The organism is Granulicatella sp. (genome assembly GCF_057274575.1).
The window spans coordinates 52,336-110,006 of record NZ_DBHISP010000002.1; the positions used below are offsets into that span (position 1 = coordinate 52,336).

The window sequence follows — 57,671 nt, forward strand, 5'->3', positions numbered from 1 at the left end:
TTTATTTTTCAATTTTTTTTAAGTGTTCATAGAAGGTGGTCATTTTTCTTAATTTCAATTCTAAATGAGAACAGTTATCGATAATTTTCATTGAAAAGCCTCCCTAAAAAAACAATTCCATTTACTCCAATTCTTCAAATCGTTGTTTCATCGTCGGATTGTTCTTTACAAGCTTCTTTACAGTTAAGTCTTCTGCTTTATTATTGGCTAAACGTAAATTATTTTCAGAAGAAAGCAAGGCTGCCTTGGTCTTCTCCAGACTCTTAATGGTCTTGTCAATTTCATCAATGGCACTTTGGAATTTTTTACTCGCAAGTTCATAGTTACGAGCAAAACCTTTTTTAAACGTCTCAAGGTCTTCTTCAAAGTGGGTAATATCAATATGTTGATCACGCATCAAAGCTAACTCTTGTTTATATTGCAATGAATTTAGAGCGGCATTACGAAGCAAGGTAATAATTGGAATAAAGAACTGCGGACGAACGACATACATTTTCGGAAATTGGTACGACACATCCACAATGCCTGTGTTATACAATTCATTATCTGCTTCAAGTAGACTTACAAGAATGGCATATTCACATTGTTTTTCATGACGGTCTTTATCCAACTCTTTAAAGAAGTGTTCGTTTTTCTTCTTCGTTGCTGTCTCGTCATTTTCGTTCTTCATTTCGAACATAATGGATAGAATTTCAACTCCATTCTCATCATATTCTCGGTAGATGTAATCCCCCTTACTTCCCGTCTTGGCATCATTATCTTTTCCAAATTCCGCGCGAGGGAATGCCGTCATACGGAGGCGATTAAATTCGATTTCGCAATGTTGCTCTAAACTTTCTCCCACCATCTTCGTTGATTGTTTGGCCTTAAAGTCTTTATAGAACGCAATGGCTTCGTCTTTTGCCTTCAACTCTAATTCAAACTGATCTTTCTTCGAACGTAATTCCAATTCATATTTTTCTTTTAGAGCCGTTTGTTGTACTTCTTGTTCTTTTTGTTGCAACTCTTTTTCTTGTTTGAGTTCAAGAATCGTACGTTCTTTTGCGTGTAAATCTTCTTGGAATTTTTGAGACAATTCTACTTCTTTGAATTGAAGTTGTTGTTTTAATTGATCCAATTCTGCTTGGAGCGCATTAAATTCTTTTTCTTTTTGATGGAGTGCTTCTTGCACATTCTTTTCTTCTTTGACATCTGCATTCTTCAACGCTAATTCAAGCGAAAGAATCTTCTGTTCAAAGTTCGCACGTTCCTCATCATATAGACGCTTTTCTTGCTCTTTTGCGAGTGCCTTTTCCGTCTCAAATTGCTTCTTCGCAAATTCCAATTGCTTATGAACATCTTCTGCAAATTCCTTATTGCGCACTTGGCTCACAATATCTGCATACGAGTTCTCATCAATCGTAAAAACCGTCTGGCAATGTGGACATTTAATCTCGTTCATCGAACCCCTCCTTTTTATTTCTATTTCATTCTATCACAATATCGAATTTGAGCACAGACCTAAAAAATCATTACCATATATGGTAATGAACTATTTTTTCGCATGCAAAAACTCTCCGCAAATCACTTCCACGGAGAGTTTTGACTTTTATTTATTATCCAATAAAGGCTTTAATTTGTTCTACACTTTGTGATGAATCACAAACTACACGAACGTCTCCATCACGAGCAACGAGTAAACCAGGTACTGTTGGCATATTGTATTTTGAACGGAATGCTGCTAAAGCTTCATTTGTTCTGTCTTCTGAGTTAATAAAGTACATTTCTTTTCCTAAAGCTTCACGCGCTTCGTTCATCTTTGGAGCAAAACGACGGCAATATGGGCAAGTTGGGCGTCCCACAAAAAGAACGACTTCCTTTCCTTCACCGATTAACGCTTCTACTTTCTCAGCAGTTGTTTCCACAAATTGGCTTACATCTTTTGCAAATTGTTCCATTAAAAATCCCTCCATTCATTTTTCTCCATTATGACAATGAAAAAAGAGTAGTGCAACAAATGTGCCTACTCTTTCTTATCTTTTGGATTGATTTCTTTATATTTTTTACGAATGTATAATAGGCGACAAATAAACGCCCCTAACATCCCGATAGCAACTCCACCAATCATATTATCGATTAGAATTCCAATCCCAAATCCGATAACAATCCCAATCAACATGATGAGATTCAACACGGACATTTCTCTAATTCTATCTTTTGGATCTTGCTCTTTCATATGCTTCCTCCATTATTGAATTTCAATATGACACATCTTCATCGCTTCCAATGCATTCTCATGACTTTCTGGTGTAACTCCAGCACAAGCACTAGAAATAACGGTAACAGGTGTATTTTGAAAATGCGCTTTAGCAAGCATTGCATTACTGATTACACAAATATCTGTACAAATGCCGATAAGTGTAATGCTTTCTACATCAGGAACTTCCTTTTCAATAATTCCCATTAACTTTTCAGAACCAAATGTAGATTTTTCAATTCCTGTTGCGTCTTTTAATAATAATGCTTTTTCAATTTTGGGATGAATTTTCCACCCTTGGCTTCCTTTAATACAGTGAACGACCGGTAAATGACGGCCTTCTTCAGTATCTAGATAGTCTTCTCCATGAGTATCCTGTGTATAAAATACTTTCCCATCAAATGAGGTAATGGTTTCCACCGCAGTATCAATCATCGAAACGGCTTCTTTTGATCCCAATACTCCATCTACAAAATCATTTTGCATATCTACAACAATTAAAACCTTCATATAATTTCCTCCTAATGAAAGAATAGTTTACGGAATGAAAAATAATAAAAACCAAGAATCATATATCCCACACTAATTAACACAATCGTCGCATCCGAATAGAGTTGGAAAAATTGGAAAGAAATAGTTCCCCCAATTCCAAAAAATAACATACTTGTAAAATAGAAAAGTACTTTCCAACGGTCTTTCTTTTGCCCTCGAATTAGACGCCCAATTACCACTCCAATATCGGTTAAATATCCGGTAAAATGTGAGGTTCTAACAATCATTCCATGGTAATAAATAAACATTCCGTTTTGTGTTCCCACAACAAATGAAAAATAATAGAGCCAGCGTTCATCTCTGAGCCCTAACAAAAATAATACTAACATAATGATGCCGAATGTTAACAGTAAAAGGCCATACCGTTTAGTAGGTTCAAATTTTTTCTTAGAAAATAAAATACCTGATAGCACACCGCCTCCACCAAAACAGATGATCATTCCTAAAAGGCGAATCATTATATCCCATTTCCCCTGATTTAACGCTAAAACAAATTGCGTAATATTCCCGGTAAAATGAGTCGCAGGTGTTAAAAACAATAACAAGGTCAATACATTAACCATTCCTGACAACATACTTAATAAAGCAATCCAAATATCAAAATAAAATCTCTCTTGTTTATTCATGTACCCTACTTTCTATACATCCAAACTACCCCAATGACTAACCAGAAAAAAATGTTCACTAGAAAAGTAATTAAAAAATAGTTTTTCCTCTTTTTATGATTAAAAATGAATAACCCAAGTAGGCCCCCAAAACCTCCACCAAGAATTCCAAGCAACAATAAAGTTTTCTCAGAAATTCTCCATTTTTTTAAAATTGCACAACACTTATCAATTCCCATCAAAATGAATAATAAACTATTGATTCCAACAAAATAAATGGAAAGGACTGTCTGCAATGATTCTTTAGGAAACTCCACTGATTAAAGATACCTTGCTTCTAAGGAACTTACTTCAAAAATGAAAGAACCTTCCTCTGTAATTAAGCAAGGAATCCCCACCATCCCTTGCTCTTTCCTTGGAATAAACACTTCTTCACGGTCTCGTAATCTGATAAATTCTTTTAAGTTTTTCATACTAGAGGTGATATCCACTTCTCTAGCAGAAATCCCAAGCTTTGCCATCGCTTCTTTGAATGGAGCTGTATCTGGGCATAAGCTACTATAATACAAAGTTTTTTCGTTCATGAAAACTCTCCTTTATTGTTGTGTTAATCGTTGCTGTAAGGCTTGGCGCGCTAATTGATCTGCGCCACGATTATCACTTTCTGGTATCCATTTAACAAATAACTGAGAAAATTGCTTTAACTGACGTAGTATTTCCTGAAGGACAACTCTATTATCCTCTCTCTTTGTATATTTTTTCAAAATTGCATCTGCAGCTACTTTAGAGTCTGTATGTATGAAAATTAACTCTTCTTGGTACTGCTTGGCATCTAATAATTCCAATGCTTTAGAAATCGCAGTAAACTCGGCAAGGTGATTATCCATTTTCTTTTCTACGGGAAATTTATAAGGAAATTGTTCTCCATCTTTTACCAATAGAATTCCTAACCCAACTTCACCAGGATTTCCATTGACGGCTGCATCCGTATATACTTTAATCATAATCTACAAGAGTCTCCACATGAGTCGCTTGAACTCCATGTGTTCCTTTTGAAATTTCAAAAGTCACTTTTTGGCCTTCTTTCAACGATTTGAAACCTTCTGCCACAATTCCTGTGAAATGAACAAAGATATCTTCATCCGTTTTTGTATTGCGAATAAAGCCATATCCTTTTTCGTTATTGAACCATTTTACAATTCCGACTTCCATATGGATTCCTCCTTTAATAATGTATCTCTATTATACTGGATACGACGATTTTTAACAGTTATGAAGTGTTTGATGAGCTTTTATAAAAGCATCATCTCCTTCATACAAGCTTAGTAGCAAATCTTCCCTTTGTAATTGTGTCTCTACCCATTCCCCAGCATCTTTAAAATAGTTTTCAGCAAAAGGAGCTACACGTAAAAAATCCGAATGAAGTTTTTGAAGTAACAATTCCTTCATATCTTCGCTTAACTGGGCTTGTTTAGAAATCAAAGACTCAATTTCAATGAATACTCGATTCTCATAAACCGATGTAGTATTCTCCTTAGAAATTTCCACTCTATTGTTAGAAAAAGCATCATAAAAATTTATCCTTTTCGAAGGACCCTCTTTTAACCAATATTCCACTAAAAATCCTCTCCAAAATAATTGTGTTTTGGCACTTGAAAGAAAGGACTCCACTACAGACCATTTTAAAGGCGTCTTCATCTGGGTTAACGTTCTTACAATATAAGAATTCTGTTCCTCGGATAAAACCTTATCCTTCTTAAGCTTCTCACTTAACTGTTGCAGTTTTATCACTTCACTTTGGGTAAATTCACTTTTTTCTTTTTCACATAACAACGTTAATTCTAAAATACGTTCCATTCCTAATACCGATATAAGTTCTTCTTTTTGCATCCACTCTTCCACATGATGGAATTGATGGTTATGAACCGCAACTTTTATCTTCCATTCCCACTGATTCGCTTTGGTGTCAAACTCAAGTGCTGCTTCTTCTACATAGTAAGTTAAATCGTCCCAACGTTTTCCTTTTTCTAACAATTGTAAAAAAGGGACTAAGTCTACTTGATAGTCCTTTGCGCTAATCTTATATTCAAATTCTTCGATTGCACTTTCTAACTTTTCTTCAAAATCATCGGATTGAAGATTATTTGTGATTGTATATTTTTCAGTCATCAATTTCCTCCACAGTCATTTCATTTATATTATACTTTAAAGGACCTAATTTATAAAGTTCATCAAAGTAAAAAGGCCCAAAGGTAGCTCATCATACCTTGGACCTTCCTCTATTTTTCAATCGGTAAAAATTCCACAATATCCTTAAAATTAACAACCGTTCTAGCTTCACAAATATCCTTCATGCATTGGTTAGAGGAATTCCAATCAATGACAACAACGGCACTATTGGCTAGTAGTTTCCAAATAATCCCAATCATCTCTTGCTCTCTAAAAGTAAATCGAATCCGATTGCCAACTTCTGGTCTTATCGACTCCTTGATTTGTGTAATAATCTGAACCCCTTCATCGTATGGAACACCTAACAAATGGGCAATTCTCGATTTGCTTGTTCCTTTTCTGAGTTCGGTTTCTACTGTACTCTTGATTTCTTTCGTGACACGTTTTACCATTGCTCCCGCCTCTTTCCATGTCTCGCCAATTTCCAACACCTTCTTTATCCATTGTATCACAAAGTATCCTCTTTGTATGTAAAAACAGCTTAATTTCTGAATTATCATTCTTTCTAATCTTTTTTATTAATGAATCTTAAATCAAAAATGGTCATTATAGAGAAATTTTTGGGATATTTTGCTCAAAAATGAACATCTATTTGTAAAACGCATACATTTACACTATACTTAAAGTGTAATGAATGGAGGGATTTTATGTTAGAACAAGCGATAACTATTTTAAAGTATGAATATCATATTGCGCCTGGGAGTTATTTCCATGTAGAAACCCCATGGGTAAAAGATATCAGTGAAATAAAAACTGTAATTATAGATCAAGATAATGTCTTTACAAAGATGTTAAGTATTTATCCTAATAACTTCGTCATGTTTTTAGAGCAATTCCCTGATTATAGTATTTATAGAACGAATTTCCCATTAGAACTCATTCCTGAAAGTGATACTTACCGCGTCTGTTTTGACCAGGCGTAATTCCTATTGCAAAAAAGCAGAACTTGGACAATCTAATTTCTCTGCGTCCTTGTTCTGCTTTTTCTTTTATTCTTCTATTGGTGTAAGTAATCGTAGTCCATTTAAAAGTACTAAAATGGTACTTCCTTCATGTAAGACAACTCCCCAGCCGATGTTCGTTAATCCAAAGAAGTTAAGGATTAAGAGCATTACAACGACTGACATCGCAAAAATCATATTTTCTAAGATGACACGGTGTAATTTCTTACTAATCTTATGCGCTGAAACAAGCTTTTGTAAGTCGTTTTTCATAATGACAATATCACTAGTTTCAATCGCAATGTCTGTCCCATTTCCCATCGCAATACCGATGTCAGCTGTCGCAAGAGCTGGCGCATCATTCACACCGTCTCCTACCATAGCTGTTAATCCATAACGTTCTTTTTGAGATTGAATTTTCTCTAATTTTTCTTCTGGCAATACATTTGCAACAACTTCTTGTACTCCAAGCTTCATACCAATCATTTCAGCTGTTTCTCTTGAATCCCCTGTAATCATTGTTGTATGCACAAGTTCGCTCTTGAAGTAATCGAGCACCGCTTTTGAGGCTTCGTTTGGAAGGTCCATAAAGGCCATCAAACCAACAATTCTATTATCTTTTACAACCGTTACAACCGTCTTGCCTTCGCTTGCCCATTCTTGCAGACGATTAGAAACTTCCTGTGTACGATCTACAGTATCTAGTGGTTTAATAATATGGATTTGTTCACCGCTAACAACAGAACGTACCCCTTGTCCCACAAGCACTTCCACTTCGATTTCTTCGTCTAAAACTGTCCAGTCGCTAAATTTTTGAACGACTGCTTGTGCCAGCGGATGTGTGGATTGTTTTTCCATCGCAACCACTGCTGGAATCATTGTTTCATCTTCAAACCAGTAATCCGTTAAATCAGGAGTTCCTTTTGTTAACGTTCCTGTTTTATCAAAAGAAATCACGTGTAAGTCTTGCAATTGAGAGATGGCTGCTCCACCTTTAGCTAAAATCCCCATTTTTGATAAACGAGACATCGCTGCTAAAGTTGCAGGAACCGCACTCGCTGCTAAGGCACATGGAGACACTCCTATAAGATAAACCATTCCACGGTAGAGTGTTGTATTTAAATCCCATCCCATTAAGAAATATCCAAATAATAGGAAGATTGGCCAAATAATCAATACGATATTCACGTAAATTGGTTCAATCTTTTGAATAAAAGTTGCTTGCTTGTTCATTGAATGTTGTGCATTTTCAACAACCTTCATGATTTTCGCAAAAACCGTATCCGTACTTGCTGCAGTGACTTTCATTTCAATACGGCTTGATAAGTTCACTGTACTCGCGAATACTTCATCTCCTTCTCCTTTTGAACGAGGCATGCTTTCACCTGTAATGGTTGCTTCATCAATCGAAGTTAAACCTTTTGTAATGACGCCATCGATTGGTACTTGGTCCCCATGTAATACTTCTAATGTATCCCCAATTTTTATGTCTGCTACTTCAACGACAACGACTTCCCCATTTTCTTGAATCAGGCGAGCTTGCGTTGGATTCATTTGTAATAATGCCGTTAGCGACTTACGGCTTTTCTCTTCTACATACTCTTCAAGGAAGTGAGCTCCTGCAAAAATCAAAATCAGTAAAGCTCCTTCTTCCGCATTTCCAATGAGCACAGCTCCCAAAGCCGCAAGCGTCATTAAGATATGCACATTCGGTTGAAACTTCCCTTTCTTTTTGGTTTTTTCAATCGTATCTTCAATACCTTCCATCGTTACATGGTAGCCCGATAAGAATAACGTTAGAATGAATAAAATATTCGCAACCCCGTTCCCCATAAAATGAAGAACCATTCCAATAATATAAAGGACTAGTCCTGCAATATAAAAAATGACTGCTTTACTATCATCATGGTCGTGACCATGATGATGTCCGTGCCCATGACTGTGTTCATGCTCATTGTAGTGGTCTTCGTGATGCAAGTAATGATCTTGGCATGTCTCCCCTTCATGAGATTTTTCTTTATTAAATAGATGTTTAATTTTATGTAATTGTTCTTTTAAATCCATGATATCTCCCCTCACTATTTCTTCTTATAATTATAATACATGAAAGACCATTCATATGTCAAGCATTAACTTAGAATTATTCTAAATTATTTTACACAAAAAAAGAGACTGGCCAAAGCCAATCTCTTTTGAAGTTTCTATTAACGACGACGTTCTTGGATACGTGCTGCCTTCCCACGAAGGTTACGTAGGTAGTATAATTTAGCACGACGAACTTTACCGTAACGAACTACTTCGATTTGTGCTACACGTGGAGTGTGTAATGGGAATGTACGTTCCACACCAACACCGTTAGAAACTTTACGTACTGTATAAGTTTCGCTGATGCCAGCACCACGACGTTTGATAACAACGCCTTCGAAGATTTGGATACGTTCGCGAGTTCCTTCAACAACCTTAGCGTGAACACGTACAGTGTCACCAGGGCGGAATGCAGGAATATCAGAACGTAATTGTTCTTGAGTTAATTCTTCGATTAATTTGCTCATGTTTTTTTCTCCTTCCAACAAACACTCATGACTTGGCCGTATGTCCAATCAGCGGAATATCGTTATCTCTGAGTGAAGTCTCACTCACTCGAAATATATTAGCATACTTGCATTTCAATTGCAAGCAAATTACAGAGAATTTCTTAGTAAAAATAAAACCTATGAATGCTCTTCGCAGCAGTGTTCATCCGCTAAATTATAAAGTTGTAATACATGATGATCTTCTAAGGAGTACCAAACATGTTTTCCAACTTTTTCTGCCTTCACGATATGGTGGGCTCTTAGTTTTTTTAACTGATGAGAAATTGCAGATTGCTCCATCCCTGTACATTTCATCAAGTCTTCCACACATAAAGGTTCTTTTCGAGTTAAAAGTGTAATGATATTCAACCGAGTGTTATCTCCTAGAAGTTTAAAGAGTTGCACCATTTCTGATCTACCCGAATCGTTTTCGATCACCTTTTGAAAAACTTTTATTTCTTCTGGACTTAAATGTTCTCTCATTTAACATCCCTCTTCTCCCTTAATTTGCTCCAGTAACTTCTCTTCTTCTTTTGAAAGTTCATACTTATCCAGTAAATCCGGTCTTCTTAAATAAGTTTTACGAAGGGATTCTTTCATTTGCCACTCCGCAATTTTTGCATGATTTCCACTGAACAAAACTTCAGGTACTTCCATGTCTTTATAGACTCTTGGGCGCGTATATTGCGGATGTTCCAACAATCCTGTGGAATGAGAATCTCCCACTGCAGAAGCATCATTTCCTAATACATCTGGCAAAAGTCGAACTGTTGCATCAATCATCACCGTGGCAGCTAATTCCCCACCTGTTAGAACGAAATCTCCAATCGAGTATTCATCTGTTACAAGAGTACGAATGCGTTCATCATAGCCTTCATAGTGACCACAAATAAACACCAAATGCTCTTCTTTAGCTAATTCTTCCGCATCCTTTTGCGTAAAAGTCTTCCCAGCTGGATCCATTAAAATGACACGTGGCGTTGTTTTTGGTGAACGCTCACGAATCGACGCGAGTGCTAAATCGATTGGTTCCACCTTTAAAAGCATCCCCGCTCCACCACCAAAAGGATAATCGTCCACATGATTATGTTTATCATTTGAATACTGACGGAAGTCTGTTGTTTCAAACTCGATTTTTCCTGTTTCAATGGCCTTTCCGATAATCGATTGCGTCATCGGCCCTTGCACCATTTCAGGGAATAATGTTAATACATCAATCTTCATCTTAATCGATCAACCCTTCCAATAAATGGATATAAGCTTTCTTTTCTTCTTTGTCGACTTTATAAACGACCGGTTCAATAAATGGAATCAACAGTTCTTTCTTTCCTTTTTGTTTTACCACCCAGACATCATTTGAACCTGGAGAAAGAATTTCAGTTACTTTCCCAAGCACTTCGCCTTCATCGGTTACAATTTCGAGTCCAATAATTTCATGGTAATAAAATTCATCGTCTTCCAATTCCGTTAATTGCTCCTCGGCTACCTTTAGGAGACATTCTTTGTATTTTTCAACATCTTCGATACGGTTCATTCCTTCGAACGTTAACAAATCAAAGTTTTTGTGACGACGATGACTTGCCACTGTCACAAATGTTAGGAACTCCCCCTCTTTAAAAATGGCTAATTCTGTTCCTTTTTTATAACGTTCTTCAGCAAAATCGGTCGTCGAAATCACTCGTACTTCTCCACAAAGACCTTGAGTGTTAACGATTTTTCCTACTTTATAAAAAGTTGTCATCCTATTTCCTCCTTAAAAGAGTCGCTCAACAATTATTTTTAATGTGCTATCTGAGACTTCCACATCATAGTCATCGACACATTGTCCGAGCATGCAATAATTCTTATCACGATTATGCGTTCCCATTAACGAACTATACATCGAATCTAATTCTAAATGTTTCTCAACCGAAAGCCCAGCTTCTAGTAAATCTAAGTCTTCAGGTAATTTTGTATAAGGCGCAGTGCACGTAATCGTTGCTTTTTCATGCGGTACATAAGATACATGTGTAGTCACGTCATACAATTCATGATAAAGGAAATAATCCACCATTTCCTTTACGATACGTTTTACAAAATCCTTTTCTGTTGCCATTATCCCTCTGCCTTTCTTTCTTTCATCTCTTGACGAATGCCTTCAAAAATTTCAAAAATTGGTACGAGAAGCGCTGCAACGAATCCTCCTGCAAACCCATTATTATACAGATTTAGTCCACCATGCATTACAACCACATGGCTTACTAGTGTAATATGAACAAATCCTGCTATCATCCCCGCAAACGGCCCATAATAACCACTAACCGGAGCAAGTGTCGTTCCGAAAATCGCTGCAATAAGGGCGCTCGTACTTGTAGGTTCTACTCCCGTCAAGTAAGAACCAATCATAATCCCCACTAAAACTGGAACTGTATTTTTCACTTGGTTCCCAAACGCCCCAAAGCTCATAACACCAATAATACTTCCGACAATCGGACCATTTAACTGTCCCCCATTCATAAGAACATATCCTAATAATATAAATCCTATAATACTCATGTTCAGTGTCACTGTTGCCAGATTCGTCATTTCAACAAAATCACTTGGCAAACGTCCTGAAAGCTTTAAGAGTAACTTAAAATGATATTTTTCTTTCTTTTTGAAATGTAAATAGAAACTTGTCACTATCAGAATCACACAAAATCCGATTAGCAGTTGATACAAAATCAATGGACTCTGTGTACTTGTTAGTGTTCTAGTCTCTACTTCAATTCCAAATGCATTCATAAATCCTAGAACAACCATTCCAATAATTCCAGCTGTAAACCCGACATTATACAAGCTAAACCCTTGATGGAACCCAAGAAATTGTGTGGATAGTTGAGGTAAGATGAAACCAATAAAAATTCCTAAAGCATACGCGATTAGAACGCTCCATCCTTGTGGTAGAACTCCGCTAAATGCTAGGAAAGAGATCAATGGGCCTAAAGCAGATCCAAATAATCCAACAATGACATAATTTCGATAATTTTGTTTCGTTACCTTCGTATAAATCCATACCCCTATCATAAATGGGATACTATTGAAGAGATTTTTCCCGAAAAATGAGAATCCAGCAAGCATGCCCAAACTTCCAATCACTGTTCCGTTTAAAGGAATTTCCAGTTTTTTATAACTATAAATACTGATACCGAGCATAATCGCGACATTTAACAAGGTACTTCCAACAGACGCAATTTCCATATAATCCGTAAACAACTGACTTGGCGATACTAGTATCGTCATCATCCCACTCACTAAGAACTTTGGTGATTCGATGACAAATGCTAGTATCATTAACATTACAGACAGGCCGAATAAATAATAATATTGTCGATTCATCTGTTTTTTTAATATCGGCTTTTTCTTCATACGGTCTTCCCTTCAACTATAATATTACTTATTTATCATAACAAACTCACGGAAAACAATCAAAAAACCAAGTGCCAACAACAACAAAAGAACACTCGTTATAATGTATACATTATAATGAGTGATACCTTATAAGATATCACTCGTATTCTTCTTTTCCTATAACTCAATGCATAAATTCAACCAGTGTAGCACTAACCATTTTAAGCACCTCGTTAAAAGCACATACCCTCTTCTGTCACTTCCCCGGTGAAGTCTTGTAGAAATCCAAACTTTTCTATAATTACAAAATGATGACGGAGAATCCTACGGATTTTATACTCACTGTAATGAGGAATCGCATTAAATGCGAATTAGAAGGAGTTAGGAAGAATTCCTTACTCCTTCTTTGAGGCTTTAAAAGCGAGAGACGCCAGACTCGAGCCGTTGCCCTTTTACAGTGAGTATAAAGAAATCCGTAAGCATTCTCCGTCATCATCATATTTATTCTCTTATAGAACAAAAAAGCCCTGGATTTCTCCAAGGCTTCATCGTTTTATTTAGGCTTCAATACTTAAACGAACACGTTTTGGTCCACGAGTACGAACACTATAAGTGATCGTACGAATCGCGCGAGCCACTCGTCCTTGTTTACCGATCACACGACCGATATCTTCAGGATTTACGTGTAAAGTATATTCCATGAATTCATCTGATTCAGAGATATCAATACGAACATCGTCAGGGAATTCTACTAATGGTTTAACCATTGACAATACTAATTCACTAATATCAGGCATTCTTTTCACCTCTCCATCGAATTGTCGACTTTATAGAAATTACTTAGAAAACTTTGATTCGTGGAATTTCTTCATGATACCTTGTTGTGACAACAAATTACGAACTGTATCAGAAGGTTGAGCACCGTTAGCTAACCATTTTAATGCTAATTCTTCATTGATTGAAATTTCTGCTGGGTTTGCTACTGGGTTGTATGTTCCAACTGTTTCGATGAAACGACCATCACGTGGTGAACGTGAATCAGCTACAACTACACGGTAGAAAGGATTTTTCTTAGAACCCATACGTTTTAAACGAATTTTAACTGCCATTATTTACACCTCCATGTATTAATCTCACAGTTACATAGTTTAGCAGAAAGAAGAATACTTGTAAAGTATTTTATCTTTACAGCATAAAAAGTTGTTTTAAAAATTCTATAAATCCTATCAAAACCAGTAATAAATAGAATTTCACACATATTTTTGGTATACTTAAAAAAATATGTATAAATGAAAAGAGTTGAAATTATGTCAGTTCAGAACCAAACTCCAGATTGGCGCGAGGCTCTACTAACTTTTTGGAATAAACCTTTACTGAAAAATATTCGATTTATTTTTAACATCGCTTATTCTGTTCTAAAAAATATTTTTGTAATTGCGATTTTATTCTTAATGCTATTAGGAATATTTGGTGGTGGAATTGGATTAGGATATTTTGCAAGTTTAACTTCCAATGAAGAGCCCCTTACCCAAGAACAAATGAGTGACGCAATTGGAAATCTTAATTTAATCTCTAGTTTCCATTATAGTGATGGTACAAAAATTTCAGATGTGAATTCTGATGAACTACGAATTGTAAAACCTCTATCAGAAATTTCTCAATACGTGATTGATGGAATTATCGCAACTGAAGATAGTTCATTCTACGAACACAATGGGATTGTACCAAAAGCTTTACTTCGTGCTATTCTCCAAGAAGCTGTTTCTTCTGGGTCTGGTGCAACGGGCGGTTCCACTCTTACACAACAATTAATTAAGCAACAAATTTTAACAAGTGAGGTCACTTTTAAACGGAAAGCTAATGAAATTTTATACGCATTACGTCTTGAAAAACACTTTACGAAAAATCAAATTTTAGAAGCCTACTTAAACGTCTCTTCATTTGGACGAAATCATAATGGGTTAAATATCGCTGGAATCGAAGAAGCCGCTCAAGGCGTTTTTGGCGTAGCTGCAAAAGATTTAACACTGCCACAAGCTGCTTATCTTGTTGGGATGCCCCAAAACCCGATTATTTATACTCCATACACAAACCAAGCTACCTTAAAAGAAGATACTTCTGCTGGTATTAAACGTATGAAATTCGTTCTCTTTAGTATGTATCGTGAAAACAAAATTACTAAAGAACAATACGAAGAAGCACTTGCATATGATATTACTAAAGACTTCCTTCCTCCAAAAGAAATTTCTTCAGATAGACAATCTTATTTATATCAAGCTGTAAACCGTGAAGCGATTAAAGTCTTAATCACTAAAGCAGCTCAAAAAAATAAATTGACTTATGATGAAGTTCGTAATGACTCTGAGCTTTATAACAAGTATTACGATGAAGCAAGTCGTAAACTAAGTTCTTCAGGATACAAGATTATATCAACGATTGATCAAAAAGTCTATGATGCAATGCAAAAAGCTATTGCAAATTATGGAAACCAAATCGGCCCCACATATAATACACAATATGTTGATCAAAATACTGGAGACATAAAAACTCAAACAGAGTCTGCTCAAAATGGGGCAGTCATGATTGAAAATAAAACTGGTCGTATTCTTGGATTTGTTGCTGGTCGAGATTTTGAATCAAATCAGGTAGATCACGCGTTCACTACACATCGTTCACCAGGGTCAACTATTAAACCAATTTTGGTTTATGCTCCTGCTATTGAAAATAATCTGATTTATCCTGCAAGTATTGTTCCAGATACTAAAGTAAGTATCCCTCAAGGAAATGGAACTTACTGGCAACCAACAAACTACGGAAACACAATAACAAACCAATTCTTAACAGTCCGTTATGCACTGTTCCGTTCGTTTAACAATCCTGTTATTAAGATTTACCAAACAATGCTTCAAAAAGGTATTAATGCGGGTGAATACTTGAAGAAGATGGGAATCAAAGGAATTACTGAAGATGAGTATCAAAATATCGCTCTCTCAATTGGGGGGACTAGAACAGGCCCGACTGTTTTAGAACAAACAAGTGCCTTTTCTACGTTAGCAAACGGTGGTGAACACCACGATGCCTACTTAATCGAGAAAATTGAAGATTCCAGAGGAAATATTGTCTACCAACACGAAGACAAAAAAGAACGTGTATTCTCTGAAGCAACGTCTTATTTAACAACGAATATGCTTCAAGATATTGCAAATTCGACTCAATTCTACAATATGAAGGGAAATATGGGCTTCAGTTCAGACTTAGCTGGTAAAACTGGTACTTCTGAAAATGAAATTGATAACTGGTTTGTCGCATATACCCCAACCGTAACGTTAGGTTCTTGGATTGGATATGATAACTTCTATAATGCCCGTTATGCTATTACTGCTGGTGATGGATACGGAGAACCTACTACTAGAAGTCAACGTCAATGGACTTACTTAATGAAGGCCGCTTATGAAGCAAATCCTGAATTAATCGGTAAAGAAACAACCTTTAAACAACCAGATTCTGTTTATCGTGATTCTGTTGTATCCACAACAGGTACGAAAGCCGGAACATTCAAAGCTGAAAACGGCGGAACATACTCGATCAGTGGTGGAATGACGACTGACTGGTTCAAGAAGGATTTCCCACCGATGAATCCTTTCTACAACTTCGCTATCGGAGCTACTCCTGAAGAAATGAATAACTTCTGGAATAAAGTAAATGCTAAGAAGGATGAGAAAAAGGATGAGAAGAAAAATGAAAAGAAAGAAGAAACCACTCAATCCTCTTCAACTCAAAATCAAACGACTCAATCAAACTAATAAAAAGGCTGGACATTATCCAGCCTTTTTATTCTCTACTATTGTATACAATAAAATAAAACAGCCTATTGAGGATTCAATAGACTGTTTTTATGCTTATTTAGTAGTATTTCTCCATTCAATCTTGTATGGTAAAGTAATTTCAGATTCTACGATTTCTTCTTTATTCATAATTTTTGTTAAAAGACGCATCGCAACGGCTCCGATATCATATAATGGAGGTGCAATCGTTGAAAGAATTGGACGAGTCATTTTCGTTAATTTAGAATTGTTGCTTGAAACTAATTCAAATTTTTCAGGAACTTTAACGCCTAAATCCATTAAACCATTTAATAATCCTACTGAAGTTTCATCATCGGTTATCACAGCAGCTGTCGCACCTGCTTTATGGATACGTTCAGCTACAGACTCCCCTGCATGATAAGTTAAAGGAACTTCATAAACTAATTTTTCGTCAAATTTAATTCCTGCTTTTTCTAAAGCAGCTTTATATCCTTCTAAACGGAAATCGACTGAAGCCACATTTTTCATTGCAGCAGTGACAAAAGCAATTTTCTTATGTCCATTTCCGATTAATGTTTCCACTACTTCTTTTGTTGCTTCATTAAAATCGATATTTACTGAAGCAATTTCATGTTCCGCATCCATTGTTCCCGCTAACACAATCGGTGTTTTTGAACGAACAATTTCAGCACGCAATTCAGGTGTTAGATGGTTTCCCATGTATAAAATTCCATCTACTTGTTTAGAGAATAAAGTATTTAACACTTGAATTTCTTTATGATTATTTTGGTCTGAGTTTGCTAAAATGATGTTATATTTATACATTGTAGCAATGTCATCAATCCCACGAGCTAAACTAGCAAAATAAAGGTTTGTAACGTCAGGAATAATAACTCCCACAGTCGTTGTTTTCTTACTCGCTAACCCACGCGCAACGGCATTTGGACGATAATCCAATTCGTCAATTACATCTAAAACTCTCTTACGAGTTGCTGGTTTAACGTTTGGATTTCCATTAACAACACGCGATACTGTAGCCATGGATACGTTCGCTTCACGCGCAACATCATAAATCGTAATTGTTTGCTTTTCCATCTACAAATCTCCTTTGTGCATCTTTTCATCTATCATTAGGGTAGCACTTTCATAAAATTAATGCAAGCGTTTAACTAAAATTTTCAAAAACTTTTTGAAACTATTTACATTCTTGATATAATAAGTATGCTACAATAGTTTTAAGGAGATGATCAATATGAATTTAAACCCTACTTTCAAACAACTAGAAACTGAATTATCAAAACAAAACAATCCGATTGCTCTAATCCAAAATCCTGAAACCATTCGTCTTTTAACGAATTTTTCAACAGATCCTCATGAGCGGATTGTTGCTCTTGTCTACTCACCCAGCTCTACCCCACTATTATTTGTTCCAGCATTAGAGCATCAAGTCGCTCAAAAAGCGGAACCAGATTTTACCGTGAAAAGTTATCACGATCATGAAGATGGATGGAAACTCTTATCAGACGCCATTAAGGATCACTTTCCTTCTCAGTCTAATTTCGCTGTAGAAAAAGTGGACTTCTCTCTTTTTGCAGCAGAACAAGTTCAAAAGCATTTTAAAGATGTTCATTTTTCTGTAGATTTAACGCCAATCGTTCAAAAACTTCGTCTTGTAAAAGATCAAGAAGCCGTTGAAAAACTCGTCTACTCTGGAACCTTTGCTGACAAAGCGATTGAAATCGGAAAGAACGCATTAAAAGTAGGCATCAGCGAACGTGAAGTGGTAGCCATCATAGAATTTGAAATGAAAAAACTCGGCGTCTCTCAGATGAGCTTTGATACCATGGTGCTCTTTGGAGATCACGCGGCAGATCCTCACGGTGAACCTGGAGACCGCACCCTTAAAGAAAATGAATGGGTTCTATTTGACCTTGGTACAATGGTAGATGGGTACGCAAGTGACATTACACGTACCGTCTTCTTTGGAAATAGCCAGGAAAAAAATCCACGCCATCAAGAAATCTATGATATCGTTCAAAAAGCGCATGATACAGCCATCGAAGCTGTAAAACCAGGGATGAAAGCAAGCCAAATTGATAAAATCGCTCGTGATATTATTACAGAAGCTGGATACGGTGAGTACTTCATCCACCGCCTTGGACACGGGATTGGCCAAAGCGTACATGAATTTCCTTCAATCATGGAAGGAAATGATATGGAACTCGTTGAAGGTATGTGTTTCTCTGTAGAACCGGGTGTTTATATTTCAGGTGACTTCGGTGTTCGTATCGAAGACTGTTTAGCTGTTACCGAAAATGGTTCAAAACTCTTCACTAAAGTAAAATATGATTTTTAGACAAACAAAAAAGACTGGGAAATTTCCCAGTCTTTTTAAGTATGCATTATTTTGCTTCTTTTTTAGCTTCTTCTTTCACATCTTGAGCTTTTTCTTTTACATCTTCTGCTAATTCAGCAACCACTTCAGCTGACTCTTCTTTTTGTTTAGAGAAGTTTTCTTTTACTTTATCAACTGTTTCGTTGAATTGGTCTTTTAAGTTTTCAGTATGTTTAGAAACTTGTTCTTTTAGATGAGAAGCTTGTTCTTGTAAGTTAATACGAATATCTTGAGTTGAAGCTTTGGCAACTTCAGTGAATTCTGCTCCTTTTGCTAGAGCAATTTCACCATATTCTGATAGTTGTTCTTTATAACGATCAGCTTCTTTTGCTAAATCTTCACGTAATTCTTTCCCTGATTTTGGTGCAAATAACAATGCAGTTACTGCTGCTGCTGTTCCCCCGATTAATGCTCCTAATAAAAATCCGCATTTTTTACTCATGTTCAACACTCCATTTCATTAATTATATTTTTTTCTTTTTGGAAAAAAATGCTCTTCCGAAGTTAACTGCCGTGGCTACACGACTCGTTTTAGAAAGTTTTACTGCTTTTGTTGCTAGATTTCGTGAAGAAGCATTTACATCTGAAATTGTCACACCTAAATCTCCAGCTGCAGTAAATAATGGATCAGTGGCTTTTAATTTACCATTAATATCGTCCACCAATACATTGGCTTTACTTAATAACCCCTCTACTTCAATTGAGAGGCTGTCTACATCTTTAGTAATAATCTCTAATGAATGATTCATGTTCTCAACGGTTTTATTTAATTTTGATAAAATCGGTGATACTTTGACAATCACAAAAACTACTAAGGCTAATAAAGCACATGCAGCTATTAATGCAGCAATCTCAATACCTGTCATTGAGCCATTCCTCCAATCCTCTAGTATGATTCAATCATAACACTATCCCTTTAAAATTACCATCAAATTCTTTGTAAAATGAATCTCTTTCATTCGTTTTTTTTGTATGCTACACTGATTATATTCAAATTTAAAGGAAGACTGATTATGCGTGTATTTTTATGGTTCGATTCCATCTCTAATTTCTTTATCAATTATTGGAATGGGATTGAATGGAAATCTATTTTATCTAATCTTTTTACTAAACTACTCTCACTAGTCATTTTATTTTTACTATTTTATTTAGGAAAAAAACTAGCTCATTTTCTTTTTAAGAAAACCATTCTCTCTTCTATGAGAGTCTCTACTCAATCGGAAAGTCGCAAGAAAACCATTCTTAAATTATTAGAGAATATGTTGGATTATTTCTTATATTTCATTTTGATTTATTGGATTCTTTCGATTATCGGAGTCCCAATTTCTAGTTTACTAGCAGGTGCCGGAATTGCTGGGGTTGCTTTAGGACTAGGAGCACAAGGTTTCTTATCAGATGTCATCAATGGATTGTTTATCTTAATGGAACGTCAATTTGAAGTCGGGGATGCTGTTTTAATTAATACTATTTCTGGGACGATTGCAAGCGTTGGCGTTCGTACAACCCAAGTTCGAGGATATGATGGAACCCTGCATTACATTCCCAATCGCAACATTACTATCGTTAGTAACCAGTCTAGAGGAAATATGAGAGCTTTAATCGAACTTCCACTTAATAGTAATGTTGATTTAAAAACGGTCTATGAAACCATCGAAGCCGTTAATACTCGATATGCTAAATCGGATGAGGCTCTAGCTTCTGCCCCAAATATTGTGGGTCCTCAGACAAAACCAACTGGGCAATTTGTCTTCACGATTTCCATCATGACGAAGAATGGATTGCAACATGCGACTTATCAAAAATACTTAACTTTATATCAAGAAGCATTATTAAAAAGAGGAATCGACCTTTCGACTCCATCTATTCCCTATCTGACAAAATAAAAGAAGGCAAAAAATTTTCGCCTTCTTTTTATTTTTCAACTAAATCAAATTCTCTGGTTAATTCATGAACCATGAAATTAATGCGTTTCAATACTTCTTTTCTAGTCACAATTCCTAAAAATTCTTGGCTTTCATTAGTAATACAAATAAAACTTTGGTCCACCAAATCCCTCAATACGTCTTCCATATCTGTATCAACGAAAATCGTTGGATACTCCGTCTTCATGACATCACGAACTTTATACTTACTGAGTTGATTCATATGAATTTGCTCGACTCCAGTAATCTTTTGCAAAATCATCGCTAAAGACACTAAGCCTACAATTTGATTTTCTTTATTCAAAACAGGGATTAAAGAATATCGTACATTCGTAAGAACTAACATGGCATGCTCTAATGTATGGTCTTCTTGTAGAATCGCTACATTCTCAGCATCAATAAAGAGCTGCTCTCGATTTTCCAATAATAATTCTTGTATTCTCTTATGAATCAAGAGTATAACCTCCTTCCGGGCTCCAAGTATAGTTTAAAACTAAATCATCTAATACTTCATGCTTCGTCGTATAATACGTTAAACGAATTTGTTCTTTTGATAAAATCTCTAATACAGCATAGCTCGCAGTTCCTGCATAAGTTCCTCTTGGAAAATTCGTCGATCCTGAATTAATACATAAAACTCCGTCAACAGTCTCTGCATTTAGCTTATGAGTGTGTCCGTACAAAGCAATACTAGCTCCTTTTTCTTTAGCCATGTTTGCTAAATACTCTCTACCAGCATTTACATATTGATGATGCCCATGAGTGACAAAAAACGTAATCCCTTCTACTTCAAAAACCTCAAACTCAGGATACTCCATATCATAATCACAATTCCCTGTGACTCTTAAACAATGAGATAATAATTCATCCTTATAGGGAAACTCAGAATCCCCAGTATGAACAAAAGTTACTTTTTCTCCAGAAAAATGATTAAAAATTTTCCGAAGTGTCAACTCTTGACCATGATTATCACTGACAATGACTATTTTCATTCTGTTTCCTCCACAGCTCCTAAAGAGTTTGTCCATCGTTCCCATTTTTCAACCAGTATTTCAATCGCTTTTGCACGGTGGCTAATTTTATTTTTGATATCCATTCCGAGCTCCGCAAATGTTTGTTGATACTCTGGCACTAAAAATAATGGATCATAACCAAATCCACTGTCTCCTGATGGTAAAGTAGCAATTTCTCCGTGACATTCTGCCTGTACCACAAGAGATTCCTGAAACGGTGCTGCTAAAACTAAACAACATGTGAAATGAGCTGCCCTTTCATTGCCTTTAAGCCCGCCTAGTTCTGATAACAGTTTGGCATTATTAGCCGCATCATTCTTTTCTTCTCCTGCAAATCTTGCTGAATAAACTCCAGGAAGTCCTTCTAGAGCATCTACACAAAGTCCTGAATCATCTGCCAAAACAATTGTTTGTAAAGCATTCGCAATCGTTTCTGCTTTCAGTCTCGCATTTTCCTCAAAAGTCGTTCCTGTTTCTTCTACTTCATCCAATTCAGGGAAATCTTTTAAAGTTTTAACTTTGTACCCCTTTGGTTCAAAAATTTTGGCAAATTCTTTTGCTTTTCCAACATTATTCGTTGCAATAACAATTTCTTTTTCAAGTTGAATGGACGTTAATTTTTTCTCTAAAGTCACCGTCTTCACCTCTAATCCTTTTCTATGGAGCCAATTCTCAGCAATCTCTTCAAAAAGTGTTGCATCTCCCGTTGTATAAATTTCTAAAGTAGGATTTGGATTAGTTTCAGGAGTTTCACTGAGTTTGCAATAATCTAAAAGAGCACTCACACTAGAAACAGTTTCTGCACCTGAATCAATCAAGGAAACTTGATTTCCAACAACTTTTTGAATCGTTTTTCTTAAAAGCGGATAATGTGTACAACCCAAAATTACTGTATCTACATTAGTTCCTTCCAATGGTTTGAGGGTTTCATTTACAATCTCCCAAGCTTCTGGGGTGTCCGATTGATTATTTTCGACAAGTGGAACAAAGCTTGGACAAGCAATATCGAATACTTGAATGTTCTTATTCTTGTCATGCATTGTTTTTGGATACACTTTACTTGAAATCGTAGCATTCGTACCCAATACTCCGATTCGGTCATTAGATGTTTGCTTAATAGCTGCTAAACTTCCTGGCTGAATCACTCCCACCACCGGAATCTCTAAAGTTTGTTGTAATTCCTCTAAGACGACTGCTGTAGCCGTATTACAGGCAATGACCAGCATTTTTATATTCTTTTGTAGTAAAAATTGCACCATTTCCAACGTATATTGGCGAATCTCTTCTTTCGGTCTTGTCCCGTATGGGCAACGAGCGGAATCTCCTAAGAAGATCATTGATTCGTTTGGTAATTGTTTTAATGCCTCTTTGAGAACCGTTAAGCCTCCAACACCAGAATCAATAAATCCAATTGGTCTTTTCATATTTTGCCAACCTCTCTATCTTTTGTCTTCTATAGTATACCATAGTTCAAACCTGGCTGATTCAAATGTCCTTCGTATTATAAAAAAGTTAACCAACAGGGCGACATCTTCATTGTTTGAATGAAAGACTTTGGAGGGGCTGTACTACGTGCCATTATGGCATATCTTTATAGTATTTATAATAACTGTAGCGGTTTTAGCCGTGGTCTCTCATATACTGAGCCTCCGCCCTAAATAAAAAGAACTCCTGCTATGCAGAAGTTCTCGTTTTTTTATGCTACGTTTGGATCTTTACTTTGATGTTTTCTAGTTACTAATATTAAGAGAACGATTACTACTAAAAAAGTTGTTGAAATGGCCCAACCAGGGTTTTCGTTGATAGATTTTCCTAGTTGAATGATAAATTTAACAAAATATGGTAATTCCTTCCCTTGATAACTCACTCCACTGATTATAATACCCATTAATAAAGTAACTCCCCCAAGTGCGAATAGTCCTGTTTTTAATGGCATTTTATTCATGACAATCCCAATCACATTTGCAATCAGATGAATCAATAATACTTGCGCAAAGAAAGCTGCAATACTTAAAAATAGATTTTCAGGATTATACAAAGTGCTTAGCCTTGATTCAATTTTGATAGTATTGAATACTGTGATTCCATCTCTAAGTGGTAACAATAGGCTGAAGAAAAATGTTAAAATGAGTGAATCGACAATGGTTTGAATGAACAGACTTTGAATTTGTTCATTTCTCGTTAATCCTAATTGGCTTTCTAAGCGGAATTGTTCAATGATATAAGCAATTCCGATGATTAAAATAATGAGTCCGACTTCATTATCAAAATAAATTGGGAAATAGACTCCAAATGAAGTAAAATCTCCATTTGCAAAAATTTTCATGAATAGGCCTGCGAAAATCCACCAAATTCCTAAAAAAATTAAAATCGATTTCCATCTTTTCACTAGTCCCATGGTAACAACTGATAATAAACGGTCCATCTTATTCATTCTCCTTTCGAGTAATTGAAATAAAGTAATCTTGTAATGTTAATGGTGAAAAATCTAATCCTTGAGGAGTTTCACCTTTTTTGCCAATCACTACTGCACGAGTGATATTTCCAATTTGTTCGGTTTCTTGTACATTCTTATCTGCGACAAATTCTTGAACTAGGCTTGTAGCTCCGCTAACAACATATCCTTTTCCAAGAACCTCTTCCACCATCACTTCCTCTGTAACCACACCATCTTTAATAACGATGACTTTTTCAAGAATGGAAGCAACTTCTTCGATTAAATGAGTTGCAATGACAAATGTCCGTGGATTTCTTGCATAAGCTTCCAGTAGTTTTTTGTTAAAAATATGACGATGATTCGCGTCTAATCCTAGTACTGGTTCATCCATAAAGATGTACTCACTTGGATTACAAAGCGCTAGGATAATTTTCATAATACTTTGGTAGCCAGTAGAGGCCTTTGAAAATCTTTCTTTCACATTGACTCCAAAAACTTTAATTAACTCTTCTGCAAATTCACTGTCGAATTCTGGATAAGTTTTCTTATAAATAGACAATAAATCTTTAAATTTATATTCTTTTGGGAACCAATTCTCTGTACTCGATAAGTACACTTGATGCATTGCCCTTGGAGTTTTATGAAGATCCACGCCATCAAGAGTGATGTCTCCGCTTGTCTTTTCGATGCGGCGAGCAATCATATTTAAAACGGTACTCTTTCCAGCTCCATTTCGACCTAATAGGCCAATAATACTCTCCGGTTCAATCGTAAAATCGACCCCTTTTACAGCTTCTTTATTGAAATACTTCTTTCTTAACCCTTTCACTTGGATTGTCATTTTAGGAACCCTCCTTCGATAATTTTAACTAATTCTTCTTTTGTAATTCCTAGTGCTTGCGCTTCTTTCAAAAAATTTGGGACCATCTGATTCGCAAATTCATTTTGCTTTTTGCTTAGAATAATTTTTCTTGCCCCTTCTGCTACAAATGTTCCAAGGCCTCTTCTTTTTTCTAATACTTGTTCGCTCACGAGTAAGTTCATTCCTTTCAATACGGTTGCTGGATTGATTTGATACCCTGTGGAAATCTCAGTAGTCGACGGTACTTGATCTCCTTCTTTGTAGACTTCATGGAAGATTTCTTCTTCTAGTTGATTGGCTACTTGTTGAAATAACGGGATATCACTTTGAAAATCAAATTTCATAGCGCACCTCCTTTTAGTTTTGTGCTTGTTGGTTAGTTACTTGTGTAATTAACTATAAAACTAAAAAACTATTTTGTCAACACTTTTTTAAAAATTTTTTTGAAAATAAAAAAGGAGTGATAAAACAAGGATTCTCCTTGCTTCATCACTCCTTCAAAAATATGATTTTTATAAATATTGTGCTAACAATTCTTCTAATTGTTCTTTAGCATGGTAGCCAACTACTTTATTAACCACTTCTCCATCTTTTTTGATTAATAAAGTTGGAATGCTCATAATTCCAAAAGCACGAGCGGTTTCAGGGTTTTCGTCCACATCCACTTTAGTGAAAGTTACTTTGTCTCCCATTTCCTCGTCTAATTGGTCAATAACTGGTCCTTGCATACGACATGGCCCACACCATGTAGCCCAAAAGTCTACTAAAACAACTCCATCTTTAGTTTCTTCTACAAAGTTTTTATCTGTTAATGATTTTACCATTCGAATCATCCTTTCCTTTTTCTATAAACCTAGTATAGCAACACCCCGGAAGGTGACCAACTATTCTGCTCACGGTTTACTTAAAGGTCACGATGGTCGCTCCATTTCCACCCGTATTCATCGGCGCAAATTCAAAACTTGCAACAGAACGGTGGCTACGTAGCACCTTATGAACGCCTTGCTGGATGGCTCCTGTTCCACGTCCATGAATAATGGTAACGCGTGGATAATTAGCTAAAATGGCCGCATCTATATATAATTCAAGATCTTTCATCGCTTCTTCATATCGTTTTCCACGTAAGTCTAATTCTGAAGAGACATGACTACTTCTAGCACTTTTCACAATCACTTGTTGTTTAGCTTCTTGCGTTTCGGCAATTGGGGCTAAGTCTTCTATAGCAATCTTCATCTTGAGAATCCCCATTTGAACAACCCATTCCTCGTCACTGACTTTTTCAACAAGCGTTCCGCGTTGTCCAAATGAAAGAACTTCGACACTTTGTCCGACTTGCAGCGCCTTCTTCGCTTTTTCTTTGCGAAGCACCTTGTTCTTCTTCAAGGCTTGCTCATGTTTCAAGTCTGTTAAAGCTGTCTTTTTCTCAATCATTTCATGTTCTTTAACCGTACTTTGTTTACTTCTCAGTTGTAATTCACGGATTTCTGATAAGATTTTATCCGCATCATCCTTACTTTGTTCAATTAAAGTATTTGCACGCTCTTTAGCTTCTTCTAGAAGTCTTGCTTTATTTGCTTTAAACTGTTCAGTTTCCTTTTGCAAATCTTCTAATAACTGTGTACTTAACTCTAATTGATGACGCATCTTATCGGCATCACGCTGCGCACAGCGACGTTTTTGCTCAAGGTCACTAATCATCGCATTCAAGTCTTGGTCTTCCTCAGAAAGAAGTCCACGCGCTTGGTCGATAATAATGCTTGGTAAGCCTAATCGTTTTGAAATATCAAAGGCATTACTACGTCCTGGCACTCCCAGCAAGAGTTGGTACGTTGGCTGAAGAGTATCCCCATCAAACTCCATACTCGCATTAATGGTTTTAGGGCGGTCATAACCATAGGCTTTTAACTCTGGATAGTGAGTCGAAGCAATCACATAACTTTGCTTACTTGCAATATAATCAAGAATCGCAATCGCAAGAGACGAGCCTTCTTGTGGGTCTGTCCCTGATCCAATTTCGTCGATTAAAAGCAAGCTCTTATCGTTGATTTGTTTCAAAATAGAAACAATATTGGACATATGAGATGAGAATGTTGATAAGTTTTGTTCAATCGATTGTTCATCCCCAATATCTGCAAAAATCTCGGTAAAGATTCCTACACGGCTATTTTCACCAGCAGGAATATACAGTCCCATCTGTGCCATCAATTGAATGACACCGACCGTCTTCAAGAGGATGGTTTTTCCACCTGTATTCGGCCCTGTAATGACAATGGCTTGATACTCTTCTCCAAGAATAATATCGTTTGCGACAGCCTTCTCACGGTCTAATAGTGGATGCCATGCTTTCCAAAGCGCGACATGGTTCTGACGGTCAATAATAGGTTCTGTTGCCTTTATTTCATTAGCATATTGACCTTTTGCATTTACTACGTCTAATCGTGCTAATACATAATGATTCTGATGTAATGAATTCGTGTATGGCATGAGTTTTTGAGAGAGTTCCCATAAAATGCGTTCGACTTCACGCTTTTCTTGGACTTGATATTCTCGTAATTTATTATTCAAATTAACAACTGCTTGTGGCTCCATGAAGAGAGTCTGTCCCGTTGCACTTTGATCATGTACAGTACCTCCAAATACAGATTTATATTCTGCTTTTACTGGAAGTACATAACGGTCATTACGAATAGTGATAATCGTATCGCTTAAATACTGGGCATTCTTACCAGTGAGATATTGATCCATTTGGCGACGAATTTCTTGTTCCGTTTTCTGAATGCCTACTCGAATGCCATGCAAAGTAGGAGACGCACTATCTAATACATATCCATCATCTCGAATCGATGCTTCTAGCGCCTTAGTCACTTCAGGGATACTTTCTAATTTTTCAACTAGCCTTTGGACGCGCTTTAAAGCAATTTTCTCTTCTTCGACTTTTTCAAAGAAACGTTCTACCTCATGCGTTGTCGCGAGCACTCGTAAAATGTCACTTAATTCACGCCCATTCAATCCCGCTTCTAATTCCAATCGTTTCAAGGCAAAACTAATATCTTTCAACCGTGGAATCGGAATCCCTTGTTTTAAACGGAGGAGCTCAACTCCATCCGCTGTTTCTTCAATTTTATTTCGAATCGCCTTTTCTTCCACCTCTATTGGAAGTTCTTTAATCATTTGTTTTCCTTTTTCGGAGGTCGCATATTCAGCTAATTGGGCTCTAATTTTATCAAATTCTAAAACCTTTTCGATTTTCGAATTCATAACAGTCCTTCTTTCTTAAAAAACGTGGAACAATTCTGTTCCACGCTCTCGTTTTTATTTAGGTAATAACCAACTTGAAACAATTTGTGTCACAATTGGAGTTTTGGTAATAATAAAGTTTGGCAATCCGCCTTCAATCATTTTTTGTGCTGGAGCCAGTGGAATCATCGCAATCGCGTAAAGAACAAAATAAACAAATAAATAGTTCATAACAAATCCTAATGCAGCACCACTAATCGTGTTAAATTGTTTTAATAATGGTAAAAATGTTAATTCGCTAGCAATATATCCTAAGAATCGAACCACTAACCATCCTAAAATCATAATCACTAAAAATGAAATCAATCTATAAAATGAGTGGTCTAAATTCATTGCTTGTTCTTGAGAAAAGATCGCTAATTGATTTCCTGGAACATAGGACGGATACGGAATAAATACCGATAAAAATTTAGCTAGCTTTTCATGGGTAAATACTGCCACTAAAAAGGTAATAAAATAACCCGCAATATAAACTAATTGTAATGTTAATCCTCTACGAGAGCCCGTATAGATTCCAACGATTAAATAAAATAAAATGATTAATGTAATCATAAACCCTACCTTCTCAACAAATCTTGTTGTAATTCAAATTGTTTTTCTAATTCTTGTTTTCTTTTTGAGTCAATGGAAGGTCGCTTATGATGCGCATTTTGCACTTCTTTTTCTAACTGCTCTATTCTCTTCTTCAATGCGACGACTTCTTCTTGTTTTTCGAATTGATTTGAAATAGCATTGATCGCTGCTAGGAGTGCCACTTCTTCATTCGATAATTTGTCTGATACTCGGGTGATTTGATCTAATTGCTCTTGTAAGACTCTCACAATACTTTGCATTTCTTGTTGAGACTTTTTCCCAATAATTGTATAGGATTTTCCGGAAATTACTGCTTTAACTCTTGATTTCGGTTGTTTCACAATAGATCATCTCCATTCCTCATAATGCCACCTTATTTTACCATTTTTTGAGCAAAAAAACACGAATAATCCTCTTTTTGAAGGAGTAGACGAATAAATGGTCTCATGGTATTCTTAGAAAGAACAAGGAGGATTACTATGAATTCATTAACATTAACACTATCAGCCAAACAGGTTTCCACATTAGAAGCAAAATATCCTTCATATGTACAGTCCCCTCCTCCACACGCCATTTTAAGGTTGAAGATTGATGGGTTAACCATTACTGCCTATCAATCTGGTAAAGTGCTATTCCAAGGAAAAGGCATTGAAGAGTTTATTCAAAATAATCAGCTGGAACCTTTGATGGAAACATTTGAAGGAAAATCAAAAGACGAACTATCTCTTCCAAAGGATTTTTCTTCTTGGAGCGTCATGGGTAGCGATGAAGTTGGAAACGGAGCTTACTTTGGTCCTTTAACCGTTGCCAGTGCTTACGTTTCAAAAGAACATATCCCACTTCTTAAAAAAATGGGGGTTAAAGACTCTAAAGATTTAACGGATGAACAAATCCGAGCTCTCGTTCCTAAAATTAAAGCAGTCATTCCTTATAAATTACTGACACTTTGGCCAGAAAAATACAATGAGGTTCAACAAGTCAAAAACTTAAATGAAATGAAGGCTCTTCTTCATAATCAAGCCCTACGTCTCTTAAGTGAAAAAATAATGCCGGAATCTCCTGAAGGGTATTTAATCGATCAATTTTGTAAGCCAGAATTATATTATCGTTATTTAAAAGGACAGCCTTTAGTCGATAAAAATAAAACGTACTTTATTACAAAAGGCGAAAGCCATCATATCGCAGTAGCAGCGGCATCAATGATTGCTAGATGCGCTTTCCTGGATGGTTTAGACTCTTTAAGTGCAGATTTCGGATATAAACTACCAAGTGGTGCAGGAAGCAATGTGGATCAAATAGCAGCAAAAATTCTAAAGCACAACGGAATGGATACTTTACGTAAAGTCGCAAAAATTCACTTTGCCAATACTGAAAAAGCAAAACGAATGAAATAACAAAAGAGCAACTTCCTCAATAAGGGAAGTTGCTCTTTTTTAATCTTTCATTAGCTTTTGAATCACTTTTAGTGCACCCATCCAACCGAGTGCAATGATGAAGAGAATAATGGCCCATCCATATCGTAGTTCCGTCAAAGGAATTTGAACGTTCATTCCAAAAAATCCTGTCACAATATCTGGAATGGTCATCAAAATCGAGATGACTGTTAAAAATTTCATCGTATCATTCAAATTATTATTCAAAACATTGTTATACGTTCCGGAAATTTGTCTTAAAATTTGAAGATGTAAATCTGTCATCTCAACTAATTGTTTTGCTTCGATAATATTGTCTTCCAATTGCTCTCTTTCAAAATCATCGAATTCTTTAAAGGCTTGTTGCGTTTTCAATTGCTCTAATACAACTGCATTTTGCTTAGTGGCAGATACTAAATACATTCCACCAATTTCCAAATCAGAAAGTGCAAATAAATTATTCTTAGTCGTTTTCTTTCGAAGGAGTTTGCTAATATTTTGCTGTTCTTTATTTAATTTTTCAATTACTGGGAAGTAATGCTCCGAAATGACAAAAAGGCTATGCAGTAAAAGATTAAACACATTCCAATGAAGATTCTCTTCCAACTCTTCTACAATCGCATCGATAATGTATTCATTTTGACTATTTGAAATCGTGACAATTTGATTTTGACGAACAATGAATGTTAACGGAATCGTTTCATAGTGGTTCTCTTCTTTAGACAAGTTTAATACATTATAAATAACAACCAGCGTTTTCGTTCGACGGTTGTATTCCATATGTGCTCGCTCATTTTTATCCAGTGCATATTCAATCATTTCATCATCAATTTCATACGTATCATAAATGGATGAGTATTCACTAATCAAATCTGAATTGATGTTAATCCAAGTATTATCTCCAAAGTGCATTACGCTCATTTAAACCCCTCCTTCGTGTAGAATGCTGCATTAGTATAACATAATTTCTATTCTTGACTAAAAGGAAAGCATGTCAACGTTCCAAAATAGACCATTTGACATGCTTTTCATTCATATTTTCTTCCTTTTAATTTAGGAGATTGATTCCCAATTTCCTTGTTCTTTCCCACTATTTTTGCGTTGGCTCACTCGTCGTCTCACTAACGGCTTCTGTTGTAACTTCTTGAGAGGTTGAAGCTTCTGTTTCAGGAGCACTAGTGCTCTTTTCCTCAGTACTCTCCTGCGTAGAAGTAGATGTTGTCTCTGAAGTGCTTGATGACACTGTTGTTGCTTCAGTAGATTTTTCTTCTTCTTTTTGTTCTAAAATAGAGCTCTTTGGAATACTATTATCTTTATCCGCTTCATCTAACGTACCTTCAGAAAAATCTTTTGCTTCCTCTAAGATACTTAGCTCATCTGCAGAAGCCGGCGTCATAATGTCTTTTAGATTCTTACCAATGGCACCTTCAACTTTGCCATTAAAGTTCTTATGCGCTTCTTTAATGGCTAATTTAGTGCGATAAGATTCAATAATAAGCGCTTCAACAGCTGTTGTTCCAAAGTTCAAGCGTGAACCCATATACCGCTTGATAAGACTAGCCACTTCTTCTCTTAAAGCAGCTGGCAATTCTAGGTCAAGTACATGTTGTGTAAAGAAGTATAAATAGCGCATCCCTTCAATACTAATGCGGTCATTGGCATCCCGTAATGCTTGAATTAACGAAGCAATTGCATTCACTTGCGCTTCTTTTCCACTTTCTCTTGCTTTTGTAGCTAAATCCTTTAGCTCATCAGCAGTAACGCCATAGTCTTTCAATGATAACTCACTAATTTTACGAATCGTATCTTCATGAGTGGCATTCATTTTTTGCTCTTGTGGTGTTATCAAAATTTCAACATCTTGTTCTTTATTCACGACTTTCTTTTCAAAGTTTTCTAATCCTTTCATAAAGCCTTCCGTTGAATTTCCTTTTTGTTGTACTTGCTCTTTATATTCGTTTAAAGCCACTAAGATTCGATTTAAAGTAACTGGATCATCTTTGTATTTCTCTTGGGCGCGAGTTTTCACCTCGTCAATTTTTTGAAACACTGCTTCTTGATTCAAATCCCCTGCCACAAATGGTGGAACAATTCCAGGCAATTTATTTTTTTCGTAAGCTTCAATCCCATCTTTATTCACAATATTCATTGAATGACTATGATCTCCGTGTGGAATATCAAAACGTCCATTGACAATGCGAATCGCTGTACGAGAAATCCCCATACGTCTTGCAATTAAATCAATTTCCTGTGAAAGTCTCACTTCAGCAGGGATCGATGGATCAGAATTTGGTACTTCAAATCGTTTCAATGGAATAACCCAAGGATGGATATGATTTTTATCTTGCCCTTGTTCCATATTTTGAAAGGCAAATACTTTTCCAATATATTCACCTTGATCATTGGTGACTGATTCGAATTTGATACTATCTCTTTCTACACCATATGCATACGTAATATAATCCAAATATTTTTGAATTTCAGGAGATTGTAAAGTTAATTCTTTGTCCCCTGGTGTCGTCATATCTGAAGTAGACGTTTGAACAGTAGGTGTTGTAGACGTACTATTTTGACGCTGTCTTGAAGGAGTAGAGGTAGCAGCAACTGTCCCACTCGTTCCGCCTCCAGGATGAGAAGTAGGTTCATCATCAAAAGTATAATTGGCACTACCATCCCCACAGTCTAGTACATCATGGAAATGATCCCCATGAGGAATTCGGAGTAATTTACAAGTCCGTTTTCTCCCCGTTTCATCTTCTCTAGTAACAGTTTGAGCATTTGCCAGTTGTGAACGATAAATAAAGTGATAGTGATCACCGTGTCTCACCACAAACCCTAATTCATTTTCACTCACAATATCTTTTGGATTAAAAACATAATCATCATCTAAATGGTTGCTTTGGCTAATTTGTTTCTTCTGCTCATAAATCGCATCAGAAGGTGGAGTCCCAAATACAAAATGGTAATGGTCTCCATGTTTCTTTAGATACCCATTTTCAAAAACTTCTCCCACAATTGTTTTAGGTTTATTCTCTTTAATTTCCTTTGCGGCTTGTTCATACTTCGCCATCTGTTCAGGAGAAATCGTCGTTTCTTCAACCTTACTTTCTGTTACTTGATTCACTTGATTTTGTTGATTAGCTAAAATCATTCCTGAAGCAAAGACAAGCCCTAAGGCAACTGTCCCTCCTAGAAGTACCTTCTCTTTTTTATTCATTCATCTCCCACTTTCTTAAATCGTAAGTTTTACGTTTTAGAGTATACTATTTGATGGGAGTGCTGTCAACAAAGATATTCCAAACTTTGAAGCAAAAAAAGCCCTTCCCACAAATTTATGGGAAGGGTTACGGTTATTCTTCGATTAAATCACTTAATAAATAAGCATCTACTAACGATTGAGTCGCTTCAATAGAATCGATATGCGTTCTTTCATAAGAGTGACTTGATTCAATTCCTGCTCCTAGCAGTGCGTGTTTTACTTCTGCCCCAGCTCTCATCGCTGCAGAAGCATCACTTCCATAATAAGGATAAATATCTAGTTTAAAGGGAATCTTTTTTTCTTTGCAAAGACTGACTAACTGTTGACGGAAATCATAGTTATACGGTCCTGACCCATCTTTTACACAAATTGAAACCGTATATTCATCGGTTTGTTGGTCGTCCCCCATTGCTCCCATATCCACTGCAAGAAACTCAACCACTTCAGAAGGAATACTACTGTTAGCTCCAGTTCCAGTTTCTTCAATACAGCTAAACATAAAGTGAGTCGTTACTGGTAAGGTGATTCCTTCTTTTTTATATTTCTTCAATAAGGTAAGTAAAATTGCCGCACTAACTTTATCATCTAAAAAACGACTCTTAACAAATCCGGTTGGTGTGACAACAAATCGCGGATCAAAAGAAACAAAATCTCCCACTTCAATTCCTAAAGCTCGCGTCTCTTTTTCATTAGTGACTTTCTCATCTAATCGAACTTCCATATTGTCTTGACTGCGTTCAACTGTTCCTGCTTCTTTGTATACATGAACACTCGTTTGATGTAATAAAATCGTTCCTGAAACCGTACTTCCATTTGAGGCAATATGAACAGTACAATTTTCTCCTTCAATCATATTCCAAGCAAAACCACCAATACGATCCAACTTCAAACGTCCGTCTGGTTTCACCGCTCTTACAATCGCTCCAAGCGTATCAATATGAGCCGTAATAGCACGCTGTTCTTTATCATTTGCTCCTTCCACAGTTACAATGACAAGTCCCTTTGCTGTACGTTTTGGTTGGTATCCCATATTCGTTAACACTTCTATTAAATAATCTTGAACATCTTTTGTGTACCCTGTTGGGGATGGAATGGCTACTAATTCTTTTAAGAAATCGATTGTTTGATTCATTTTCTTTCCTCCATTTCACGATAATTGTAGTATAGCATACTCCTATAAAATCTAACTAATGAACATGCTTTTCTTTGGATAACCCCATCATTTTTAAAAAATATCTTGCATAATATAATCTTTAGTTTTATAATATATATATATTACAAATTGAAAGGATGAATTTCATGAAAAACAAATTGAAATTAATCGCTGTATTTTTCACAACACTATTCGTATTACTAGGATGCGGTAAAGAAGAAACCTCTTCATTTGAATTAAATCAAAATGGAGTAAATTCAGTTTTAACTTATTACTATAATAATGATTTAGTAACAAAACAAACTGCAACGAATACTTATGACCTAAAGAAATTAGGCGTAACTGAAGAAGAAGCTAAACAACAAATCGAAGCAGTGAATAACAAATATACTGCTATTGATGGCGTTACTGCTAGCATTGAATCTAAAGACGGTACTCTTATTCAAAGTTTAACAGTAGATTACGCTAAAGCTAAAATTTCTGAATTAAGAAAAGCGTTTCCTCAGGAATTCACCGGTGACGGAGATAAAATTAGCTTTAAAGCTTCTAAAGAAGCTTTATTACAAGCTGGATACAAAGAAAAGAAATAAAAGGATAATAATAAAACCGGAGGAAGATAATACTCTTCGTCCGGTTTTCCTATAATTAAAAAAGGAATCGAAGGACCTCTTGATTTTAATAGTGATGTATATATTCGTAAAAACACTTTTGACTACAATACACTCGACTTTATAGAATTAAACAAACCTAATCCAAAGAAATATCCAGCAAAAACGATACATTACTATAATTATAGCGAAACTGTTAAAAATTAGAACAATGGATACGTAAAAATAATCTCAGCCAAATGAATGCAGCACCAAAGACACTCCACTCCTTAAATGTCTTTGGTGCTATTTTCTTGTATAATTCTAGATGTATCATTTTTGATATCTTTCACTGTTTGTATCACGCACGATATGTATCATACAAGATACAAAATTACCATATACGGTAATTCCTTTGCCTCACTAATTACTCTTTCAATATAAAATTAATCCTTGAAAGTAATTTTTGATTCGTTTTTTGGTATGTTTATTCAAATGATAATTGTTTCGATAATTCGAAAGCATACTCTTCAAACATTGTCATTCCTTCCTTTAGCTCTCTTTGAAGTACTTCTAGTGTTACATTCACTAGCTTCTTGTTATCCACAATCATTTCCCCATTAATCCATACATCTTGCACATTAAAAGCATTGGCTGAATATACCAAGGCTGCATAGGCATCATGAACAGGAAACATATTCACAGATGCTGTTTCAACAAGCACGATATCTGCTTTTTTTCCTTCTTCGAGTGTTCCTACTTCTTTCTCGAAACCAAGTGCTTTTGCTCCGCCTTTTGTGGCTAATGAGACGATTTCTTTAGCTGGGAAGATACTACGATCATTTAGATGAGTTTTATGAAAATTAGCAACCATCCGCATTTGTGTAAATAAATCCAGAGTATTACCGCTACTTGGTCCGTCAGTTCCTAACCCAACAGTCACTCCATGGTCTAACAAATTACGAATAGGCGCGACTCCTTTTGCAGATTTGGTATTGGCACCGATGCAATGAACGACACTAACTTTTGGATACTTAGCTAGAATTTCTACATCAGATTCGGTCATCAAGATGCCATGCGCTAAAATGACTGGTACTTCGAAAAATCCAAGCGACTCTAAAAATTCGATTGGTGTTTGGTTATATGTTTTACGAAAATAATCGATTTCATAATTCATCTCAGAGACATGAAGCGTAATCGGAACCTGGTTCGCTTTAGCAAACTCCAGAATAGCTCTCATCACATCTTCAGTATTTGTATTTGGTGCATGAGGGGCAATTAATGGGTGTACAAGTCCGTCCCCTTTCCATATATCAACAAATGCTTGGGTATATGCTAGGGCTTCATCTGTATTTTGACTATCAGGAGTCTTCATATCGATAATTGTTTCACCTACCATAGAACGCATCTTCATTTTCTTCGCTACTTCAGCAACACTGGCTTCATAATAATACATATCACACATCGCAGTCACCCCTGCAAGCTGCATCTCCGCAATGGCATAGGCTGTACTCTTGGCAATTAAAGGCTTATCAACAACCTTTTGTTCCAATGGAAACAGGAATCGTCTTAGGCGGTCTGGACAATCATCTCCTAATGAACGGAATGGAATCATCCCACAATGCGTATGAGCGTTGACGAATCCAGGAAGTAAAATCCCCCCCTGTGCATCAATCCACTCATCTGCCTTGGTCTCTTCAAACTGATGCATTGAACCCACTTCAACAATTAAGCTCTCCCCCATTACTAAATACCCACTACGATATTCCGTGAAGGCATCATCCATTGTTAAAATCCATGCATTTTTATAACCAATCCTCATCACTGCCACTCCCATTCCTGTCTTTCTTATTCTAGTTGAATTCCATTATAAGAACAATCAAAACTCGAATTTAGAAGAACAAAGCCGCCAGTCTAACATTCGTCTAGCGGCTTTATCTATTTTCTTTTCTGATGTATTCTTAAATAGAATTCAACATTCTATTGGTTCAAGATTTTATTCCATTGATCAATCCAAGCTTTAAGGTTTTCGTTTACAAGTTTGAAATCAACTGTTTTCGCACGTTTAGCAACTTCACCATAAGTCATTGTTTTCACTTCGTCATCAGCTAATTTTACTTCTTTGTTAACAGGAGCTTCACTCAATGATTTAGCTTTCACTGCTTGGTTTTCAGCACTAATACGGTGGTTTACATATTTGTACGCATTTGCTTTGTTTTTCGCGTCTTTAACGATGTTCACTGTGTTGTAGTTTGCATAAGTTCCAGACTCAGGAACAGCTGATACAACATTTGAGTTCGCTTTTTTCACTGTAGAAATAGCAAAATCAACAACTACCGCAACTGTCACTTCACCTGCTTGGAACATATTTGCTAAATCACTTGATTTAGAATATGTCTTAACGATATTTGGTTTTAATTCTTCAAGTGCTTTGAAAGCTGCTTCCCCTTTATCATCTTTAAGAGCTTTTCCTCCTTTTTCTGCCGCTACAGATAAGAATAATGGCCCTCCGGTTGTTGTAATATCAGGTATTGCGATTTTTCCTTTTAAATCTGGAGACCATAAGTCGCTCCAATCTTTAATTTCACGACCAAGTTTTTCTTTATCGTAAACAATTGCAATACTGTTAATAGAGAACGGAATTCCTCCACCGTTTTGGAACACTTCTTTAGCCCCATCTGTTAATAAAGCAAGATTTGGGATTTCTTTTTCAGTCACCGTTTCAAATAATCCTTCTGTTGTTCCTTTTGTAGAACCTGATTGAGATAACTCGATAACGTCAATGTTACTTCCACCACTTTGAACTTTTGTTAAACGTTCTGAAGCATTACCGACTTCTAAAGTCACTTTAACTCCATTCGCTTCAGCAAATGGATTGATAATGTCACGCTCTACAATATCTTGGCTTAATCCGAATGTTGAAACAACTAATTCTGTAGAAGCGCCTTTTGAAGCCTCTCCTCCTGTTGTTGTTGCATCATTCTTTGGTAAATTCGCTTGGCTATTTCCACACCCTGCTAATACTAATAACGATGCTACTGCAATACCTGCAATTGATTTTTTCATTTGTGTACACTCCTTAAATTTTTTATTTTATAACACAATGACATGATTTTTAGGGAACTCTAGAGAGACTTTCGTTCCTACTTCTAAAACGGTTGGGTTGTTCACAAGAAGCACGCCCACTTCCGTTTTCACTTCATACTGATACACTTTTCCGATAAAGGTTCTTACTAAAATTTCACCTGGAAGAGCACCCTCACCCTCGTTCAAGAGTTCAATATGGTCTGGACGAATCGTTACCGTCACTTCTCCTTCCTTGGAATGCTCCCTCGTTTTTAGAACCGATCCATTCGATAATTGAACAGTGTAGTTTTCTTGTATCGTTCCTTTAATGAAGTTTTCAAATCCGATGAAACGAGCGACAAACTCAGTTGTAGGATGTTGATAAATTTCTTCAGGTGTTCCGTATTGTTCGATAATTCCATTATTCATTACGGCTACCTTATCTGAAATAGAGAAACATTCCTCTTGGTCATGCGTTACGAATAAAGTAGTAATCTTGAATTGTTGCTGGATACGTTTGATTTCTAGACGCATTTGAAGTCTAAGTTTAGCGTCTAAATTGCTTAACGGCTCATCGAGTAATAAGAGCTTCGGTTCAATGACTAGTGCTCTAGCAAGTGCCACACGTTGTCTTTGTCCCCCCGAGAGTTGTTTTGGATAACGATTTCCCATCTCTGATAATCCACACACTTCAAGTATCTTTTTGACTTTCTCATCAATCACTGCTTTAGTTTCTTTTCTAATTTTTAAGCCAAATGCCACATTTTCAGCCACTGTTAAATGCGGGAATAATGCATAGCTTTGAAATACCATCCCGAATTGTCTGTGATGGACGGGCACTTTTGTCATGTCCTCTCCATCTAATTCAAAGGTTCCGCTATTTTGACTAAGAAGTCCTGCTACAATACGGAGCGTTGTCGTTTTTCCACAACCACTCGGACCAAGTAAGGACACTAATTCTCCTTTTTCAATCGATAAATTTAAATCTTTTAAAATATGATGTTTATTATCATAAATCATATTTACATCTGTTAATTTTACAAATGACATACTTTTCTCCTTATGAAATGGAAGCTAAGCCCAACGTTTTTTCAATTGCAATCATAATCCCCATCGTCACAAACATTAAAATTACCGATAATGCTGAAACAGATGGATCGTAGTTGAATTCCATGTAACTTAATAAAGTCGTTGGGAGCATGGTTACTCCCGGCCCCGATAAGAACATCGATACAGGAACATTGTTGAATGAATTCACAAACGCTAACATAAACGCTGCGAAAATCCCTGATGTGATATTCGGTAAAAGCACCGTCGCAAATGCTCTCTTCTTCGTACATCCAAGCGTCCACGCAGCTTCTTCCATCGAAACATCAACTTGTTCCATACTTGAACCAATTACACGAATCACATATGGGATACTAATTAAGAAGTGCCCAATGAGCAGTCCCGGTAGAACTGGGAATTTAAAACTCACGACAATCATTTGATAGAGGGAATATCCTACGACAATCCCTGGAATCATTGTTGGGGATAAAAAGAAATCCTTCATTAATTTCTTTCCTTTAAATTGGTCTCTGGATAACACGTATGCTGCTGGAACCCCAATGACTAAAGCAAGGAGCGTTGCTACAATGCCAACTAATAAACTAAGTTGCAGACTCGACATGAAGGCTTTCGACGCGAGCGCCATAATATACCAGTCGATTGTGAATCCTTTAATCGGGAATGTAATGATAGCTTCAGTTCCAAAGGATGTAATCACGATAATCACAAGTGGTAAGAACAAGAATAAGAAGACAACAGTTGCAATCATTGTTAGTAATTTATTTTTACGCAATGTCCCCACCTCGCTTATCCATGGACTTCGCTAGCACATTCAATCCCTTCATCACAGCAAATGTAATAACAATCATAATAAGCGCAATTACACTCGCACTTGTCCAATCGCCAAGCGTTGTCGCACGTTGGTATAGCAATGTAGCTAACATCATCTTTTTATTTCCACCTAATAACTGTGGCGTCGTATATGCTGTGAGTGTCCCTGTAAACACGAGAATACTGCCGACAATCATCCCTGGAAGCGATAATGGCAAGATAATCTTGAAGAAGCCTTTTAAAGGACTCAAACCAAGTGTCGCAGCCGCCTCTAGTAAATCATCATCAATATTTTCCAAAACACCCACAAGCGTCATAATCATCGTTGGTAAGAATAAATAAACTGAACCGATAATAATCGAGAAGTCTGTATATAAGAGTGACATTGGCTCGTTAATTACACCAAACATCATCATTAAATTATTAATAACTCCGTTTTTACCAAGAATCGTAATCCATGCAAAGCTTCGAATAACAGAGTTCGTTAATAATGGAAATAGCGTTAGGGCAATCAGAATTCCTCTCCATTTCTTCGATACTCCAGAAATAACGTATGCTGCTGGAAGTCCAAACACTGCACAAAAGATAGTAACGATAAAGGAAATACTGAGTGTACGTCCTAACACCGCCATAAAATAGGAATCTTTGAAAAAATCAATATACAGTTGCAATGAAAAACTACTTTCTGGAAAAACCGTTGGGATCAAGCTACTTAGCAACGGAAGGACTAAGAAAAAGCACAATAGAACAATCCCAGGAAAGAGTAACGTATATCGAACGTTCTTTTTCATAAAACATCTCCTCGTTCGTTTTTAGATTTCTATTATACTTCTAATTTTCAATATTTTCAATATAGTTTTCAAAGAATCCAAACAAAATTTATATATACTCTATTCAATTCGTGTTTACCTGCTTTTTATTAAAATTACCAAATATGGTAATTTGCCCTCTTCTCTTCCTTCTCAACGAGCGTAGAAGAAGTATTTCTACTTGAAAAAACTTGCAAAATAAAAGTACGAATATTATCTGTATGATTTATAAAAACAAAGATTACCTTGGTTTCTATAATGCCAATAATAGCAAGTGTAATCGATGCGAAGCAGTAGGAGTTAGGAATTCATTCCATAACTAGAATAATGTATAGAATTAGACGAAGTAGTTGATTGGATTAAGCTTCATCACTTCTGATCCGCATAATCCTAATCAGCCTTGCTCCCGATAGGAACTGAAATGTAAGGCTCAACGCTTCCCATTTAGCGAGTATAGAACAACATTAGTGCTTTTAATGAGTTTCCTTATCAAAGTTCAAGGATTACAAAAAGAATCAGTTTATTGAAAGAATAGCGGGAATAGTATTGAAACGAATAAGCCGGAGTAAGGAATTTATTCCCTACTCCGGCTTTGAGGCTTCAAAGGCGAGAGACGCCAGCTCGAGACAGTGCCCCTTGATCTTCTTATTTTACGAGCGTAGAAGCAGTATTAGCACTTTATAAACTATCACAATAAAAAAGTACGAAGATTAGCTATCTTATGAATAAAAACAAAGATTACCTCGGTTTCTATAATAACCACAATAGCGAGTGTAATCGATGCGAATTAGCAAGAGTTAGGAATTTATTCCTTACTTAAAAAAACAATATAGAGTTAGACGCAGTAGCTGATTGCATTAAGCTTCATCACTCGTGATTCGCTTAATCCTAATCAGCCTTGCGGGGGTAAGACTACAAAGCAAAAAGGATTCACACTGTGAATCCTTTTTTGTCTTTGGTCTTACTCCCCGTTTGAGGCTCGATAAGATTGAGACCTTGGCCCAATCTGGTACAGCTATTGTCGTTATTATGAAGATAACCGAAGGTAATCTACGTTTTTATAGCACTACATAAAATAATCTTCGTACTTACATTATTTTAACGAATAGATACGTTTTCTAAGGCAACTAATGCTTCTTCTACGCGAGTCATGGCGGACTTAATAACGTCTTCCTCCAACGTCGCATTGCGGTTCACAAACAATAATGAATACGCTAATGATTGGAATCCTTCTGGTACGTGTTCCCCTTTATAAACATCGAACAACGTTACTTTCGATAAAAATTCACCAGCATTTGCATGGATCACATCCACTAACTCCGCATGAGTTAATGAAGTTGGTGCTAAGATGGCGATATCGCGCGTCATGCTTGGATATTTCGCAACAGATTGAATTACCACTTCTTGTAAGTTAGCTGCAAGTAATGGTTCCACATCTAACTCGAAGACGAATGTGTCTTGTAAGTCTAATGCTTTTTGAACCGATGGATGAACTTTCCCGATTAAACCAATCGCTTGGCCATCTAAAAGAATGCGTGCTGATTGTCCTGGGTGTAATTCTTCGATGTCTGTTAAAGGCTCAAAGCGTACACGGTCCAAGCAGTCTAGTTGTGTGAAATACGCTTCTAGAATCCCTTTTACAACATAGAAATCTACTTTCTCTGCTTTATGGTTCCAGTTTGCACTTGTCACGTCTCCTGTTAAAATACCCGCAATGACTTCGTTCTCGATGAAATCTTCATTGCCAGTAGTCCCTAATTTGAACACACGGCCTGCCTCGAATAATTTCACGTTGTTTTGTGAACGAGCCACATTGTATTGAACGGCTTCTAATAAACTTGGTAATAGTGATTGACGTAATTCGCTACGATCTTCACTCATTGGCCAGCTTAAACGCACGCTTGTTGCGTCTTTCTTCGTAAACCATTTTGATTTTTCTGGAGTTATTAATGCGTAAGTATATGCTTGTGAAAGTCCAGCTCCTTGCATGAATTGACGAGTGTAACGGATGAAGCGTTGTTTATCCGTTAAGCCACCCACTGTACTTTCAGTTGTTGGTAATGTTGCAGGAATCTTGTCGTATCCGTAAATACGTCCTACTTCTTCCACTAAGTCTGCTTCGATAGAAATATCAAATCTCCATGCAGGGATTGTCACGTCAAAACGTGTTCCTTCTACAGTTGTTGGATATTCTAATTGTGCAAATACTTGTTTCACTTCATCTAGTGTTAAGCTTGTTCCTAAAACGTGGTTTAAGCGTTCTAGAGTGATGCTCACAACTGGTAATTCTAAGTCAAAACTTTGTGCAGAAGCAAAGGCCTCTTTCACTGTTCCGCCACCAAGATCGGCAATCAATGCTGCAGCGCGTTTTCCAGCTTGAACTATGGTGGCTTTGTTAATGCCTTTTTCAAAACGAGCACTTGATTCGCTACGTAAGTTATGTTTTTGTGACGCTAGGCGAACTGCTTTAGGATCGAACAAGGCTGCTTCTAATAACACTGTATTTGTCTCGTCAGAGATTTCAGTGTCTAATCCACCCATTACTCCAGCTAATGCGACTGGTTGACCGCCTGAAGTAATCACGATTTCGTTTTCTAATGTACGTTCTTCTCCATCTAAAGTCACTACTGTTTCGCCTTCAGTTGCGCGACGAACATGAATCGCTTTTTCAGGTAATTTATCGTAGTCAAATGCATGAAGCGGTTGACCGTATTCCATTAAAATATAGTTTGTTACATCTACCAGATTATTGATTGGACGAACTCCAGCTGCGATTAAACGGTTTTGCATCCATTGTGGACTTGGAGCCACTTTAACTCCTTCGATTAAGAATGCGTGATATGCAGGAGTGTCTGCTTCGTTTTCTACAGAAACTTTGACAACGCCAGGAATTTCAGAAGACGTTCCTTTTTCAAAAGCATCTGGTTCTAAATTGTTCTTCAAGTTGTAAATCGCACCGATTTCGTGAACAGAACCGCGCATACTTAAGGCATCAGAACGGTTCGCAGTGATATCAAGTTCCACGATCGCTGAATCAAGCGCTAATGCATGAACGGCGTCGCTTCCGACTTCGATGCTGTCATCTGTGAAGACATAAATCCCCTCTTCGTATTCTTTTGGTACTAAGTTACTTGGCACACCGATTTCTTGTAAGGAACAAATCATTCCTTGAGATTCTACGCCACGTAATTTTCCGCGTTTAATTTTATGACCGCCAGAAATGCGTGCTCCGTGAGTCGCCACGATAATCTTTTGGCCTGCTGCGATATTTGGAGCGCCACATACGATTTGAAGAGGCTCTTCTTGTCCTACTTCAACCGTTACAACGTGTAAGTGGTCTGAATCTGGATGGTCAACGACTTTTGTTGCTAAACCAACCACTAGTCCTTTTAAGTCTTCGCCTGGAACCGTTACGCTATCAACTTCGATTCCTGTACGAGACATTTTTTCTCCTAATTCTTGAGGAGTGATTTGTGATAAATCAATATATTCATTTAACCATTCGTATGATAATTTCATGTTCTTCCTCCTCTTATGATTCTTTCGTAAATTGACTTAAGAAACGCACATCGTTTGTATATAATGAACGAATATCTTCAATTCCATATTTCAACATGGCGATACGGTCTTGACCTAACCCGAAAGCAAATCCCCCGTAAACACTTGAATCCACACCAGCAGCTTCAAGGACGTTTGGATGTACCATACCACTACCTAATACTTCAATCCAACCTGTTCCTTTACATACAGAACAACCTTCGCCACCACATTTGAAGCAGCTAATATCCACTTCTAGAGATGGCTCAGTGAATGGGAAGTAACTTGGGCGAAGACGGACTTCACGTTCTTCCCCGAACATTTCTTTAGCAAATGCCGCAAGAGTTCCTTTTAAGTCTGACATCGTAATGTGTTTATCGATCACAAGACCTTCGATTTGATAGAACTGATGTGAGTGCGTCGCATCATCGTTATCACGACGGAATACACGACCTGGACTTAACATCTTCAATGGGCCTTTTGTAAAGTCATGTTTTTCCATTGTACGAGCTTGTACTGGAGAAGTTTGTGTACGAAGTAAGTACTCTGGAGTGATGTAGAATGTATCTTGCATATCACGCGCTGGGTGATCTTTTGGCAAGTTCATCATCTCGAAGTTATAGTGGTCTGATTCCACTTCTGGTCCTTCTACCACTTGGTATCCAAGGCCGATGAAGAAATCTTCCACTTGGTCTTGTACGTGCGCTAATACGTGCGCAGTTCCACGTTCCATTGGGCGTCCTGACATTGTGACGTCAATCGTTTCAGATTGCAACGCTTCTTCTAATGCTTTTGCTTCAAGCACTTCTTTAACAGAAGCAATTTTTTCTTCTAATACAGAACGTAATTCATTAGCAAGAGCCCCAACTTTTGGCTTCTCTTCGTTGGCTAGATTTTTAATGTTTTTAAGAACTTCCGTGATAGGTCCTTTTTTTCCTAATTGTTGTACACGAATTTGATCAAGCTCTTTTAAATTTGTTACTTCTTCTAATGAAGCAAGCACATCTTTACGAATCGCATCAAACTGTACTTTCATTTCTTCTAAATTCATTGTATTCCTCCTTATAAAAATAAAAATCCCTTATAGCCAATAGACTATAAGGGACGAAATTTCGCGGTACCACCCTTGTTCCTCAAGACTTGCTCAAGACACTTGGACGCTATTAACGGGGGCGACCCGAACCATTATTCATCAGTGAATCCCAATGGTCACTCCGGAAGCGAAAAGTTTGAAACGTGACTTGGAAGACTTGCAGTCAGGATCTTCCTCCCTGAAAAGTTTTGTTAAAAACCCTTTTCCATCAATGTGTTTTCTATATATGTTTTATCCTATCATAATGAATTCAAAATGAAAAGAAAAACTAATCTTTTTCATCATATGTACGCTCATCAATAATATATCGAGGACGCTCTTTTGCTTCTAAATAAATCTTACCAATGTATTCACCAATAACACCAAGACTGATTAATTGGACACCACCTAATAAACTTACAATGACATACGTACTTGCCCAACCAGCAACAGAGTTATTAGAAAATTTAGCCCAAAGCACCCAAATGATAAGAGCAAAACTAAAGAAAGACGTCAATACGCCAATCGCAGTAATAATACGAATTGGTTTAATAGATAAACTTGTGATTCCATCAACAGCCAACCCAAGCATCTTACTGAGTGGATAATGACTCTCCCCTGCAATTCGTTCATGGCGTTTATATGTCACGTAGGAATACTTAAATCCTACTAGCGGCATAATGCCTCGAAGGAATAAGTTAACTTCTTTAAATTTCTTTAACTCGTGTATAAAACGTTTAGAAACAAGGCGATAATCCGCATGATTGAAGACTACATCCGCTCCAAATAAATGCATTACCTTATAGAATCCTTCTGCCGTAATTCGTTTGAAGGCAGAGTCAGTATCACGATTATCACGAACACCATATACAATCTCTGAACCCTCTTTATATTCAGCAATCATTTTATCCATGCAGTTGATATCATCTTGTCCGTCTGCATCGATGGTTATGACGATATCCGCATATTCGCTAGCTTCGTGCATTCCTGCTAGAACTGTACTTTGGTGTCCTCTATTTCTACTTTGAGAAATACCTACAATATGTGCATTTTCGTTTGCATATTGTTGAATCAGTGACCATGTCGCATCTTTACTACCATCATTAACATACATCACTTTACTAGATGGATGAACGGCTCCAGTATTAATCAGAGATTCGATTTTCTCTACAAACATTGGATTCGTATATGGCAATACTTTTTCTTCGTTATAACATGGAATAACGATATATAAAATTGGATTATTTCTGTTCATTTTTTTCTCCTAATCCTCTAAACTTCATCAGTAAGGGAAGTTTATCTAACTTTTGAAAAATTGTCTGTAAACCTATTACAGATAATACTATAAAAATGGGTGAATACGTATATATATATCTTGCGCGCGACTCAAACAATGATTCAAATAAGAAAACACCTATTAGAGTAATCCAGAGTAAGATTACTACTTCTTTGTTTTCACTAGTATTGTAAAAAACTGTTCCTAAAATCAGCATCAAAATTACTATCCACAAAGTTTGAGTAATTCCTTCAAAAATATAGCGATATTGCCCCGTGTCGTAGTATAAATTTCTTGTTAACATTGCAATAAAAGAGTCGTTTTCAAATATTTCGAAAAAGAAACTTCCTTCTCTTCCCCAAGCAAATGTACCATCATTAAAATTATTCAAAGTTTTTTTGATTTGGTGTTTTACTAATCCCCAGCCTCCGAATACTCTAATTCTTTCTTTGGCAATTGCGATATCATTTTTTTGACGTTCATTTTTATTGTTGATTCCTGTAGATTCATAGAAATCCTTCGCCGAATATCCCCCATCTGTTACAGTATTTAACCCCATTTTGAAAAAATGATGATAGGTCATTTCCGCTTCGGGGTTAAGTGAAAATCCTGCATTATTATTTACACTTGTTACAAACAATCTAGTACAAAAAGCTGTTACAACGACAATGCCAATAGTAAGAAGCAGTTTGGAAAATTTAATATTTTTGACAAATAAAGTTATTATTACTAAACCAATGGCTAAAATAATCGAGTGTGGTTTTATTGCATAACCAATAATTGAAACGAATGCTATAAAGGCTACTCTCAAGTAATTGAGGAATACATTTGATGATTCCATGACATATAAATACAACATTAAAATAGGAAAAAATAACCCAAAAGAATCTGAATAAGGAATAGATGTCCATGGAGAAAACCATAACAAAATAATGTAAAAAAGATAAGCTATAGAGGAAAGCATTTGGTTTTGTGTTATTTTTTTAGTAACTGTATAAATCAGTATTCCTGTTATAACATTAATAACAGACTGAATCGATAATATAAAAAATAAAGAGTCCTCTGAATAACCAAAAAAAGTTGCCCATTCGATTAATTTTGAATAAATTACTGTAATAAAGATATTATTGGGATACATCGAATAATAATCATTATTAAGATTTGAAAAGTTCTTATTTGCTAACTCAACAGCATTATTAAAAATTTCTAAAGCATCCCAATTAGTAATAAAAAAATAACTAGACAATAAAACTAACTGCAATAAAAGTAGTATTAAAGGTAGTAATTTAAAAAGTTTTTTATTAATTTTAATATTTTTTAAAACTAATATAACTAATATTAAAGACAACATTCCAAAAGTTAACCATATTAAATTATAATCTGAAATTCCTAGCTTATAAGCATAATCTATTCTAAACGAAAATAGACACAATAATAGCACTGTAAAATAAATACTAAAAAAAAGAAACTTCAAAAAGTAAGTTGTCCATTTTGATATAAAATCAATTTTATATAACATGACACTGTCCTTTCAAATTTAAAAGAAATATTGAATTATAAGGATAATTATTAAACAAATAGCAGCCGCTCCTAGCCACATATTTAAGAAATGGTTATATTTTCGTAGTCCTGATTTTGGAGTTCGTTGAACTTGAGCGGCGCTTGTTTCCTCTTCAACATTAAGTCCTAATTCATCTTTTAATGAACCTTCTCTATGTTCTCCGCGGAATTCTTCTACTTCTAATTCTCTCTGTTGTTTTTCTAATTGCTCTTTATACGATTTTCTCGTTAATAAAGGTTCATTTGGCATTGATTATTCTCCTTTATGCATCCAAGCATATTGTGCTGCAATAATTGTCTTCGCATCAGAGATTTCGCCTGCTTGGATTTTTTTCATCACTTCTTCCAGTGACATCCACAAGATTTCAACAAATTCATCTTCATCTGCAGGTTTCGCATTTTCTTTAATGCTCACATTTTTAGCTTGGAATAATGTAATTTTCTCATCGCAGAATCCAGGGGTAGAGACCATTTCCATCATCTTCACCCATTCTTCGGCAACTAGGTTTGTTTCTTCTTCTAATTCACGTTTTGCGGCTTCTAGAGGCACTTCTTCCTTCGAGTCTAATTTTCCTGCTGGAATTTCCAAGAAATGCATTTCTAATGGTTTTCTATATTGACGAACGAGTAGCATCTTTCCGTCACGAATCACGAGTACTGCTACTGCTCCCGTATGAAATACGAGGTCTCTCGTAGAAGTTTTCCCATTCGGTAGCTCTACGATATCTTGTGTTACTGTAAAAATACGCCCTGAATATTTAATATCTCTTTGAATTGTTTTTTCTGTAAAATCCATAATTTCGCCTCCATTTTGCTTTATTATAATTGGTTTTAAGCATTTCAACAATCGATTTTACTAAACTTTAAAGACAAAAAATGAGTGATAAAACTATCACTCATTTTCGAATTATTGTCTGTTATTTTGTTGTACTTGTGTATTTACTGTTGCAGCATTGGTTTCAGAATTACTTTTTTTACCAAAATACGCTTCATACACTTTTTTAGCAATTTTAGCAGCATAATCTGATGGCAATCCATCTTTAAAGTATGGTGCTACTACAGACACAACAATTTCAGGATTATCATACGGAGCGTACGAAATGAATGTTGAGTTTTCTACAGCCTCATTCTTATAAGCAGGATTTGGCCCAGAATAGAATGCTTCTACAGTCCCTGTTTTACCAGCCACTTCAGGAGAATAATTTTTGAAAGTAGAAGCAGATGTTCCGTTCTCCCCATGAGTAACACGGTATAACCCTTCTTTAATATGATCTAGAATTTTCTTTTCGACTTGAAGGGTATTCATAATTTTGGTTGGAATGACATCCTCTAGATTTCCAATTCCACCTTTAGGGCTCGTTTCATGAATTTCTTTCACTAAACGAGGAGCAATACGTGTTCCTCCATTTGCAATGGTCGACATATATTGAGCTAATTGAAGCGGTGTATATAAGTCAAACTGACCGAACGCAAAGTCAAGTGCAGAAAAGGCATTGGCTGTTCCACCATTATATCCTTTCCCTTCATTCGGAAGATCAATTCCGGTTCTTACACCCAAACCAAACTGAGCATAATACTCACGTAATTTATCAAATAGGCTTAAATTGATATTCAATTTTCCACCCTTCACGTATTCTGCTTGTCCGCCCATTTTCATCGCTAATTTAATCATATATACGTTTGAAGAGCGTTCCAATGCATCTAAATCTGTTAATTCAATTTGTCCATTGCGATTAAACCATGAACTCTTCGGTTTAGAAGCTTCAAATTCAATCGGTTCATCGACTATTTTATTATCTTCAAGCGTCAAAGCTCCATCCATATAACCCAATAGAACCGTCGCTGGTTTAACTACTGACCCCATTCCAAATGAGTTGTTAATCGCTCCTAAAGCATCGTCTTCCACTCCATTGGATTGGAAATTCCCATCAAATTTCTTTTTCTTACCCGTAATTCCTAGAACGTCTCCATTTTTAGGATTCATTACAACGATATACACGCGGTCAGCAGCTGGGTCCGTCATTTCTTCAACAGAAGTTTTAGCAATTTCTTCTATTTTTTTCTGGAACTCAGTATCAATGGTTAATACTAAATTGGAACCTGCTTTCCCTGGATAAGTTTCGTTATTTTTGATGACTTGTCCTTTTGTATTCGTTTGAGATTGAACGACAGTCTTAGAACCACTTAAAACATTCTCATACTGTTCTTCTAAATAACTCGTTCCGACACGATCATTGAGTGAATAGCCTTGAGCAAGTAATGATTTTACTTTTGAAGAAGGTAGCCCTGTTTTTTCAGAGGAAACCGTTCCAAGGATTGTTTTTAACATATCCCCCATTGGATACTCACGGTCCCAATCAGAATCAATATCCACGCCACGAAGCTCGCCTAATCGTTCACTGATTTTTGCGACTTCTTGTTCGGTTACTCCTTCATTTTTGAGCGTAACAGTTGAAAGAGAATAAGCACTATTCATCTTTGTGAAAATAGCAATCACTTGTTTTTCAGCTTCACTATAGTTTAACTCATCTGAAGGAATATGAGCTAATTGCATCTCATACGTTTGACTTGAAGAGAGGTTTTCTTTTGAAATTTGTTTCTTTTCTTCAGCCGTCAGTAATCCATCTAACTTGTCAGGATTTAAAGCTACCCAATAATCTTTCAAATCACGCTCTTTTAATTCAGAAGTATCGACTGAAATCAATGAGGTTAATTTTTTGGCGATTTCTAACATTTTTGAGGCTTTCGCATCTGCAGGTCTTGTATAGTTAATCGATAATTTTGGCTTGTTTCCTACTAAAACTCGACCTTGGCTATCATAGATAGATCCTCGAGGAACAGCTTTTTTGGAAGTGGTTGTTTCAGTTCGTTGAACGAGAGCAACAAACTCATCCCCTTTAACTAATTGGACATACGCCAAACGGCTAATCAACGCAATAAATGAAAAGAATACAATTAAAAATAATAAATTTAAACGAAATGGAATATGTGATTTTTTCTTTTTGTTTTTTGATTTTCTTTTATTCAACATAATAAACTCCATGCATATTCTAGTAACTCATAATAGTATACCATAAATTCCTATTTGAACTATATAAAAAGGGGTTAATTAATTACTAAGATTTTGGACTTTACTACCAAATTTTTCGTGCAGCAAATCCAATAACGTGCTATGCTATCATTGAATACAACTAAGGAGGTCCCTATGAAATCTAAAAGCAATTGGAATAAAAGAAAATACTATAGCCTTAGTATTTTAATCCCCGTATTCCTTCTACTTTTTATATTTATTCTTTTTTCAATGACTCCTTTTGGAAATCGTACCTGGCTGACCGTCGATTTGGGGCAACAATACGTCGATTTCTTTGCTTATTATCAGGATACTCTATTGCATCATCCTGAACAGTTCTTTTATAGCTTTTCCAAATCCATCGGTGGAGAGATGGTAAGCTTATGGTCTTATTATTTATTAAGTCCCTTTAACTTGATTTTTCTTATAATTCCAAAATCACATATTACAATAGGAGTCTCACTTCTAATTCTCTTGAAACTCATTTTTTGTACGGTCAGCTTTGCCTATTTTTTGGATAAGAAATTTGGAAAAAGAGATTTGAACGCACTTCTATTTGCACTTTCTTATGGGTTTATGAGTTATCTATCGGTTAATCAACTCAATATCATGTGGCTAGATGCCTTGATTGGTCTTCCACTCATTTTATTAGGGGTTGACTCGCTCATTAACAATGAAAATCCGATTCAGTATATTCTTCCATTGGCAATCACCGTTTTAGCTAATTATTATACAGGATATATGATTTGCCTCTTTTTAGTGTTTTATTTTCCTTATGCCTACTTGCTTGAAAAAGGAAGCTTTCAATGGAAGGATTTTCTTAAAACCGGAGCTCGTTTTGCTTTATACAGTATATTAGCGATTGGGCTCATTATGATTGTTCTACTTCCTAGTGCTTATAGTTTACTTGGAAGTAAAGGAGCAGCAAAGCAAAGCATATGGTCTCTAAAATCAGAATACAATCCTTTGTTGATGCTATCAAAATTATTCATTGGTAGTTTTGACTTTCAGCAAATGCCTAAAGGATACCCAAATATTTTTGTTGGTAGCTTGGCACTCTTTTCCTTTTTTACCTATTTTACTCATAAGAAAATTAGACTCGCTGAAAAAATCATCGCCTTTGTCATTACTCTCTTCTTTTTAGTGAGTTTTAATATCGATTTTTTAGATCGAATTTGGCATGCTTTTCAACTTCCAAATTGGTATCCTTACCGTTTCTCATTCTTATTTAGTTTCTGGATTGTTTTCATTGGGTATCAACAAACATTGAAATCCTCAAAGATTTCGATGTTTGAAGCTTTTACATTTTTCTTTTTTATGCTTAGCATCAGTATTGGTTTTATCCTTTATCCCCAATCCTACCTTCAATCTTGGCAAATCGTTCTAGGGTTTGGAATTTCAATGGGTATTCTCTATGGATTAATTGCTCAAACCAGATTCCAGAAGCGTTCTCGTAAGTTATGGATTAGTTTAGTCCTCATTGAACTTGTGTTGAATAGTGGGATTAACTTGGCTAGACTGGGATATGTGATGAATTCAGATTTTACAAACTATCAAGCTTCTTTGGAACTTTGGAGCAAATCTCTATCAGCGCCTGACAACACGTTCTTTAGAAGTGAAAAAACAATTGCGCGTTCCAAAAACGATAGTCTTCAAGTTCCTACTTACGGTATATCTCATTTTTCATCTACCTTTGAAAAAGAAAGTGAACGTTTCTTTGAAGCTATCGGTGTTCGACAAGGGGTTGCCTACGTAAGTTATAGTAATGGAACGTTATTAACGGATGCCCTTCTTGGAATTAAAACAAGTTTTATAGCAAATGACCAGGCTGCTTATAATCATCGCTGGGAAAGAAAAGATTTAGAAACGATGGACGTTGCACAGCAATTTGAAGAAGGTACTGTTGTTCAAAATGACAATGTTCTTTCTATTGCTTATCCAATGAAACCCATATTAAAAGCGATGAAGGTTCCCGTCAATCAGCCGGTTGTCATGCAAAACCAATTATCCAATGCTCTTGTAGGAACCCATTCACCAAAGGATATTTTCACGAGAATTCCTTCTCAAATGGCTTACAGTAATATTAAAGGTCGCCCTTTTGCTCACCAAACGATACAGTTGGAAAATAGTAAAGAAAAAGGGAGCATTACATTAACCTTCACGCCAGAAACCGATAATCCTATCTATTTAGAATTAGCGGGAGATATGGAAGAAGATAGTTTCACGATGACCCTAAATGGAAAAGAGTATTTCTTTTATCCTGTTGAATCAAGACCCGTTCTTTTAAGTATTGCTACCAAGAAAAAAGGAATCCCTCAAACGATAGAGTTCACGATTCAAAAAGATCAATTTTCATTTTCTAGGTTAGGTCTGTATTCCTTAAACGAAAAAGTATTACAGGATAGAATTCAACAGACGAAAGCTCAAGAATTAAAAATAGATACCTTCTCCTCTACCCATTTTTCTGGAACGATGACGGTAGAAGAAGAAAGTACAGTTTTAACGACGATTCCTTACTCAATTGGATGGACGGTTCGTGTAGATGGTCAACCTGTAGAAACTTTTAAAATTCTCGATTCTCTTCTTGGATTTAGTATTTCCCCAGGAAAACATTCTGTCGAATATCATTATAAGACTCCTTATCTGATTGAAGGTTCGATGATTAGCTTTGCTTCTATCATTTTTATTATTCTAATTCTGTTAAACAGACGCAAAAAGACCGATGACTCTTAGGAGACATCGGTCTTCGTTTTTTATAGATTATTTAGCAGCTTCGAAACGACGAGCTACTTCATCCCAGTTCACAACATTCCAGAATGCTGAAATGTAGTCTGGACGACGGTTTTGGTAGTTTAAGTAGTATGCATGTTCCCATACATCTAATCCTAATAATGGAGTTTTGCCTTCTGATAGAGGGTTATCTTGGTTTGGAGTAGAAACGACTTCTAATTTTCCGTTAGAAAGAACTAACCAAGCCCAACCAGACCCAAAACGAGTTGCTGCTGCTTGTGCGAATGCTGCTTTAAATTCGTCGAAGCTTCCGAATGCTTCGTTGATGGCTGCTAGTAAAGCACCTTCTGGAGCTTTTGCACCTTCTAGAGATAATTGAGTCCAGAATAAGCTATGGTTTGCATGTCCACCACCATTATTGCGAACAGCTACACGGATATCTTCTGGAACAGTGTTTAAATCGCTAATTAATTCTTCAACTGTTTTTTCGAATAATTCAGGATGTTTTTCTACCGCTGCATTTAAGTTTGTAACATATGCATTGTGATGTTTATCATGGTGGATTTCCATTGTACGTGCATCAAAATGTGGTTCTAATACGTCAAATGCGTATTCTAATTTTGGTAATTCATAAGTCATTACTAAATTCCTCCTAATTTTTAAATACAGTTTTGAAAACTGTTTCTTTCTTTAAATATCATACCATCCACTAAACACCATAGGCAAAAATTATGCCCACTTTCCCAATTCCACCTTTAATCCTCAATTTATGGTATAATAATCCCGCTACATAGAGAAAGAAAAGAGATGAAAACATGAAATTTAGAGAATACGCATTACAGCCTTATTTGCAAAAAGCATTAGCTGACTTAAAATTTACACAACCAACCCCTATTCAAGAACGCATCATTCCTCTTTTATTAAAAGGAGAATCCGTGATTGGTCAATCGCAAACAGGAAGCGGAAAGAGCCATAGTTTCCTATTACCACTCATCAACAAAATTGACCCTAGTCGCCAAGAGTTGCAATTAGTGATTACAGTCCCAAGCCGTGAACTCGCCGAGCAATTAACAGCTGTAGCAGCACAATTGATTACCTTTAGTGATACAGAAATTCTATTAGAAAAATGTATCGGTGGTACCGATAAAAAACGTCAAGTAGATAAACTGACGCAAACACAACCACATATCGTAATTGGGACACCGGGTCGTATTTTTGATTTAATGCAAGAGAATGCCCTCTTTGTTCAAACGGTACAAATGATGGTTGTCGACGAAGCGGATATGACATTTGACTTAGGGTTCTTAGAAACTGTGGACGAGATCGCGTCTCGTATGCCAGAAAACTTACAAATGTCTGTTTTCTCTGCGACGATTCCAGATAAAATCAGACCATTCTTGAAGAAATACTTAGGCAATCCAAAGGTCGTTCAAATCGAGAATACACAACTCATTTCACCAACGATTAAAAATCAATTGCTTGTAACAAAGGCTCAAAATCCAATGGACGTTCTTCGTCAATTACTGGTGATGGGACATCCTTACCTAGTCCTTATTTTCGTCAATACGAAGCAAAAAGCTGATGAAGTGACAAAAGACCTTCGCAATCATAACTTCAAAGTGGCAACGATTCACGGAGATATCCCTTCAAGAGAACGTCGCCGTGTGATGAAACAAATCCAACAAATGGATTATCAATTCGTGGTCGCAACGGACCTTGCTGCACGTGGAATTGATATCGAAGGCGTTTCTCATATCATCAACTTAGAAATTCCTGGGGAATTGGAATTCTTCATTCACCGAGTTGGTCGTACGGGACGTAATGGTTTAGAAGGAACAGCCATCACATTCTACACACCAGACCAAGAGCAAGCCATCCAAACATTAGAAGGAAAAGGTATTTCTTTTGAAACGGTTGAATTAAAAAATGGTGAGCTTGTAGAAAGTTATGACCGCTCTCGTCGCGAGAAACGTAAAAACACACAATCAAAAGACTTGGATCCACGCCTCAAAGGAATGATTAAGAAGGCGAAGAAAAAAGTAAAACCTGGCTACAAGAAAAAACTTGGGCAGGAAATCCGTCAAAAACAACGCAGACAAAATCGTACAAAAAATAAATAGTACAGATTACTTTCCTTACTATCAGATTACTTCGAATCCTTTCGGATTTTTCTATAATCGCTGTAATGGGGTACCGGTTCGAGCCTAAGGTCTCTCACCTTCAAAGCTTCAAAAAGGGAGTAAGGAATCAATTCCTAACTCCCTTTAATTCACTTTTGATACTATTCCCCACTACTGCGATTATAGAATCCGAATGATTCTTCGTAATTTATTCTTTAGTCTCTGCTATTTATTTTTGTAGATTTTCTCAAAAGAAAACCACCTAGAAACTAAAATTAGTTTCTAGGTGGTTTTTAAGTTACTGTTTCTTTTTACTTTCTATATCAATAAATTCTTTCATCCCAAGAAGCCAGTTAAAGGTCGTTGTTACTAATAAGTAATAGAAAATACTGATTCCTCCTCCAACTCCTAAAATGGCAATTAAACTATACAAAACAGCTGGAAGAAAGGCAGCTGCCATCGTTAATTGCTTCGAAACGGAGGTTGGCATTTGAATCCAAGCGCCCATAAATAAAGCTGCAAATAATCGCACAATAAAGCCTACAATAATTAATATTACGTATAATAATAAACTATTGTATACAAACATGAATAACATGACACCCAGTAATACCATCCATAGATTCGAATTAAACTCTTGGATATACTGATGAATCATCTCTTTATTTAATTCACCAATATCACTATAAGAAATTTTTGCTGAATTTAAGACCGTATCTAAGACCATGTGATCTTGTAGGAATGCAATAGTTGGGATTTCTTGGTTAGATTCCGCACTAACATCATTATCTGTAGATTTTCCAGTTGGATCAAACAACACATTAAAGGCGTCCGAACGATACAAGAAACCAGATTGTTGATCAGCAACTAATTTCCCATCCTTTACTGAAAATTCAGGAAATTTTTGTTCTACTACTTTTATATTCTCCGCAATTTTTCCAATAAATTCATTTGCTCGAAGAAAATTCGGAATGGAAATAATAAGGACCAGCAAGAAAAAAATTCCTTTTATCTTTTTCATGGGATTTTGTAAAATAGTCCAAATTTTATTAGGTTTTAATAAACTAAGTCGAATAAATTCTTTAATCGTCATGCGCGCCTCCTATATAGAAAACAGTTTACAGAAAAAGCGTGGCCTTTTCAAGGAAACAGGGTTCTCTGGTGGCCAAATATTCTATGATAATCCTAAAACTTCTCGGCTTTCTAGAGATTTCTTTATTAGAGTCTCCTCGCTTTTTAGGAAACAAAAAAGACTAGGAATTTCCTAGTCTTCATATTTGGCTATTAATCTCTTTCAACCCACTTACGACCTTCACGCTCTAAAAGTTCAAA

Annotated in this window: 59 protein-coding genes (1 of these 59 running past the window's edge); 8 read left to right on the forward strand and 51 right to left on the reverse strand. The window is 36.3% G+C overall.

The annotated features are described in order from the left end of the window. Nucleotides 1-121: 121 nt before the first annotated feature. The 11 genes from ACO5V7_RS01605 to ACO5V7_RS01655 all read right to left on the reverse strand — a co-directional run bounded on the left by ACO5V7_RS01605 (nucleotide 122) and on the right by ACO5V7_RS01655 (nucleotide 6,014). Complete coding sequence (locus ACO5V7_RS01605) at nucleotides 122-1,441, reverse strand: DUF2130 domain-containing protein (protein WP_485484793.1); 1,320 nt, start codon at nucleotides 1,439-1,441, stop codon at nucleotides 122-124. A gap of 154 nt (nucleotides 1,442-1,595) precedes the next feature. Next, entirely contained in the window at nucleotides 1,596-1,952 is a 357-nt protein-coding gene (locus ACO5V7_RS01610) for a DUF6568 family protein (RefSeq protein ID WP_485484794.1), read from the reverse strand. Nucleotides 1,953-2,002: 50 nt separating this feature from the next. After that, nucleotides 2,003-2,215: a hypothetical protein gene (locus tag ACO5V7_RS01615; RefSeq protein ID WP_485484795.1), complete on the reverse strand. Its 213-nt coding sequence runs from the start codon at nucleotides 2,213-2,215 to the stop codon at nucleotides 2,003-2,005. Between the two features lie 12 nt (nucleotides 2,216-2,227). After that, on the reverse strand, nucleotides 2,228-2,746 hold the full coding sequence (locus tag ACO5V7_RS01620; protein WP_485484796.1) for a cysteine hydrolase family protein: 519 nt from the start codon (nucleotides 2,744-2,746) through the stop codon (nucleotides 2,228-2,230). An 11-nt stretch (nucleotides 2,747-2,757) separates the two neighbouring features. Next, complete coding sequence (locus ACO5V7_RS01625) at nucleotides 2,758-3,414, reverse strand: YoaK family protein (RefSeq protein ID WP_371491194.1); 657 nt, start codon at nucleotides 3,412-3,414, stop codon at nucleotides 2,758-2,760. Nucleotides 3,415-3,419: 5 nt separating this feature from the next. After that, nucleotides 3,420-3,710, reverse strand: coding sequence for a DUF1294 domain-containing protein (locus tag ACO5V7_RS01630; RefSeq protein ID WP_485484797.1), 291 nt, complete (start codon nucleotides 3,708-3,710; stop codon nucleotides 3,420-3,422). 3 nt (nucleotides 3,711-3,713) lie between these two features. Next, on the reverse strand, nucleotides 3,714-3,977 hold the full coding sequence (locus ACO5V7_RS01635) for a glutaredoxin (protein WP_485484798.1): 264 nt from the start codon (nucleotides 3,975-3,977) through the stop codon (nucleotides 3,714-3,716). A gap of 12 nt (nucleotides 3,978-3,989) precedes the next feature. Then, the gene (locus ACO5V7_RS01640) at nucleotides 3,990-4,397 is read right to left on the reverse strand and encodes a ribonuclease HI family protein (RefSeq protein WP_485484799.1); all 408 of its coding nucleotides are present in this window, start codon (nucleotides 4,395-4,397) and stop codon (nucleotides 3,990-3,992) included. Beyond that, complete coding sequence (locus ACO5V7_RS01645; protein WP_259949039.1) at nucleotides 4,390-4,605, reverse strand: cold-shock protein; 216 nt, start codon at nucleotides 4,603-4,605, stop codon at nucleotides 4,390-4,392. Before ACO5V7_RS01645 ends, ACO5V7_RS01640 begins: the two co-directional genes overlap by 8 nt. A 51-nt stretch (nucleotides 4,606-4,656) precedes the next feature. Then, entirely contained in the window at nucleotides 4,657-5,562 is a 906-nt protein-coding gene (locus ACO5V7_RS01650) for a hypothetical protein (protein ID WP_485484800.1), read from the reverse strand. Between the two features lie 110 nt (nucleotides 5,563-5,672). Then, the gene (locus tag ACO5V7_RS01655) at nucleotides 5,673-6,014 is read right to left on the reverse strand and encodes a DUF2187 domain-containing protein (protein WP_298650139.1); all 342 of its coding nucleotides are present in this window, start codon (nucleotides 6,012-6,014) and stop codon (nucleotides 5,673-5,675) included. 255 nt (nucleotides 6,015-6,269) lie between these two features. Between ACO5V7_RS01655 and ACO5V7_RS01660 the strand changes: the two genes are divergently transcribed. Continuing rightward, entirely contained in the window at nucleotides 6,270-6,545 is a 276-nt protein-coding gene (locus tag ACO5V7_RS01660) for a hypothetical protein (RefSeq protein ID WP_263089740.1), read from the forward strand. Between the two features lie 66 nt (nucleotides 6,546-6,611). Here the strand turns inward: ACO5V7_RS01660 and ACO5V7_RS01665 are convergent, their stop codons facing one another. From ACO5V7_RS01665 to rpsP, 9 genes are all read right to left on the reverse strand, one after another. Next, entirely contained in the window at nucleotides 6,612-8,627 is a 2,016-nt protein-coding gene (locus tag ACO5V7_RS01665) for a heavy metal translocating P-type ATPase (protein ID WP_485484801.1), read from the reverse strand. A 140-nt stretch (nucleotides 8,628-8,767) separates the two neighbouring features. Next, nucleotides 8,768-9,115: a 50S ribosomal protein L19 gene (rplS, locus tag ACO5V7_RS01670; RefSeq protein WP_005606730.1), complete on the reverse strand. Its 348-nt coding sequence runs from the start codon at nucleotides 9,113-9,115 to the stop codon at nucleotides 8,768-8,770. A gap of 159 nt (nucleotides 9,116-9,274) precedes the next feature. Then, nucleotides 9,275-9,619 carry an ArsR/SmtB family transcription factor gene (locus ACO5V7_RS01675; protein ID WP_005606731.1) on the reverse strand — a complete coding sequence of 115 codons (345 nt, stop codon included), beginning with the start codon at nucleotides 9,617-9,619 and terminating at the stop codon, nucleotides 9,275-9,277. Further along, entirely contained in the window at nucleotides 9,620-10,360 is a 741-nt protein-coding gene (gene trmD, locus ACO5V7_RS01680) for a tRNA (guanosine(37)-N1)-methyltransferase TrmD (RefSeq protein ID WP_485484802.1), read from the reverse strand. Nucleotide 10,361: 1 nt separating this feature from the next. Beyond that, on the reverse strand, nucleotides 10,362-10,877 hold the full coding sequence (rimM, locus tag ACO5V7_RS01685) for a ribosome maturation factor RimM (RefSeq protein ID WP_485484803.1): 516 nt from the start codon (nucleotides 10,875-10,877) through the stop codon (nucleotides 10,362-10,364). 12 nt (nucleotides 10,878-10,889) lie between these two features. Next, nucleotides 10,890-11,231: a hypothetical protein gene (locus ACO5V7_RS01690; protein ID WP_485484804.1), complete on the reverse strand. Its 342-nt coding sequence runs from the start codon at nucleotides 11,229-11,231 to the stop codon at nucleotides 10,890-10,892. Continuing rightward, on the reverse strand, nucleotides 11,231-12,523 hold the full coding sequence (locus ACO5V7_RS01695; RefSeq protein WP_485484805.1) for a DUF1576 domain-containing protein: 1,293 nt from the start codon (nucleotides 12,521-12,523) through the stop codon (nucleotides 11,231-11,233). The genes ACO5V7_RS01690 and ACO5V7_RS01695 overlap by 1 nt, the downstream gene beginning before the upstream one ends. A gap of 539 nt (nucleotides 12,524-13,062) precedes the next feature. Further along, the gene (locus ACO5V7_RS01700; protein WP_298650094.1) at nucleotides 13,063-13,302 is read right to left on the reverse strand and encodes a KH domain-containing protein; all 240 of its coding nucleotides are present in this window, start codon (nucleotides 13,300-13,302) and stop codon (nucleotides 13,063-13,065) included. A 39-nt stretch (nucleotides 13,303-13,341) separates the two neighbouring features. Further along, a complete protein-coding gene (rpsP, locus tag ACO5V7_RS01705) occupies nucleotides 13,342-13,614 on the reverse strand; it encodes a 30S ribosomal protein S16 (protein WP_485484806.1) in 273 nt (90 codons plus the stop codon). Nucleotides 13,615-13,812: 198 nt separating this feature from the next. On the opposite strand from rpsP, the gene ACO5V7_RS01710 reads away from it, so the two are divergent. Continuing rightward, nucleotides 13,813-16,308, forward strand: coding sequence for a transglycosylase domain-containing protein (locus ACO5V7_RS01710; RefSeq protein WP_485484807.1), 2,496 nt, complete (start codon nucleotides 13,813-13,815; stop codon nucleotides 16,306-16,308). A 96-nt stretch (nucleotides 16,309-16,404) separates the two neighbouring features. Here ACO5V7_RS01710 and ccpA read toward each other — a convergent pair whose 3' ends face one another. Beyond that, nucleotides 16,405-17,406, reverse strand: coding sequence for a catabolite control protein A (gene ccpA, locus ACO5V7_RS01715; protein ID WP_485484808.1), 1,002 nt, complete (start codon nucleotides 17,404-17,406; stop codon nucleotides 16,405-16,407). Nucleotides 17,407-17,563: 157 nt separating this feature from the next. Between ccpA and ACO5V7_RS01720 the strand changes: the two genes are divergently transcribed. Next, nucleotides 17,564-18,667, forward strand: a complete 1,104-nt coding sequence (locus tag ACO5V7_RS01720) for an aminopeptidase P family protein (protein WP_485484809.1) — start codon at nucleotides 17,564-17,566, stop codon at nucleotides 18,665-18,667. Nucleotides 18,668-18,713: 46 nt separating this feature from the next. Here the strand turns inward: ACO5V7_RS01720 and ACO5V7_RS01725 are convergent, their stop codons facing one another. Continuing rightward, complete coding sequence (locus tag ACO5V7_RS01725) at nucleotides 18,714-19,148, reverse strand: YtxH domain-containing protein (protein WP_455033823.1); 435 nt, start codon at nucleotides 19,146-19,148, stop codon at nucleotides 18,714-18,716. Nucleotides 19,149-19,170: 22 nt separating this feature from the next. Next, nucleotides 19,171-19,572, reverse strand: a complete 402-nt coding sequence (locus ACO5V7_RS01730; protein WP_005606742.1) for a DUF948 domain-containing protein — start codon at nucleotides 19,570-19,572, stop codon at nucleotides 19,171-19,173. A 147-nt stretch (nucleotides 19,573-19,719) separates the two neighbouring features. Between ACO5V7_RS01730 and ACO5V7_RS01735 the strand changes: the two genes are divergently transcribed. Next, on the forward strand, nucleotides 19,720-20,589 hold the full coding sequence (locus tag ACO5V7_RS01735) for a mechanosensitive ion channel family protein (RefSeq protein WP_485484810.1): 870 nt from the start codon (nucleotides 19,720-19,722) through the stop codon (nucleotides 20,587-20,589). Between the two features lie 28 nt (nucleotides 20,590-20,617). Here the strand turns inward: ACO5V7_RS01735 and cbpB are convergent, their stop codons facing one another. The 10 genes from cbpB to ACO5V7_RS01785 form a co-directional block, all read right to left on the reverse strand. Next, nucleotides 20,618-21,082 carry a cyclic-di-AMP-binding protein CbpB gene (cbpB, locus tag ACO5V7_RS01740; protein ID WP_485484811.1) on the reverse strand — a complete coding sequence of 155 codons (465 nt, stop codon included), beginning with the start codon at nucleotides 21,080-21,082 and terminating at the stop codon, nucleotides 20,618-20,620. Continuing rightward, complete coding sequence (locus ACO5V7_RS01745) at nucleotides 21,072-21,620, reverse strand: YfcE family phosphodiesterase (RefSeq protein WP_485484812.1); 549 nt, start codon at nucleotides 21,618-21,620, stop codon at nucleotides 21,072-21,074. The genes cbpB and ACO5V7_RS01745 overlap by 11 nt, the downstream gene beginning before the upstream one ends. Further along, nucleotides 21,617-23,065: a glutamate racemase gene (racE, locus tag ACO5V7_RS01750; RefSeq protein ID WP_485484813.1), complete on the reverse strand. Its 1,449-nt coding sequence runs from the start codon at nucleotides 23,063-23,065 to the stop codon at nucleotides 21,617-21,619. Before racE ends, ACO5V7_RS01745 begins: the two co-directional genes overlap by 4 nt. A gap of 272 nt (nucleotides 23,066-23,337) precedes the next feature. Beyond that, nucleotides 23,338-24,066: a hypothetical protein gene (locus ACO5V7_RS01755; RefSeq protein WP_485484814.1), complete on the reverse strand. Its 729-nt coding sequence runs from the start codon at nucleotides 24,064-24,066 to the stop codon at nucleotides 23,338-23,340. Between the two features lies 1 nt (nucleotide 24,067). After that, nucleotides 24,068-24,919, reverse strand: coding sequence for an ATP-binding cassette domain-containing protein (locus ACO5V7_RS01760; protein ID WP_485484815.1), 852 nt, complete (start codon nucleotides 24,917-24,919; stop codon nucleotides 24,068-24,070). Beyond that, nucleotides 24,916-25,284, reverse strand: coding sequence for a GntR family transcriptional regulator (locus ACO5V7_RS01765; protein ID WP_288294974.1), 369 nt, complete (start codon nucleotides 25,282-25,284; stop codon nucleotides 24,916-24,918). Before ACO5V7_RS01765 ends, ACO5V7_RS01760 begins: the two co-directional genes overlap by 4 nt. A 168-nt stretch (nucleotides 25,285-25,452) precedes the next feature. Beyond that, nucleotides 25,453-25,764 carry a thioredoxin gene (gene trxA, locus ACO5V7_RS01770; RefSeq protein ID WP_039849092.1) on the reverse strand — a complete coding sequence of 104 codons (312 nt, stop codon included), beginning with the start codon at nucleotides 25,762-25,764 and terminating at the stop codon, nucleotides 25,453-25,455. 76 nt (nucleotides 25,765-25,840) lie between these two features. Then, on the reverse strand, nucleotides 25,841-28,198 hold the full coding sequence (locus ACO5V7_RS01775) for an endonuclease MutS2 (RefSeq protein WP_485484816.1): 2,358 nt from the start codon (nucleotides 28,196-28,198) through the stop codon (nucleotides 25,841-25,843). Nucleotides 28,199-28,252: 54 nt separating this feature from the next. Further along, nucleotides 28,253-28,789 (reverse strand): CvpA family protein, encoded by a 537-nt coding sequence (locus ACO5V7_RS01780; RefSeq protein WP_485484817.1) that lies wholly within the window; start codon nucleotides 28,787-28,789, stop codon nucleotides 28,253-28,255. A 5-nt stretch (nucleotides 28,790-28,794) separates the two neighbouring features. After that, nucleotides 28,795-29,151 carry a cell division protein ZapA gene (locus ACO5V7_RS01785; protein WP_298650045.1) on the reverse strand — a complete coding sequence of 119 codons (357 nt, stop codon included), beginning with the start codon at nucleotides 29,149-29,151 and terminating at the stop codon, nucleotides 28,795-28,797. Nucleotides 29,152-29,289: 138 nt separating this feature from the next. Here ACO5V7_RS01785 and rnhC point away from each other — a divergent pair, with 138 nt between their 5' ends. Further along, entirely contained in the window at nucleotides 29,290-30,204 is a 915-nt protein-coding gene (rnhC, locus tag ACO5V7_RS01790; RefSeq protein WP_485484818.1) for a ribonuclease HIII, read from the forward strand. A gap of 39 nt (nucleotides 30,205-30,243) precedes the next feature. On the opposite strand, the gene ACO5V7_RS01795 is transcribed toward rnhC, so the two are convergent. From ACO5V7_RS01795 to ACO5V7_RS01805, 3 genes are all read right to left on the reverse strand, one after another. Next, nucleotides 30,244-31,143 carry a magnesium transporter CorA family protein gene (locus ACO5V7_RS01795; RefSeq protein ID WP_005606761.1) on the reverse strand — a complete coding sequence of 300 codons (900 nt, stop codon included), beginning with the start codon at nucleotides 31,141-31,143 and terminating at the stop codon, nucleotides 30,244-30,246. Nucleotides 31,144-31,312: 169 nt separating this feature from the next. Beyond that, complete coding sequence (locus ACO5V7_RS01800) at nucleotides 31,313-33,439, reverse strand: pneumococcal-type histidine triad protein (RefSeq protein ID WP_485484819.1); 2,127 nt, start codon at nucleotides 33,437-33,439, stop codon at nucleotides 31,313-31,315. A 133-nt stretch (nucleotides 33,440-33,572) separates the two neighbouring features. After that, nucleotides 33,573-34,613 carry a M42 family metallopeptidase gene (locus ACO5V7_RS01805; RefSeq protein ID WP_485484820.1) on the reverse strand — a complete coding sequence of 347 codons (1,041 nt, stop codon included), beginning with the start codon at nucleotides 34,611-34,613 and terminating at the stop codon, nucleotides 33,573-33,575. Nucleotides 34,614-34,780: 167 nt separating this feature from the next. On the opposite strand from ACO5V7_RS01805, the gene ACO5V7_RS01810 reads away from it, so the two are divergent. Next, on the forward strand, nucleotides 34,781-35,224 hold the full coding sequence (locus tag ACO5V7_RS01810; protein WP_298650030.1) for a DUF1307 domain-containing protein: 444 nt from the start codon (nucleotides 34,781-34,783) through the stop codon (nucleotides 35,222-35,224). Between the two features lie 484 nt (nucleotides 35,225-35,708). Here the strand turns inward: ACO5V7_RS01810 and ACO5V7_RS01815 are convergent, their stop codons facing one another. From ACO5V7_RS01815 to ACO5V7_RS01870, 12 genes are all read right to left on the reverse strand, one after another. Further along, nucleotides 35,709-37,043 (reverse strand): amidohydrolase, encoded by a 1,335-nt coding sequence (locus ACO5V7_RS01815; protein WP_298650028.1) that lies wholly within the window; start codon nucleotides 37,041-37,043, stop codon nucleotides 35,709-35,711. Between the two features lie 158 nt (nucleotides 37,044-37,201). Then, nucleotides 37,202-38,287: an ABC transporter substrate-binding protein gene (locus ACO5V7_RS01820; RefSeq protein WP_485484821.1), complete on the reverse strand. Its 1,086-nt coding sequence runs from the start codon at nucleotides 38,285-38,287 to the stop codon at nucleotides 37,202-37,204. 27 nt (nucleotides 38,288-38,314) lie between these two features. Continuing rightward, nucleotides 38,315-39,337 (reverse strand): ABC transporter ATP-binding protein, encoded by a 1,023-nt coding sequence (locus ACO5V7_RS01825; protein WP_485484822.1) that lies wholly within the window; start codon nucleotides 39,335-39,337, stop codon nucleotides 38,315-38,317. Nucleotides 39,338-39,347: 10 nt separating this feature from the next. After that, nucleotides 39,348-40,127, reverse strand: a complete 780-nt coding sequence (locus ACO5V7_RS01830; protein WP_485484823.1) for an ABC transporter permease — start codon at nucleotides 40,125-40,127, stop codon at nucleotides 39,348-39,350. Then, the gene (locus ACO5V7_RS01835; protein WP_485484824.1) at nucleotides 40,120-40,956 is read right to left on the reverse strand and encodes an ABC transporter permease; all 837 of its coding nucleotides are present in this window, start codon (nucleotides 40,954-40,956) and stop codon (nucleotides 40,120-40,122) included. Before ACO5V7_RS01835 ends, ACO5V7_RS01830 begins: the two co-directional genes overlap by 8 nt. Before the next feature lie 1,116 nt (nucleotides 40,957-42,072). Beyond that, entirely contained in the window at nucleotides 42,073-44,493 is a 2,421-nt protein-coding gene (pheT, locus tag ACO5V7_RS01840) for a phenylalanine--tRNA ligase subunit beta (RefSeq protein ID WP_485484825.1), read from the reverse strand. 13 nt (nucleotides 44,494-44,506) lie between these two features. Continuing rightward, nucleotides 44,507-45,562 (reverse strand): phenylalanine--tRNA ligase subunit alpha, encoded by a 1,056-nt coding sequence (gene pheS / locus ACO5V7_RS01845; protein ID WP_485484826.1) that lies wholly within the window; start codon nucleotides 45,560-45,562, stop codon nucleotides 44,507-44,509. Between the two features lie 310 nt (nucleotides 45,563-45,872). Next, nucleotides 45,873-46,838 (reverse strand): glycosyltransferase family 2 protein, encoded by a 966-nt coding sequence (locus ACO5V7_RS01850; RefSeq protein ID WP_298650008.1) that lies wholly within the window; start codon nucleotides 46,836-46,838, stop codon nucleotides 45,873-45,875. Then, complete coding sequence (locus ACO5V7_RS01855) at nucleotides 46,825-48,378, reverse strand: glycosyltransferase family protein (protein WP_485484827.1); 1,554 nt, start codon at nucleotides 48,376-48,378, stop codon at nucleotides 46,825-46,827. The genes ACO5V7_RS01850 and ACO5V7_RS01855 overlap by 14 nt, the downstream gene beginning before the upstream one ends. An 18-nt stretch (nucleotides 48,379-48,396) precedes the next feature. Next, nucleotides 48,397-48,669, reverse strand: coding sequence for a hypothetical protein (locus ACO5V7_RS01860; RefSeq protein ID WP_485484828.1), 273 nt, complete (start codon nucleotides 48,667-48,669; stop codon nucleotides 48,397-48,399). 3 nt (nucleotides 48,670-48,672) lie between these two features. Continuing rightward, a complete protein-coding gene (locus tag ACO5V7_RS01865; RefSeq protein WP_485484829.1) occupies nucleotides 48,673-49,215 on the reverse strand; it encodes an NUDIX domain-containing protein in 543 nt (180 codons plus the stop codon). A gap of 111 nt (nucleotides 49,216-49,326) precedes the next feature. Beyond that, nucleotides 49,327-51,450: a peptidoglycan D,D-transpeptidase FtsI family protein gene (locus tag ACO5V7_RS01870; RefSeq protein WP_298649997.1), complete on the reverse strand. Its 2,124-nt coding sequence runs from the start codon at nucleotides 51,448-51,450 to the stop codon at nucleotides 49,327-49,329. Between the two features lie 174 nt (nucleotides 51,451-51,624). On the opposite strand from ACO5V7_RS01870, the gene ACO5V7_RS01875 reads away from it, so the two are divergent. Then, a complete protein-coding gene (locus ACO5V7_RS01875) occupies nucleotides 51,625-54,222 on the forward strand; it encodes a YfhO family protein (RefSeq protein ID WP_485484830.1) in 2,598 nt (865 codons plus the stop codon). Nucleotides 54,223-54,249: 27 nt separating this feature from the next. Here the strand turns inward: ACO5V7_RS01875 and ACO5V7_RS01880 are convergent, their stop codons facing one another. Continuing rightward, nucleotides 54,250-54,858 (reverse strand): superoxide dismutase, encoded by a 609-nt coding sequence (locus tag ACO5V7_RS01880; protein ID WP_298649992.1) that lies wholly within the window; start codon nucleotides 54,856-54,858, stop codon nucleotides 54,250-54,252. A 176-nt stretch (nucleotides 54,859-55,034) separates the two neighbouring features. Here ACO5V7_RS01880 and ACO5V7_RS01885 point away from each other — a divergent pair, with 176 nt between their 5' ends. Next, complete coding sequence (locus tag ACO5V7_RS01885; RefSeq protein WP_485484831.1) at nucleotides 55,035-56,339, forward strand: DEAD/DEAH box helicase; 1,305 nt, start codon at nucleotides 55,035-55,037, stop codon at nucleotides 56,337-56,339. 298 nt (nucleotides 56,340-56,637) lie between these two features. Here the strand turns inward: ACO5V7_RS01885 and ACO5V7_RS01890 are convergent, their stop codons facing one another. Next, a complete protein-coding gene (locus ACO5V7_RS01890) occupies nucleotides 56,638-57,432 on the reverse strand; it encodes a DUF1189 family protein (protein ID WP_485484832.1) in 795 nt (264 codons plus the stop codon). 191 nt (nucleotides 57,433-57,623) lie between these two features. Beyond that, a protein-coding gene (gene zwf, locus ACO5V7_RS01895) for a glucose-6-phosphate dehydrogenase (RefSeq protein ID WP_485484833.1) crosses the window boundary here: on the reverse strand, nucleotides 57,624-57,671 show its end. Its footprint extends 1,410 nt past the window's final position; 48 of the gene's 1,458 nt are visible here — the last part of the coding sequence; its start codon lies beyond the right edge, outside the window; the stop codon is at nucleotides 57,624-57,626.

Excerpts from the sequence above, each read along its gene's own strand:
- ACO5V7_RS01605 (WP_485484793.1), bottom strand. The coding sequence starts at position 1,441 with ATGAACGAGATTAAATGTCCACATTGCCAGACGGTTTTTACGATTGAT.
- ACO5V7_RS01610 (WP_485484794.1), bottom strand. The coding sequence starts at position 1,952 with ATGGAGGGATTTTTAATGGAACAATTTGCAAAAGATGTAAGCCAATTT.
- ACO5V7_RS01615 (WP_485484795.1), bottom strand. The coding sequence starts at position 2,215 with ATGAAAGAGCAAGATCCAAAAGATAGAATTAGAGAAATGTCCGTGTTG.
- ACO5V7_RS01620 (WP_485484796.1), bottom strand. The coding sequence starts at position 2,746 with ATGAAGGTTTTAATTGTTGTAGATATGCAAAATGATTTTGTAGATGGA.
- ACO5V7_RS01625 (WP_371491194.1), bottom strand. The coding sequence starts at position 3,414 with ATGAATAAACAAGAGAGATTTTATTTTGATATTTGGATTGCTTTATTA.
- ACO5V7_RS01635 (WP_485484798.1), bottom strand. The coding sequence starts at position 3,977 with ATGAACGAAAAAACTTTGTATTATAGTAGCTTATGCCCAGATACAGCT.
- ACO5V7_RS01640 (WP_485484799.1), bottom strand. The coding sequence starts at position 4,397 with ATGATTAAAGTATATACGGATGCAGCCGTCAATGGAAATCCTGGTGAA.
- ACO5V7_RS01645 (WP_259949039.1), bottom strand. The coding sequence starts at position 4,605 with ATGGAAGTCGGAATTGTAAAATGGTTCAATAACGAAAAAGGATATGGC.
- ACO5V7_RS01650 (WP_485484800.1), bottom strand. The coding sequence starts at position 5,562 with ATGACTGAAAAATATACAATCACAAATAATCTTCAATCCGATGATTTT.
- ACO5V7_RS01655 (WP_298650139.1), bottom strand. The coding sequence starts at position 6,014 with ATGGTAAAACGTGTCACGAAAGAAATCAAGAGTACAGTAGAAACCGAA.
- ACO5V7_RS01660 (WP_263089740.1), top strand. The coding sequence starts at position 6,270 with ATGTTAGAACAAGCGATAACTATTTTAAAGTATGAATATCATATTGCG.
- ACO5V7_RS01665 (WP_485484801.1), bottom strand. The coding sequence starts at position 8,627 with ATGGATTTAAAAGAACAATTACATAAAATTAAACATCTATTTAATAAA.
- rplS (WP_005606730.1), bottom strand. The coding sequence starts at position 9,115 with ATGAGCAAATTAATCGAAGAATTAACTCAAGAACAATTACGTTCTGAT.
- ACO5V7_RS01675 (WP_005606731.1), bottom strand. The coding sequence starts at position 9,619 with ATGAGAGAACATTTAAGTCCAGAAGAAATAAAAGTTTTTCAAAAGGTG.
- trmD (WP_485484802.1), bottom strand. The coding sequence starts at position 10,360 with ATGAAGATTGATGTATTAACATTATTCCCTGAAATGGTGCAAGGGCCG.
- rimM (WP_485484803.1), bottom strand. The coding sequence starts at position 10,877 with ATGACAACTTTTTATAAAGTAGGAAAAATCGTTAACACTCAAGGTCTT.
- ACO5V7_RS01690 (WP_485484804.1), bottom strand. The coding sequence starts at position 11,231 with ATGGCAACAGAAAAGGATTTTGTAAAACGTATCGTAAAGGAAATGGTG.
- ACO5V7_RS01695 (WP_485484805.1), bottom strand. The coding sequence starts at position 12,523 with ATGAAGAAAAAGCCGATATTAAAAAAACAGATGAATCGACAATATTAT.
- ACO5V7_RS01700 (WP_298650094.1), bottom strand. The coding sequence starts at position 13,302 with ATGCCTGATATTAGTGAATTAGTATTGTCAATGGTTAAACCATTAGTA.
- rpsP (WP_485484806.1), bottom strand. The coding sequence starts at position 13,614 with ATGGCAGTTAAAATTCGTTTAAAACGTATGGGTTCTAAGAAAAATCCT.
- ACO5V7_RS01710 (WP_485484807.1), top strand. The coding sequence starts at position 13,813 with ATGTCAGTTCAGAACCAAACTCCAGATTGGCGCGAGGCTCTACTAACT.
- ccpA (WP_485484808.1), bottom strand. The coding sequence starts at position 17,406 with ATGGAAAAGCAAACAATTACGATTTATGATGTTGCGCGTGAAGCGAAC.
- ACO5V7_RS01720 (WP_485484809.1), top strand. The coding sequence starts at position 17,564 with ATGAATTTAAACCCTACTTTCAAACAACTAGAAACTGAATTATCAAAA.
- ACO5V7_RS01725 (WP_455033823.1), bottom strand. The coding sequence starts at position 19,148 with ATGAGTAAAAAATGCGGATTTTTATTAGGAGCATTAATCGGGGGAACA.
- ACO5V7_RS01730 (WP_005606742.1), bottom strand. The coding sequence starts at position 19,572 with ATGACAGGTATTGAGATTGCTGCATTAATAGCTGCATGTGCTTTATTA.
- ACO5V7_RS01735 (WP_485484810.1), top strand. The coding sequence starts at position 19,720 with ATGCGTGTATTTTTATGGTTCGATTCCATCTCTAATTTCTTTATCAAT.
- ACO5V7_RS01745 (WP_485484812.1), bottom strand. The coding sequence starts at position 21,620 with ATGAAAATAGTCATTGTCAGTGATAATCATGGTCAAGAGTTGACACTT.
- racE (WP_485484813.1), bottom strand. The coding sequence starts at position 23,065 with ATGAAAAGACCAATTGGATTTATTGATTCTGGTGTTGGAGGCTTAACG.
- ACO5V7_RS01755 (WP_485484814.1), bottom strand. The coding sequence starts at position 24,066 with ATGGACCGTTTATTATCAGTTGTTACCATGGGACTAGTGAAAAGATGG.
- ACO5V7_RS01760 (WP_485484815.1), bottom strand. The coding sequence starts at position 24,919 with ATGACAATCCAAGTGAAAGGGTTAAGAAAGAAGTATTTCAATAAAGAA.
- ACO5V7_RS01765 (WP_288294974.1), bottom strand. The coding sequence starts at position 25,284 with ATGAAATTTGATTTTCAAAGTGATATCCCGTTATTTCAACAAGTAGCC.
- trxA (WP_039849092.1), bottom strand. The coding sequence starts at position 25,764 with ATGGTAAAATCATTAACAGATAAAAACTTTGTAGAAGAAACTAAAGAT.
- ACO5V7_RS01775 (WP_485484816.1), bottom strand. The coding sequence starts at position 28,198 with ATGAATTCGAAAATCGAAAAGGTTTTAGAATTTGATAAAATTAGAGCC.
- ACO5V7_RS01780 (WP_485484817.1), bottom strand. The coding sequence starts at position 28,789 with ATGATTACATTAATCATTTTATTTTATTTAATCGTTGGAATCTATACG.
- rnhC (WP_485484818.1), top strand. The coding sequence starts at position 29,290 with ATGAATTCATTAACATTAACACTATCAGCCAAACAGGTTTCCACATTA.
- ACO5V7_RS01795 (WP_005606761.1), bottom strand. The coding sequence starts at position 31,143 with ATGAGCGTAATGCACTTTGGAGATAATACTTGGATTAACATCAATTCA.
- ACO5V7_RS01800 (WP_485484819.1), bottom strand. The coding sequence starts at position 33,439 with ATGAATAAAAAAGAGAAGGTACTTCTAGGAGGGACAGTTGCCTTAGGG.
- ACO5V7_RS01805 (WP_485484820.1), bottom strand. The coding sequence starts at position 34,613 with ATGAATCAAACAATCGATTTCTTAAAAGAATTAGTAGCCATTCCATCC.
- ACO5V7_RS01810 (WP_298650030.1), top strand. The coding sequence starts at position 34,781 with ATGAAAAACAAATTGAAATTAATCGCTGTATTTTTCACAACACTATTC.
- ACO5V7_RS01815 (WP_298650028.1), bottom strand. The coding sequence starts at position 37,043 with ATGAGGATTGGTTATAAAAATGCATGGATTTTAACAATGGATGATGCC.
- ACO5V7_RS01820 (WP_485484821.1), bottom strand. The coding sequence starts at position 38,287 with ATGAAAAAATCAATTGCAGGTATTGCAGTAGCATCGTTATTAGTATTA.
- ACO5V7_RS01825 (WP_485484822.1), bottom strand. The coding sequence starts at position 39,337 with ATGTCATTTGTAAAATTAACAGATGTAAATATGATTTATGATAATAAA.
- ACO5V7_RS01835 (WP_485484824.1), bottom strand. The coding sequence starts at position 40,956 with ATGAAAAAGAACGTTCGATATACGTTACTCTTTCCTGGGATTGTTCTA.
- pheT (WP_485484825.1), bottom strand. The coding sequence starts at position 44,493 with ATGAAATTATCATACGAATGGTTAAATGAATATATTGATTTATCACAA.
- pheS (WP_485484826.1), bottom strand. The coding sequence starts at position 45,562 with ATGAATTTAGAAGAAATGAAAGTACAGTTTGATGCGATTCGTAAAGAT.
- ACO5V7_RS01850 (WP_298650008.1), bottom strand. The coding sequence starts at position 46,838 with ATGAACAGAAATAATCCAATTTTATATATCGTTATTCCATGTTATAAC.
- ACO5V7_RS01855 (WP_485484827.1), bottom strand. The coding sequence starts at position 48,378 with ATGTTATATAAAATTGATTTTATATCAAAATGGACAACTTACTTTTTG.
- ACO5V7_RS01860 (WP_485484828.1), bottom strand. The coding sequence starts at position 48,669 with ATGCCAAATGAACCTTTATTAACGAGAAAATCGTATAAAGAGCAATTA.
- ACO5V7_RS01865 (WP_485484829.1), bottom strand. The coding sequence starts at position 49,215 with ATGGATTTTACAGAAAAAACAATTCAAAGAGATATTAAATATTCAGGG.
- ACO5V7_RS01870 (WP_298649997.1), bottom strand. The coding sequence starts at position 51,450 with ATGTTGAATAAAAGAAAATCAAAAAACAAAAAGAAAAAATCACATATT.
- ACO5V7_RS01875 (WP_485484830.1), top strand. The coding sequence starts at position 51,625 with ATGAAATCTAAAAGCAATTGGAATAAAAGAAAATACTATAGCCTTAGT.
- ACO5V7_RS01880 (WP_298649992.1), bottom strand. The coding sequence starts at position 54,858 with ATGACTTATGAATTACCAAAATTAGAATACGCATTTGACGTATTAGAA.
- ACO5V7_RS01885 (WP_485484831.1), top strand. The coding sequence starts at position 55,035 with ATGAAATTTAGAGAATACGCATTACAGCCTTATTTGCAAAAAGCATTA.
- ACO5V7_RS01890 (WP_485484832.1), bottom strand. The coding sequence starts at position 57,432 with ATGACGATTAAAGAATTTATTCGACTTAGTTTATTAAAACCTAATAAA.